The organism is Algoriphagus antarcticus, from assembly GCF_002150685.1.
In the GTDB taxonomy this organism is placed as follows: Bacteria; Bacteroidota; Bacteroidia; order Cytophagales; family Cyclobacteriaceae; genus Algoriphagus; species Algoriphagus antarcticus.
The window spans coordinates 1-47,363 of record NZ_MSSW01000033.1; the positions used below are offsets into that span (position 1 = coordinate 1).

Sequence of the window (47,363 nt, forward strand, 5' to 3'; positions counted from 1 at the left end):
AATTAACCAATAAATCAAACCACTAATATGCACCTCCTCACACCTCCACTTCAAAAAAACAGCCAGGGCAGTGAAGTTGAAAACTTGCACTACACCCTATTTTTCCTGACCCAACAACTCAATAACCCCGAGATCAATAACTTCTTTAACGATTCGGGTTTTCAGGATGCCTATAAAGCCGACGTGTTTAAGCAATTGTACGGAACTGCAACGCTTAAGCTTGTGAATTTTTTGCAGGAAATTTTTCAGATCCAAACCCCTGAGATGGGCACAGTGGATAATCTTACAGCGCAAAGATTAAATGAGCTCTTAGGCGAATTTAATGGGTTGGAGATAGATAGGCCGGAGGGATATCCTTTCGAATTTTCGCGGGGTGCTGAAGCGAAATTTAGTATCATCGGATTTGTTCACAACAAAAATAAAGAACGGGTTAAAGATCAGACTGTGATAGCATTCGATGTAGATCTTCGAGGCGCTGCCATTTATCGTACGGTTAACTTGATACAAGAAATTGAACAAAATGCCGGGTTTGAATATTTAAATGAAAGCCGTTCAGACATAAATGGAAATTACTATCTGGAATTTACCAGCCTCAAATTTCAGAAAGCAGAAAGGAAAAAAGCGGATGTAATAGTGTATGCGGTTAATAAAGAAGGGGAAATTACAGGAAGGTCGCGCTTAGTCAATTCCAGAGAATATTCAGATGCCGGTCAAGTAAGAAATTTGGAGATCTTAATTACCAGGGATGATCAAAGAACGGAATATGAAATCGTGATGAGCCGGCTCCTGCCTTTCTTAGAGGAAAGCCAGGTCACGTTGATTGAATTAGCAAAATCAAACGACCAGGTAAAATTTGCTTCCGATGAATTAGATGAAAGTGAGACGAAAATCCAAATTGCAGTTGATGCAGAAAAGTTAAGAACCGGTAAAAAAGAAAATGATAATCCAGATAAAAAAAAGAGGCAGCAAAATAAAAATGAAGAGAAACATAATTGTGAAAACCTTTCCCATGAATTATTGTACGGAACAGGCAGGCAAAGTATAGACCTTAATTGGTTAGTACTGTACAGAAAAACAGATAGTGAACTTAAATCCGCCATCGAAAAAGCAGTAGAAGGAAAAATTATAAAAAAATATAATGAAAAGGAAATTGCTGTATTTCTTCAAATCATACATGAATGCGCTGTTGCATATATCCTTCAATTCCAGGGAGAAGATCAAGCTCCCTCTTTAGAGAAAATGCTTTCAACAGCGCTTCCCGAAAAACAGCAGCAACACGCATTTGTTAACGCGTACCGCAAGTTTAAAAATCAAAGTGCGGTCAATGAAGAAATTGATTACAAAAAATTCTGGAGCAAATATTTACCTGGAATTAAAGAATTTAAAGAGAAGCCGGAGCTTATCTCCGGTCTTATACTTACGCAGCAATTATTCCTAATAGGTGGGAACCACCAGCCTTTAATGGAAGAACTGCAACTTAACCAACAAATTTCATCGGTTACAGAGTTAATCGAGCTAAAGGACAGTGATTGGAAAAAAATCCTAAAGAAAACAGGAGTTCCTGATTTTATTGAAGGTAAAAATAAAAGTGAAAAGATAAATGTTTATGCAGAACAAATTCAATCCCTATTAAATGCTGCGTATCCTACTCAAAAGATCGCAGTAATGATAAAGAATAGGGAATTGCCAATCAGAGATGCGAACGTTTCAGAAACAATCTTAGCTTTCGTAAATCAAAACCCAGACTTTGATATAAGTACTTCACCCGTTCATGAATATGCTGAAGAACTTAAATCTATAGCACAAGAACATTATAACGAAGTAAAAATCGAGCTAAACCGTATGCAACGGATATTCCAGGTTAGTCCAAAGCCTGAAGTAATGGGTATCCTGATGCGAAAAAATTTAAATTCTGCATACACCATTTCAAGTTTTCCCAGGAAAAGTTTTATTAAAATGCATAGTGAAGAATTGGGTGGCGATATGATGGCGGAGGTTGTATATCAACGCGCGGAACATTTAAGTACGCTTGCTGCGGAACGTGCTATAAAAATGTATGATCTCTCACATCTCGCTGCGCCTGGTTTTGCTTATTCGAAATCTGACCGCGAGGCAGCTGTGGCAATATTACAGAACCAGGTCTCCAAAAGACATAATCCAAATTATTCAGAGATCTTTGGGAGCCCCGATATATGTGAATGTGAACATTGCCGCAGCGTATATAGCGCAGCTGCTTATTTGGTTGACCTTTTGCGTTTTCTCTGGAGAGGAGTTCCAAATGCAGTTGGTAAGTCACCGCTTGACATGTTCAGTGCACGCAGACCTGATATTCTTCACCTTCCGCTAACGTGTGAAAATACAAACACCATCATTCCGTATATAGACCTGGTTAATGAAGTGATGGAGTACTATACCTATCATGGAATATTAAACAAGGATGCTGCTCATGATACCGGTGAAACATCTGCCGATGAATTGCGGGCTAATCCTCAGAACTTTGAGCCTGAAGCCTATCGGATTTTAAAAAATTCGGTCTACCCATTTTCACTTCCTTATCATCAGCCACTTGACGTCATACGAACTTATAGCGATCATCTTAAAACAGAGCGTTATGAAGTAATGAGAGGTTTGCAAAAAGATTTTTCTCCTGAGGCTGTTAAGGCGATTGAATCGGAAGCTCTGCGTATCTCAGAGGAAGAATACAGAGTTTTAACATTAAAAGATTTTAAAGGACAACCTGATCTTGATGAGCTGAGTACAACGTTGCCAAAACCTATAAGGGAATTACATCATTACTTTGGCTATGCAAATCCGGCAGACGTGGAAAAAATGGCCGGAACAGGAATCTCGGACGGCATACTGAGAAAGTCTGGGATGAAGTATGTCGATTTGCTTGAGCTGATTAAGACCAGGTTTATCAATCCCCATCAGGGCGTTCTTGAATTTCTTCAGGAACTGTTTGCCGCTAGCACGATGAGCGCGCAAACAATTTACACCAAGTTTCAACAAATCAATGCAGGTGCACTTGATCCCTCCACAGATGCCGATATTATGCTCGTGCTGGCCGGAAAAATGCAACCTGCTGATTTTAAAGCATGGGTGGTTGAGTTTTTTGATAATTTCGATGCTGTGATAACATTGTTCCAAACTAAATCATTATGCGATCTGGATTCAACAGTCTTAAAAACAGTTCAAAATGTTTATGCAGGGAGTGCTTCCTCTGGCATCACCGATGACACATGGTCAAAAATCCATCGCTTTGTTCGTCTGTGGAGAAAGCTTGGCTGGAAAATTCATGAGGTAGATCTCATGCTTGTTGCTTTGGGCGAAACTGCTATTACAGACAGTACCATGAGTAAATTATCAGAAACTGTTTTGCTCAATAAGAAATTGAAGCTTTCTGTAAATAGTTTGGCAACACTTTGGGGTAGTATTGATACTTATGGAGAAAAATCCCTCTATAAGAAATTGTTTTTGAACAAAGCTGTGCAGCGGATTGACAGCGCTTTTTTGTCAGATAAATTCGGGAATTATCTTACTGACACGACAGCGGTTTTAGAAGATCATATTCCTGCGATGCTGGCTGCATTCAGAATGTCGGAAGAAGATCTCAATGCAATTATTAAGGTAGCGCGCATTCAAGACAACGGGACTGAGCGAGCGATTGATCTGTCAATGGACTTATTAAATATTTATAACCTGAGTATCATCTACCGTTACACTGTATTAAGTAAGGCATTAAAATTCAAGGTTCCCGATTTCTGTTTGCTGACACAAATATTCAATGCAACTCCTTTTAGTATTTTATCGATTCCTGCTCCGGCAATTCCGCCAGCTGAGCCGGTTTTCATATCGATATCACCTGCGAATACAGATAGTTTTTATCAACTGGCGGAGTCAATCAAGAAAGCAGGATTCAAGGCTGTCTCGTTGCAATACATTTTTAACGGTATGTTGCCCGCTGAATCTACATTGGGCCTAAATGATGAGAAAGCAAAACAATCGATACGGGATATCCGCCAGGTATTCAATACAATAGAACAAAGTTACCCGGCAACACCATCAACGCCCCTGACATCCGATATTCTGCGAAGCAATCTCTCTCTCTCTTTTAAACCAGATATGGTAACTCACCTTATTGGAATCATTGAGTCACAGCAATCATTTCGTGTTCTTACCGATCCTGGCCTCCCTATCATAATACCATCTGCCCTTGCGTCTAAATACACTTACAATTCCGTTAGCGGAGACCTCGCCTCCAAGGGTATCATGAGTGAGGTGGAAAGAGTTACTTTGAAGGCACTGCCAGGAGCTAACGATAGTTTCGCAATGGCCGTTGTTTCTTTATACACGCTGTCTAAAACATTGCCATCTGTCAGTCCCTCCTATAGTTTGATCACAGATGCAAACCTGACCGTTGTGATACCCGATGAACTTTCTCCAAAGTTCACCTATACAAAAGCAAGCGGAAGGTTGTCATGCACGGGTGTCATGTTTGATGATGAGCGCAATAAGCTTCAGGGTCTGAGCGGAACAAACACGAACTTTAAAAATGCTGTAGCGCTTATTTACAAGATGCCTGAAGATTTTATTAAAGAAAACTTCAATGCAATTTTTGCTGCTGCGAATGCCGGGTTACTTAATGCAGATTTGATTACTTTATTGAATCATCCTAAACAGCCATCAGAGAAAACGCTGAAAGAAAAACTTCAATTCGTTTATTCAAATTATCTGCCATTACTCAAGCAGAAATTATATGAAGAAACCGTCATTCAATACATGGCTACTCTTGCAGCGCTAAGTGAAGAAACAACTGCAGTGCTCGTTAAAAATGATTTACCTCTTCTCATTAAGTCGATCGCCCTGGAAGGATTTACGGCTGAGTACTTTTCTAATGCTTTATTTACCCCTCCGTCTGTAGTTAAAAGAACCGACAAAGAGATTAATTTTAATTGGGCGGCAACTTCGCCTAGCCCTACTATCCCGGTGAACAACTTCGGTGTTCGTTGGGAGGGTTATATCGCTGCTCCTTCAAGCGGGGAATATACTTTGATCATTGCTGTAAAAGGAGTTGATGAAGCCTTTGACCTTTACCTCGATGATGCCTTGTTCCTGAAAAAAACTACTGCTGACGTGCGCACTTCCTGGGAAACAATAGCACTTCTGAATAGTTCAAAAATGTACAAAGTGGTACTAGAATATTCAGAGCTTACCGGAAACGCAGGGATTTCGTTTTCATGGAAAACGGCCACCACCGCTGTTGAAATAGTTTCTGCTGTTTCCGCTTTTCCTTCAGAAGTAGTTACATCCTTCTTAAATACCGCTCAAACATTTCATCGTGCTGCTAAATTCGTTTCTGGATTTACATTAACCAATAAGGAAGTAGATCATTTTGCCAGGCACAAAATCAATTTCGACAATCTCGATTTTAAAGCCCTCACTCCTATACATTGGCAACGGATCAATCATTATGTTGCATTACGAAATGCTATCCCGCAATCGCAGGCATCGTTAATTGATCTTTTTTCCAGGGCTAATAACACGAACCCAGTTCCGTCAATTGCTTCTCTTACAAATATCCTTTGGCTGGCTACTGGATGGGACTTCAATGCCATTATTTATCTGATTAATACGCATTTTGTTTTAATGCCTGCGGATCTCAGAAATGAAATTGAGCTTACAAAAATTTACAATGCTGTTTCCTTTGTAGTAAAAACGGGACTCTCTGCACAAACTTTGGCGCAATGGGCTACGCCTGAAACTGATTTTGATCAATTGATTGCTACTGCGGATTTGGTGAAAAGCACGGTAAAAGCAAAATACGAAGAGGAAGACTGGTTGAAACTGGCCGGAAGTTTAAGCGATAAGATCAGAGAGAATCAACAGCAAGCACTGATAAGTTACCTGCTTACTAAACAGGAATTGATAGATTGGGGTGTAACAGATGCTGACGGACTATTCGAATATTTCCTTATCGATGTGCAAATGGGTACCTGCATGGATTCCTCACGCATTGTGCAGGCAAACGCAGCAGTGCAGATGTATGTAAACCGTTGCCTTCTGAATTTAGAAAGCGATACGGGTTCTGGAGTGGAAATAGGTGTTTCACCGGAGGCTATCGACAAAGAGCGATGGGGATGGATGGAATACTATCGCGTGTGGGAAGTTAATAGAAAAATATTTTGCTATCCTGAAAACTGGTTGGAGCCCGAATGGCGTGACGACCGAAGTCCATTTTTCAAAGAACTTGAATCTGAGTTGACACAAAACGATATTACTGAGAGAAGTGTTGAGACAGCTTTTCGGAATTATCTAACCAAACTTAACGCGGTTGCAAACCCGGATGTATGCGGCATGTATCAGGAAAACTATCCCAACGGAATGATGAGATTCCTTCACGTGTTCGGACGAACGCATAATTCACCTTATCAATTCTTCTACCGTACCTGCAATGAATTCTATAAGTGGAGTGCATGGGAAAAAGTTCAGGTGGATATAAGAATGACGGAAGATGGTGATAATAGCGGTGTTCATCTGATGCCTATTGTATGGAAAAACCGCTTATTTGTTTTTTGGGCAGAGTTTATTAAAAAAGAAGAGGTGATCACACCGATGGCGCAAGAGACGTTATACTTTTTTAACGCTCCTTACACTAACATAAGAAAGGCCACCATCGAAGAGATTTCTAATTGGCCTCCAGATACCGTAAAATCATATGAGCATTATGAAATAAGACTTGCCTGGTCCGAATATGTTGATGGTAAGTGGAGTTCCAAACAACTTACCAAAGAGTATATTAATGGACAAAGTTCAATGTATGGACCAATAGGAAACATTTCGGATTACAAGCTTCAATTTAATATCCAATCCGATAACGTCTTAGTAATTTGGGTCCAGGATAAAGATAATATTGTTGGAAACTTCGGCATACACGATATTCAATCCAAAGTTTACGGTTACAGTTGGAATGGTAGCAGTGGGTTTAGACTTAAAAGTTATTCAGACTTTTTCACGACCCATAAAAAGAATGGCACTCTCGATTTTAAAGGCTCTACTTTTCTTCAAAATAATATTGATCATAAAATTTTATTCTCAACACAGGTTTTTGATTTTGACAAAACATTAAATTATCCATTTTTTTATCAGGCTGGCAAGCACACATATTTTGTTCGTCCGATTGATGTAAAAGTCTGGGATTATTTAAAAAGTCCTGAGAAGGGAAGTTCATACTTAATTGAAAACCATGTAGCATATGCCACATCCACTAATCTATCCACAATCCTGGGTACTGATCAACCGGGGAACGTTCATGATAAAATTGACATCGTAAAACAGATCCCACCTAAAATATTATCTATTGATCATGAGGTAAAAAATACTGCTGGATGGGGCCAGGCATTTTCAGGTATAATCGAAACCGATAAATTTTTCCAGACGCACATAGAAAGAGGGTTGGAATTCCATACTTTCTACCATCCGTTTTCTAGTGAATTTGTAAAAAACTTAAATGTATTTGGCATTAAAGGCTTAATGGGTAGTGATACCTTTCTTAACATAATTCAGCAACCCTTTTATAACGACTACGGCACAATTTTCACTTCCAATTACAACCCCAATTTTTATCAAGGTCTGGTTAAAAAAGCGCCCCCATTGAATGACTATAAACCAGGTCAACCGTACACATACTACAAAGAAAATATTTGCTTTGATCTTTATGGAGCAAACAGCATTTATAATTGGGAATTGTTCTTTCATGCTCCGCTTTACATTGCTACACGCCTGAGTAAAAACGGTAAATACGAAGAAGCGATGAAGTGGTTTCATTATATTTTTGATCCTACAACGGATGAGATGCCTGCTGCAGGGCAAACAGAAAATTCACGGTATTGGAAAGTGCTTCCTTTCAAAACAACTGCTGCCGAAAACCTTGAAGATTGGTTTCAGAGCTTGGGTGCGAGCACAGCGGTAGAAAATCCAACAATAAAGGAATGGCGGCAGAATCAGTTCAAACCATTTATTATAGCCCGCAATCGGCCACTTGCTTTCATGAAAAATGTGGTAATTAAATACGTTGAGAACTTCCGCATGTGGGGTGACACACTTTTCAGAACGTTTACCCGTGAATCTGTAAATGAAGCATTGCAACTTTATGTGATCGCCAACCATATATTGGGACCTCGACCTGAATCTGTTCCTAAACGCGGAAAGATAAAAGCCGAAACGTATGATTCACAAAAAAATAAATGGGATGATTTTTCAAATGCTGTAATTGAATTGGAAAATATTTTTCCTAATAGTGGTTCCATTCCTGCAAGTACAGGCAGCAGTGGCCCAGCGTTGTTGGGAATAGGTCATGCGCTTTATTTCTGTTTACCCAATAATGAGAAGTTGATGGAGCAATGGGACACCATTGCTGACCGGCTCTTCAAAATTCGTCATTGCATGGATATTGATGGCTCGGAACGGCAGCTCGCACTCTTCTCACCGCCAATAGACCCAGCTATGCTAATCAACGCTGCATCGCAAGGGCTCAGCCTTGGAAGCATTCTATCGGATTTGAGTAGTCCTCCACCCATGTACCGTTTCATCCATTTAATACAAAAGGCTAATGAATTCTGCGTGGAAGTGAAATCCCTTGGAAGCGCATTGCTTGCAGCTTTAGAAAAGAAAGACATTGAAGAACTTGGAAGAGTACGCGCCTCGCAGGAAACTGCCATGCTTGATTTGGTAACCGCCATCAAGGAACGCCAAGTACTCGACTCGAGAGTGGTAAAGCAAGGACTTTTAAAATCACGGGACACATCAGCTTATAGATTCAACCATTATAAGGCTTTGTTGTCCACGGGACAAGTTAAAATTCCTGCTCCACCAACAATCACTGAAGATGTTGATTCTCTAAGCCAATTACCGATTGATACCTTAATCAATAAAATTGATATCGATGTAGATGGATCGTTAGTTGACAGTGACGAAAGTGGTATAAAATTAATCAAAAGGGAGAAAGAAGATTTGGATTTAAGTGAAGCAGCAAAATGGGTCACAGGGGCTGCAGGACTAGCAGAGAGTATCGCTGCTGGGCTTCGCTTGATTCCTCAAGCTTCTGCAGACGTTAAGCCATTAGGTATTGGAGCTGGTTTTGGATTTGGCGGAGTACAGTTAGGCGGTATCGCTTCCAGCGTAGCAAGTGCAGCGCATGCGGTAGGTACATTTCTTTCCATGGAGGCTGCGGCATCCCAAAAATTGGCTGGCTATATCAGGAGAGAACAAGAATGGACATTACAGGCAAATCTTGCCGCTAAAGAGATGATTCAAATTGATAAGCAAATCACTTCCGCGGATATAAAACTTCAAATTGCACAAAAGGAATTATCTAACCACAAACTGCAAATTGTAAATACCAAACAGATCGAACAATATCTTAAAGACAAATTTACCAACCAGGAGCTATATCAATGGATGAAGGAGCAACTTTTTTCAGTGTACAAGCAAAGCTATAATTTGGCTTATGATATGGCCAAGAAAGTGGAAAAATGCTACCGGTATGAATTAGGCAATGAAATTACAAGCTTTATCCAATATGGTTACTGGGATAACGCGATGCAGGGACTATGTGCAGGTGAAAAACTGCAGCTCGCATTACGCCAGCTAGAAAAATCGTACCTCGAAGAAAATAAGCGGGAACTTGAATTAACAAAAAGCATATCAATGGCCATGCTTAATCCACTTGCTTTACAAGAATTAAAAACCACGGGCAAGTGCTTTCTAACTATCCCTGAAGAGTTATATGACCTGGATTACCCGGGACATTATTTCCGCAGAATTAAATCCGTGAGTTTATCGCTGCCGTGCATAGCAGGGCCGCATACATCGGTTAACTGCTCGCTTCGCTTATTGAGAAATATAGTTCGCACCAATACAGCCATGAATGATGCAGGAGCTTACGAACACAGCCATGACGAAGGTGTATGGATAGAGGATGATCGCTTTAAGGAAAGTAATGTTCCGGTAAAAGCAATTGCTACCAGCACAGGACAACGTGATTCCGGAATGTTTGAGCTTAATTTCCGCGATGAACGTTATCTTCCTTTTGAAGGTGCCGGTGCTATTAGCGAATGGAAAATCGAACTTACTAAAGATGTTGATCTAAGACAGTTCGATTACTCAACCATATCTGACATTATACTTCACATCAGCTACACAGCACGTGAAGACGCAGGTTTATTCAAAGAAAGTGCTGTTACTTATTTAAAAAACTTTCTCATGAATACTGCTGAATTAAGTACACAACCTTTAATGCGAATGTTTAGTCTCAAACATGAATTTTCCACCGAATGGAATAAATTCCTATATCCTGTTATTGCAGGGTCTGATCAATCGCTGGCGGTCACTTTAAAGAAAGAGCATTTCCCATTCTTTACGAAAAACAGGAGTATTGATGTAAGTAAAATTGAGGTCTTGATGAAATCAACTCGCACGGGAGAGTACAAACTGATTCTTAAAGCAACTGATTTAGATGATAACCCGATGACTTCATTAGAGATTTCAATGCCTGAGAATGCAACATTTGCAAATATGCAAAAAGCAACTGTTACAGGTTCCACGGATAGTTTTAATGCCGAAGAAATCAATATTATGTTGCCTCTCATAATAAAACTCAGACATAAAGAAGATGTTACCAATCCTCAAAAATATAATCAAATAGATACTAGCCCGGAAGAAATATCTGACTTGTTTGTAGTTATTCATTATAAATTAGGAGATATTCTTTAAGTTTAAAATTATTAAATCAAGCTTATCTTACATGGCCCAACCGTTTGACGCTGAAATTGAAAAGGTAACACATAATTAGGCTATATTTTATGGTCAATGTTGATGCGACACCTCCAACAAATATTGGAGAATAGATGATTTGAAATTATGTAGGGGAATTAATGTTGATGTTGAAATTTAAAGCAGATGCAGACAAAGTAAAATGGAGGAGTTGATGATGGTGGTGAAGTATAAGTTTTGACATAAACTGACTTGCCGGGCTGGAAAATCGGTGAAATACCTATTTGGATTGAGTCGGGATTTCAGGGGTCTTTCGAATGATTCAGCGTCAAGAAAGTGGTCTGAATATCCCTGAAGAGTTCAATAAAGACAGAAGTCAAATTTATTCTTTTCCCGTTCAGACTTATTCTGAAAGGATTTCTTTTTGGTTTGAAATAGCTATACAAGCCCAACCATTTTGGAATCTATAAAGTATAGGTTTTCGGTAGGTGGCTGCCTTTTGACGGCTCTGGTTTGGGAATTCTCTGGTCACTCACCATGGTTTCTTTGCCACAGCAGGGACAGTATCTGGGATTATAAAGTGTAAGAATTCGGGATTCTTTTTCAGTCAGCAGCAATATCAATGCCTAGGGATCAGCGGCATTATTAGTTTTTTTTACCAAACTTCCTATAATCCCGCAGTGCCTGATCACAACCAATTCATTGTGTATAATCCCGATCCTCGGGCTAGTTAATTAATGAAACTTGCTCTCAATCTCCAGATTGTCCAGTATCATTTCCAGCTTTTGGGTTTCCTATCGATTGTCATTTTAGATGAAGGTGATCGTCTGTGTGCCAAAACCCAGAATCCGGAAACACAATTGTGATAATCGAATACACACTCTGTGGAATAGTATCTTAAAAAATCGAAAAAGGCTACTCCAATTTGGGGTAGCCTTTTTTATTTTAAGGTTGGTAAAGACTCTTAATTGTATCCAGGGTTTTGATACATCCTTTCAGGATCCAGTTGATATTCATCAAAGGGGATAGGGTAGTAGCGATCCTTAGTACTGATGTTTTGCAGATTTGCCTGTCCATATTCTGATTGATTTTTACTTTGGAAGTAATCCACCAGTTCTTCTTTGGTAAAAGCTCTGAGCAGGTCATACCAACGTTTTTGCTCGAAGGCTAACTCAACTCTTCTTTCGTGCAAAATTGCCAATTTTAACGTTGGAAACTCGGACGAGTAGGCTGGATCCTGCATCGCTTTTTCGTAGAGTGGCAAGCCGGCTCTTTCGCGTACTTGATTTAGAAAACCAATAGCTTCTGCGTCATTGCCCAGTTGCATGTTTACTTCTGCGAGTAGAAGAATCACATCGGCAAAACGCATCATAATATGGTTATTTCCGCCCCAGCCATTCACTCCAGCTGCATCGCTTACATCTCTGTATTTGGTTATAAACCATTGCTGAACGGTCGGCGCTGGCGCAAATTTCACGGAAAATTCTTTTCGGGGATCGTTCTGTTCATACTCATTGACCAAATCCAAATTTACTCGGGTTCCTGCTCCAGTGGATGGGCGCTGCGAGTTGATGGTTTCTCCCAAAGCCTGATTGTTTCTTGCTATAGTTGAGCTCAAGTTCGGATCACTTTGTCTATAAACGATCTGAAAGATCAATTCAGGGTTCGTGGATTTCTGGTCTACATCAAACACTGACGCGTAACTGATGTCCTTAAGATCTCCAAAGCTTCTTAGGCTATAGGCTTCAGTTAGATTTTGTCTGGAGAGGTTGAAATATGCTGATGGGTCTTGTCCCGGGATGTTGTTACTTCCCATTGTCAAATAAACCTCGCCAAGTAGGGCGTAAGCAGCCACCTTCGATACTCGCCCTTTTCCTGATAAGGGTTGGATATTAGGAAGAGTACTCGCAATTGCTGCTTGAAGATCTGCTACGATAAGTGCATATACATTCTCTTCTGTCTCACGGTAAGTAAGCTCTGCCAATTGATCTGGTGTGTCAATTTGCTCAGTTATCACCGGTACCTGTCCCCATTTGCGCACCAAATGATAGTAAGTCAACGCACGGAGAAATTTAGCCTCAGCCATGTGTGAACTTTTCAGACTTTCATTGGTGTAGTTCACATCCTCCATGTTGTTGAGAACATAATTGGCTCTGGAGATACTAGTGTATAAGGCAGACCAATAGGATTTCAGGTAGGTATTACTCGGCAAAAGGGAGAAATCATTAAACTGGAAAGGTTCACCTGCATTGGACTGATTGTCATTTCGCCCCATGTCGTCACTTCTCTCATCACTGTATAAGGCACTACCTTCACCCAATGCACTATTGCTGCGTATTGCAGAATAGATGCCGTTTACCGCTAATTCTACATCCGTTTCTGTTTTGAGGAAAGTAACTGCAGATACTGCATTTGGATCTGAAAGATCCAGAAATTCTTCGCCACATCCCTGTAATCCTATCAAGGCTATGAGTACAATAACTAATTTGCTATAAAATTTCATGTCGTAATTCTCTTTTGGTGATTAAAAGGTTAGTTTCAGTCCTAGGTTAAAGGAACGCATCAATGGATACTTACCATAATCCACACCTGGGGTTAGGTTGGCTCCATCGTTATAATCAACCTCAGGATTGTAACCCAAATAATTGGTGAAGGTGAATACGTTATCTACACCTGCGTAGAGACGAAGTCCTGAAATGGATAAACGCTCTAGCGTAGCCATATTTCTCAAAGTATAACCCACCGTAATATTTGTGATTCTAAGGAATGATCCGTCTTGGATATAGAAAGTGGAAAGTCTGCTAGAATTACTTTGAGTTCCTCCTCGGGAAGCTTTATAAACCCAACCATTTCCTGGATTGTTGGCATCACGATAGCGATCATCTACGACTGCATATTGATTGCCCGAGGCTTCCATATTGAACAGGTAATAATCCTGACCGTCAAGTACTTCATTACCCTGAGAACCATTCATGGATACAGCAAAATCAAAGCTTTTATAATTACCGGTTACAGACATTCCATAAGTGAAGTCAGGGTAGGGAGAACCGACAACCGTCTTGTCTTCATCATTTACAATACCGTCTCCATTTACATCTTCAAAATAAAGATCACCTGCATGCAAAGGAGTACTGGAAGACAATGATCTTGGTGGACCCTTTATTTCATATCCTTCAGGGAAAGACTGAGTAGCTGGATCGTACACGGCATTATCAGCAGCAATATTGTCCAAGTCACTTTCCTGAACCATGCCATCTACCTTAAATCCGTAAAACATACCAATTGACTGCCCGGTGGTGGTAATATGAGTCAAATAGGAACGCTCGGCACCTCTCGAAAGAATCGTACTACCACCACCAAGATCCAATACTTTATTTCGGTTTAGCGAGAAATTTCCACTGATATTTAAGTCGAAATCCTGTTTGGAAATCACAACAGCGTCTACTTGCAGGTCAATTCCTTTGTTCTCAACTTTAGAGTCTTGCAGATTTGTCAAGATGGATGTTGTCCCTGAAATTGCTGAGATTGGTCGGTTAAACAGTAGGTTGAAGGAACGACTGCTGTAGGCATTAGCAATGATTGATAATCTTCCATCAAATAATTCAGTGTCAATACCTAAGTTGAATTGACTTGTAGATTCCCAGCCTAGTGCTTGATCACGCAATGACTGAGGGTAAACTGATGAAGCGATGTTTCCATTTCCGAACACTACACCTTGTGGGCTGGATACTACTTGCAAGTAGTTGTAGTTACCGATATTGTTGTTTCCACTAAGACCCCAGCTAGCGCGAAGTTTTAGAGAAGAGCCTTCTCCCAGCCAGTCATTGTAAAAGCCTTCGTTGGAAATATTCCATGCAGCAGAAACTGATGGGAAATTTCCATAACGATTGAGCGGGCCAAATCTTGATGAACCGTCTCTACGAAAAGAAGCTGTCAAATAATAGCGGCTATCATAGTTGTAACCAACTCTTGCTAGGTAGGAGAGCAAAGTGTTCCTAGATTTCCCTGTTCCTCCATTCATTTGAAAATTTGCGGGATCCGCACCCTTGCCTGTTATTTCTTTGATATTGTCATTTTCAAAGCCTTTGGAAGTAACGCTGATTACGTCAATATCGGTAGCTTGAATGGTGTATCCTGCAAGGGCATTCAGTGAGTGTTTGTTAAAGTCTTTCAGGTAGCTAAAGGTGAATTCTCCCAATTTATCACGCTGATTGAGTGTTTGAGAAATGGCATAAGCCGCAGCTTTTGCCTGATCTGAATTGGGAGGGTTTGCGCCGCTACTAAGACTGGTTGGCTTGTAGAACTCGTATTTTTCGTTGTAATTTTGCATTCCTAGGTTGGCTTTGAAAGTCAATCCCTCCAGCAGGTCGTAGCTCGCATTCACGTTGTAGGTGCTTCGCTGTCCCAATCGGTTGATTTTGGTCTCACTTGCCAGAGCCAACGGGTTTTCTATAGACTGAAAACCATAGGCTGAGGATAGAGATGCCGCTTCATTTTTGGACAATGTACCATCTTCATTGTATGCTTTGAATATTGGCATGTATATCAATGCTCCCAAGATTGGTCCTTGATTGAAGCGACCTTCTTGTACTTCTTGGTTGTCATTGGTGGTTAAGGAAACATTTGCACCAACTCTAAAACGCTCACTTACTTCTGAATCTATATTTACCCGAAGATTTAATCTTTCCTGTCCAGTAGTCTGAATAATACCAGGTTGATTTTGGTAACCGCCACTTACGAAATATCGTGCTTTCTTGTTTCCTCCACTGATTGCCAAATTGTAGCGTTGCGTATGGGCTGTCTGATAAAGTACATTCTGCCAGTCGGTATTGTATTGGGGCGCAATAGCCTGCTGGTTTGCAAAGTCATAGAATTCTGTTGGAATACTTACCCCTCCAGCATTTCCCACATTGGCTACCCTTACATTGTTCGGATCAGAATACATAGCCTCACTCCATGTTCTGCCTGCATTTTCGATTAGGTTACGGTAGTTATTATTTCTGGCATCTATCAATAAATCCACAAACTGGGTGGAATTTAGAAGCTTTATTTTCTTTTCCAGTTGTTGCGTTCCAGACATAAAATCAAACTCAACTTTGGCCTGTCCTTCTTTACCTCTTTTCGTAGTGATGAGAACAACGCCTCCTGAAGCTCTGGATCCATAGATGGCCGCGGAGGCTGCATCTTTCAAAATATCAATTGACTCAATGTCATTCGGATTGATGTACACATCATTACCAGCTGGATAGCCATCAATAACATAAAGCGGTGCTGAGCTTGCATTGATGGAACCGATGCCTCTCACACGCACTTTGGTAGTTTCATAAGGAGCACCGGAAACTTGCGATACCTGCACACCTGCGACTTTTCCCACAAGTGCTTGACCTACTGTCGGAGTAGTTAGGTTGAGATCCCTTGCTTTTACATTAGAGACGGCTCCTGTGAGGTCGGATTTTCTTAATGTTTGGTAACCGATCACGACTACTTCTTCCAGAGAAAGATCTTCTCCCACTAATCGGATATCAATTGATTGACGCCCACTGACTAATATTTCCTGGGCTGAATATCCCATCAGAGTAAAAACTAGCTCTGCGTCCTGACCGGTGGTGAGGCTGTATTTTCCCGTTGGATCTGAAATGTCATAATTGTTGGTGCCTTTTTCAAATACCGATACGCCCTCCAGGGTGGCACCATTGCTATCGGTAATGGTTCCTTCTACGCTTGTTTGGGCAAATATTTTGCCTACAAAGAATAGAAATAACAGTGAAAATGTCAATAAACTTTTCATCATTCAATTAGTAATTAGGTTGATTTATATGATTACCAGGTTATTTGGGTAATAGCTGCGTTGTTTTTGCGGGATGATGAGACTGCAAGACCTTGATTTTTGTCTCCGAAAAGAGTAAATCCTTCTAGTTCATCCGCAGGATCGAAGTCTATCTGCTTTAAAACCACTTCTTTGCCGGCTTTCATGGAGGCTTCAAGATCCAAATATGTTAGTCTCCATTTTCTGCCTTCGATTTGATTTTGGATGAGTACAAGAATTCCTTTTTCAGCAATCCAGTGCAGATTTTGCACCCAAGCTGAGCAGGTGAATTTGCCTACCAACACACCATCTTCACTTGTCTTTTTTGCCGTGATTAGAGCTTCTGGATCATACAGGCGAACTTCATTACCCTTAGGCCCATAGTCAGAGGTAGCGACCACAGATTTACCTTGATAGGTTACGTATTCTGGCCGAGTTCCTTGCACACATGCATCATCGTCAATCGTAGCAAGGAGATTTCCATCCAGGGTTTTGGTTTTCATCAAACCATCCCAGTCTATGGCATGAATCACAGCCTTCCATTTGGTCCCTTCTTTATTCAGTCTGATTGAATTGCCGATGAATGTGGTGTTTTTGCCATTCCAAGCTATTCCTGTCGGATGATTGATCAGGTCTTTTCCATCAATGGTGAATTGGTATTCCAGTCCAGCATAGCTCAGCGTATCATCAGTGCTGTATTTTCTCATCATTCCAATCTCTCGATCACCGTAGACATATAAATCATCTGCAATAGCTGAAACTCCCTGGGCCGCACCAAGACTGTCCAGCGTCAGGATTCGTATGATTGACATTTCCTGTGCGTATAAGCAAGCAAGCGGCACAATTGTAAGTACTGTAAAGGAAATCGCAACTTTTAATAATTGAGTTTTCATACTGTCTAAGGATCTAATGGTTCGTCGGCATCAATCTGAAGCGAGGAGCTCAGAGGGTAGAACTCCGCAATGGTAGCCGAAAGACGTTTTCCGTTTCGGTATGTAGAGTAGCCCAATTCTTTGATAGAGCGTGTTTGCAAGACTTCTGAATAGATATAATTGCTTTGTGCTGGAGTGGTGACAGTAATCGAGGGACGATCAATGGGAAAACCATAGCGGAACATGATTCTAGCCGTGTTTCGCATGTTTGTTGTTGTATGGCGCGCATGAGGATCTATCAAAATTGCTGATTCAGGAGCTCCTAGTTTTAGTAGGTACTTTTTCATCTCAATTGCCTCATTATGCTGGACCTTGTAAGGGTGAACATTGCCACCTGAAACAATAATAAAGGGAGCCATTCCATCTTGAAATGCTTGGAATGCGAGTTTACAGCGTAAAATTCCTCCGGCGCTGATACTATCTAAATAATTGTCGGTACCTGCCCCGGGAATTAAAATCAACGGATAGTCGAAATCATCCCAGTCAATGGATTTTGCACGGTTGTATGCCAATTGGTTTACTGTAAGATGCATGGGTTCAAAATCTCCCGCTCGATCCATTCCGGCCATTTCCAATGCATCCATCGCATAAGTGAGCGTAGTAGAGAAAAAAAGTTTTGAATGCTGGGTTTTCAAATACACCAATTCGTTGAGTGCCTGAATGTTTGCCGTATAATTCGAGGACGGCACATTCATACCTAGCGAATCAATTTTTGGATAGTTGGGCTTTTCCCCTTTCGCATACACAGTTATGATGTGATTGAGTGTATTTGCGTCCTGTCTCCATGCGTTTGCTATCCAAGCAGCTGGATCATTTTCTTCCTGGATCTGGTACATACCTGAAGGAGCAATGTGGTCCTTGATCAGCTTGGACAGGATGGGGTTTTGGGTTGTAAGATCGTGAAGACGCTTAGCTATTTTCTCTACTTCTTCTTTAGTAAATAAAAGTGTCAGAGGATAGCAGGTGCCGTCCTTTCCACAATTGACAAGAGATTCTGCCAACTCATTTTTTTTTATCTCAGCAATATCTTCCAGAACTTGATCTGACTTTAGCAATTCATTTACTGCTTGAGTTTCCTCCATCAAAGTAAGTAAGTAGACGTTTTTAGCTTGGGTGACAGGTATACCTTCTACCCAGCTATAAGATCTATCGGGTTGAGTTTGTGCATTGAGGCATGTATTCCCTAGCAGTAGGAGCACAAATGATATGAGGGTTTTCATTCTACAAAGGACTGAATTAAGCGCCCGACAACGGGCCGAAAAAGTGTTATAAGTTTATTAATTTACTGCCTTGAAAATTTGATTTCTAGTTAGTGGTTGAGCTGAAAATGAGTTCAGAACAGATAAAATATTTTTTAAGAATTTAGTTGTCGGATTGAATTATCGCCTTACATTGCTGTTAAAATCTAAGTTTATATTGTCCAGTTATTGGATTTGTATAATGATGATGTGGTTATTTGGCTATAAGATTTGAGTTAGAATTTTTCTAGATCCTAGATTAATACTCTGTTACCAGAAATCGATGTGTTCAGATTGTGAGCATTAAATGTTAACCCAAAATCAAGTTACACCAGTGGATCAAATGTGCTTTTCTGAACGAGTGGTTCCGAATGGAGAGATGAATGAGCTGTAATAGACATGATGCTGTCCTCATGTTTTACATAAATATATCCCAATCGAGGCCTTGGGCTCGATGCTGCAATGAGTTTCTTTTAAAGAATTCAAATTTTGGGCAGATCAACCTTATTATAATTCCTGAACACTTTTTTAATTAGTTCACAATCGCTCATTTTCGAAGCGGGCAGCACGCCTTTTATTTTTATTAACTTCTATGCATTTAAAGATAAAAAACTTAACCGCGCTTGTTTTCCTTTCCTACACAGGTGGGCCATTGGCAAGTACTTTGTAATTGATGAATTCAGCTATCAATTTATAAACTATACTTCATTAACATGAAAGCAGCAGTGTTTCACAAACCGGGAAATATCCAAGTAGATAATGTGGATGATCCCCGAATTGAGAATGATAGAGACGTGATTCTAAAAGTCACCTCCACCGCAATTTGCGGTTCCGATCTTCATATTCTCAGCGGTGCCGTGCCCCAAGCGAGCAATATGATCATGGGCCACGAATTTATGGGGATTGTGGAGGAGGTGGGATCAGCCATCACTAATCTGAAACGCGGAGATAGGGTCGTAGTACCTTTTCCCATTGCCTGCGGTCATTGTTTTTTCTGTAACCACGGAGCTTCGCCACATTGCGAGAATTCCAATTATGAGCATTACGGTCCTAATGGAGATTTAACTGATCAAAAAGGAGGAGCTCTTTTTGGATATACAGATCTGTATGGAGGCTATGCAGGTGGACAAGCTGAGTACGTTCGAGTTCCCTATGCGGACATAAGTCCCCGAATTGTCCCTGATGAAATGAGTGACGATCAGGCTCTGTTTTTAACAGATATTTTTCCGACAGGCTGGTCTGCCATCGACTGGGCTCAGCTCAGGGGTGGTGAGGTAGTTGCTATATTCGGTTCTGGTCCGGTTGGATTAATGGCTCAAAAAGCAGCTTGGATTAACGGCGCCAGCAGGGTAATTGCCATCGATCCTTTGGAATATCGATTAAAAAAGGCCCGTGAGGTAAATAAAGTGGACACACTTAATCCACACAAAGTGGATGTAGTGGAAGCTATTCGGGAAATGACGCAAGGTCGTGGTGCTGATGTGTGTGTGGATGCAGTAGGTTTTGAACCGGAAAGAACAATGGTGGACAAACTTAAAGCAACCGTGAATTTCGAAAAAGGCAGTATGAAGGTTTTGGATATGGCTTTTGAAGCTGTTAGAAGGAGTGGGACAGTTAGTATAATGGGAGTTTACGGATCCACCTATGATAATTTCCCGCTGCATCGGGTTTTTGACAAGGGGATCACCATCAAACAGGGTCAGGCGCCAGTTATTAATTACATTGATAAACTGCTTAATCTGGTCACTGAAGGAACGGTAATTTTAGATGACATAATTACGCATACTTTGCCGCTCAGCGAGGCCACCAAAGGATATGAGATTTTTGATAAAAAAGAAGATGATTGCGTGAAAGTCGTTCTCAAACCTTAAGTAGAAACTAATGTAGTTACTAGTTTCTCAAGTTTGATACTCACCAATTTTTCATAATATGAAAATAACTAGTAATTTAAAACTTAGTGAAAATTTTACCAACTATTAAATTATTGTTTTATGCCAGAAGAAAATAAGAAAAAGGGAGGTGCTCAGGCTGGCCAGCCTGGTAAGGAGTACAAAATGGATCCACCACCGGAATTCATCAAAAAAAATTATAAAGGCTCTAATCTTCTCCGAGATAAAGTTGCTGTCATCACAGGCGGGGATAGCGGGATAGGAAGAGCAGTTGCCATATTATTTGCAGAAGAAGGGGCAAACGTTGTAATCGCCTACCTTGGTGACGATATTGATGCAAAAGCTACATTGAAAGAAGTAGAGAAAAGAGGACTCCATTCATACCGGCAACATTCGGTAAGGATGATGTAGCAAGTTTTGGTGAAAATGTCCCTCTAAACCGACCTGGACAGCCTTCCGAAGTTGCACCTTGTTTCGTTTTTCTAGCATCGGACTTATCAAGCTATATGACAGGACAGTTTCTCCATCCAAACGGAGGAGATATTATAAATACTTAACTAATAGAAATTATGGGAAATGACAAAGAGAGTGATTTTGAAAAAAAGATAGACAAGGATAATATCCGTGTGACACCATTTGGAACAAACAAGAAGAAAAAGAACGTTCCAGACGAAAAACCTCAAGAAGAATTTATAGAACCAAAGCCTAACAGTTCTGAGAATGAAAAAGGTTAAAAGTTCTCTTTTCTTGAGTATTTGAAGTAATCATATTATGGAGATATTTGATTTTAAATCTTCTCGAAAATTTTAATTTCTTTACCGATATAAGGAAAATTATAATAAGGAGAATGCATTTTTTGGGTGCATTCTCCTATCTCTTTTATGAAGAGCTATAGCTCACAATTGAACTGACAGAAATTCAAATATGACCACATTCTTTTATAGTGTTGAACCTACTCGTAACCGTATAAAATAATCGGATAACGTAGTAAAGTGCGTTTACAAGAGGTATAAATGATTTAATTATTTCTATTCTTTTTTCAGCCAATTTAGCCTGATTCAGTCGCAAGAGGTAAAATAGGGCATAAAGCCCTTGCTCTAACCTGATTTTTATCTGGTCATTGAGAAACTGGAACATGGGATTATACTCTGTAAGTAACCATGGTGTGAAATGGGTCTACCTTCAAATTACCTGATCAAGAATGCCTTTATGGGAATTAACATCTCGTTGTTGCGATCCTGTGCACATGAGAGTCTTTATAGCTTGACATTAGTTATCGAAATAGTTTTTAAGCACCTCTGGATTAGGGGGGTGTCAAAAAATAAGGTGAATACTGTTCTTAGAAACAATTCGAAACTGTCCATTGACGCTTGTGTACATTAATTCCAATGAATAACTCAGTATAAAGTTGGCATTCTATCACAGCTTAATTTTTGATTCTCATTTAATATGAACCTGGATTATGTCAAGGGCACTGCAAAAAATAGCCCTCTTAGTGCAATAGAGAAAATCAAAACATAAAATAATAGTCATTTATAAAAAGGAAAAAAGAGGGTAAATATTTACTACTTTTCATGAACAAGACAATTATCGGTCAGCATTTTGCGAATTATCGTAGAGCAAGATTGTAATATCCCACAATCAGACACAATTACTATAGAATGGCAATAGAAAGCATAAATAGCTCTTATCCAATCGAATTTCCCCATGCAGAAGATGTGGAAAAAATTGCTCAACTGATTCATGCAAATCAAGAAAGTGGATTAACTGAACAAGAAGTACAGAAAAGAATTAAGGAGTATGGGTTGAATAGCTACAAAGCGCAAAAGCAAAAAAGTATCTTCCTAGTCCTTGTTGACCAATTCAAAAGCCCCATCGTTTTGTTGTTGGTAGTTGCCGCAACACTTTCATTTTTATTCGAGCATTGGCTTGAAGGTTTTTCAATTGTTGGGGTTTTATTCATTACAGCAGCACTTGGTTTTTTTATGGAATTACAGGCTCGCAGATCCATGAATGCTTTGAAAGAAATGGACGTAAGTGTTTCCAAAGTATTCAGAGATAATACAGTAATTGAAATCCCTTCCGAAAGGATCGTACCCGGAGATATTTTACTGGTAGAAGCCGGAGATATCGTGCCTGCTGATGGTCGCTTATTTGAGCTCAACCAGTTCGAAGCCGACGAGTCAGCGCTGACCGGCGAATCCTTGCCGGTTACCAAAAAGCTGGAAACACTTGAAAAAAATTCTGGTATAGCAGACCAGGTAAACATGATTTTTAAGGGAACTGCCATTGTAAAAGGCAATGCCAAGGCAATCATAACGGGGACAGGGCTTCACACTGAATTGGGAAAAATAACCTCGCTGGTAGAGACTGCGGAACAAACCAGTACACCACTCGAAAAAAAGCTACAAGGCCTTACAAAAAAGCTGATGTGGATTACGAGTGGGTTTGCCCTTATTTTTATTGTGACTGGAGCTATTCAAGGTAAAGATATCTACCTCATTGTTGAAACTGCATTGGCACTCGCTGTAGCAGCTATTCCCGAGGGCTTGCCCATTGTTGCTACTATCGCTTTAACCTATGGGATGCTGCGTATGGCCAAAAAAAATGTTTTGATAAAAAGACTGGCGGCGGTGGAAACACTCGGGGGCATCAACACGATTTTTACAGATAAAACCGGAACACTTACTGAAAATAAAATTGAGGTAAGTAATCTTACAATTTTCGATGAGACAATAAGTGTTGAGCAAAACAAAATAAGTACTGATGATAATAAAGCCATTATTGACAAACTGCTTTTGATCTCCACCCTTTGCAATAATGCGGTGGCGGATGATAGTGGAAATGATAAAAAACAGTTAGGCGACCCGATAGAAATTGCACTGTTACAATTTGTAGCTGCTAATAAAATTGATCTTGCCGAAATAAACGAACAATATCCCCGTGTAGCAGAGGAAGCCTTTAGCTCTGAAACCAAATTGATGGGGACTTTGCATAAAACCGACAATGGAAATTTCGTTGCAGCCAAGGGTGCAGTGGAAGTGCTGATAGAAAAGTGTACAGCTTTCTGTAAGGGGGATACCATTGAAAAACTAACAGAAAAGGAGAAGAATATATTTTTAGAGAAATCAGAAGAAATACAGGCACAAGGCACACGGGTACTTGCGTTTGCCTTCAAGGAAGACAATAGTATTCCAACTGATAATTTCTTGGAAGATTTAACCTTTGCCGGTTTTATTGGGTTTTTAGATCCTCCAAGAATGGAGGTAGTAGGTGCATTGCAATCTTGCCGGGACGCCGGCATAAAAGTGATTATGATTACAGGAGACCATCCTGCAACAGCTCTCAATATTGCTGAAAAAATAAAACTATCCGATAAAGAAAATATCGTTATCAACGGCAAGGAATTAGAAGATAATCCACCTGAAAACAACTTATTCGACGCCACAGTATTTGCAAGAGTGGATCCCAAACAGAAATTGGATATGGTTACACTTTATCAAAAAAGAGGGGATATTGTGGCCATGACGGGTGATGGCATAAACGATGCGCCGGCATTGAAAAAAGCTGATATCGGCATAGCCATGGGGTTGAGGGGTACACAGGTAGCCAAAGAAACTGCCGAGATCGTGCTGAAGGATGATTCTTTTATTTCTATTGTCTCAGCCATAGAACAAGGCAGGGCAATCTTTCAAAACATCAAACGATTTTTAGTGTATTTGCTTTCCTGCAATCTGAGTGAAATTTTCATCGTTTTTACATTAGGTCTATTAAACTTTTCATTCTCAATTCTTCCTTTGCAGATTCTGTTTCTCAATTTAGTTACTGATATTTTTCCGGCATTGGCATTGGGCCTAGGCAAAGGTAATGAACTGACTATGAAAAATCCTCCACGCAATCCAGCGGAAGCCATTGTGGTCAAAAAGGATTGGATTAATATCATCGTATATGCCTTCTTTATGGCATTGCCGATTATGTTGGTGAGCTGGTATTGTAGCTCTTACCTGAACTACGAGCCTGCTATCTGTAACAACATAACTTTCTTTAGTTTGGCATTGACTCAATTATGGCACGTATTGAATTTATCTTCACGTAAGGTATCTTTTATTAAAAATGAGGTTACCCGCAATGCATTCGTGTGGTACGCGCTGATACTGTGTATAATCATCATGGCAGTTTTTTACTTAGTGCCTTCGCTAAAGGCTATTATCGGACTTCAAACCCTTGATACAACTATGTGGTTGATCATAGTCGGGACAAGTTTTGCGCCTGTTGTATTAATACAATTATTTAAAAGAATGTTTAAAATTATTGATTGAACTAAAATAAACAGTTAGAAAGGAAACAGAGTTAGTGTAAACTTTAGTGGGTTTAGCTGAGTTTGCGTTCTTTTAGGAGTTGGGTATTCAGAACGGTATTTTTCAATGAGATTCAGGGTGACTTTTGCCGTTCCTATGGTTGCGCTTCTCAATTCAATCTCCTGTCGAGATCTAGTTTTCAATCCCAAACTTATGAGAGAGTTTGCTGAAATATTGACAACTGCTAAAATGAGTATCTGCAATCCTGCACCTCACTAAATTTAATACTGATTTGTATCCTAAAATCCCCCTTACCCCCTTTGAGAAAGGGGGAATTTGATCCTCTTTAGAATCAAGATTTAGCTTTTTTCCGGAACGTGCAACAAAGCGAATACTCATAACAGCTAATTCAGATTAATTGGTAAAGTATCTGCCTGAAAGTTTTTTTTGGAAAATAAATTTTTAAGACCTAATGATTTTTTTATCCCTGAATTTTTCCAAATGCAATCCCTGGCTCCGATGAGCCCAAGAGCTTTTAAGATAAAGCCATACTTCATCTTCCTTCATTGAGGGTAAAAAAAAATAGGTAAAAAATTTTTAAACCTTTTTTCTCTAAATCTATTATAAAATGACCAACAGTCATTATGAAGAGAAATAAGCATCATTCTCCTGAAATCAGAAAGCAGCAAATTTTACTTGCTTCTGAAATAGTTCTTTTGAAGGAAGGGATTGAAAGTTTCACCATTGATCAGGTGGTATTCCATGCTCAAATTGCTAAGGGAACGGTCTATAAATACTATAAAAACAAAGATCACCTATTTGCAGAATTGGCTGTAAAATCTGTAGAGATGCTCTATCAGTATTTTAGAACAGCTGTCGCTGACATCGAATCGCCTATCCAAAAGCTTCAATCAGTTATTAAATCGTGCTACCGATTTTATCATGACTATCCGCAGTATTACGGCCTTTTGAATTATTTCGAGAGAAAAGAGGTCGATGCTGTTCAGCGCGGGAGATATCAAAAAATCAGCTTTGAACTTCAATCTTTTATAGAAAAAATCATTGATGAAGGGAAAGCAATGGGAGAGATTTCCGGCAAGGTACCCACTCAGTCCATCGATTACATCATTTGGTCCGGTACTATAGGAATGATCCAATTTATCGAAAGTAAAAAAGAGCTAATTCCAGATTTGAAAGTAATTAACCAAGAAAAATTGATTCATGACTTTGCGCTCATTATTACCTCAGGGTTAAGAATTTGATTTTTTTAAACAAAAATGACTAATAGTCATTATATCAAAAGTGATTCAAAAAACCTCATCTTCTATTATTTATTAAATCCGACACTATGAAAAAAAGCATAACCTATTTGTACATCTTCATTGTCCCCTTTTTGCTTTTTGCATGTGGCAATGATGAATCAGGTGAACAAGCTTCAACTTCGAAGCAAAACATTGAAACCATTCCTGAAATCAATAAAAGCAAACTTCAGCTTTTCCAAGTCAACGCTCAAACCAAAGAAGTTAATGAACTGATCAGTGGGCGAGTGATTGCCAAAAATCAAACTCAGTTGGTTTCTGAAGTGCAAGGATTGATCCTGCCAACTTCCGTGATAATGAAAGCAGGAGTCAAATTTCGAAAAGGGGATCAACTGATTGCAATTGATTCCAGAGAATTCTCCCTGAATTTGAAATCACAAAAAAGTGCGTTTTTGAATGCATTGACAGGTATCATGCCGGACCTTAAGTCGGATTATTCTGCAAATTTCCAAATCTGGTTAGCCTATTTGGAAAAGATGGATTTGGACTCGCCACTTGCTGAATTGCCTGAAACGGAATCCAGCTCAGAGAAATTCTTTATTACTTCCAGAGATATCTACACCTCTTTCTATGGATTGAAAGCACAGGAAGAGCGACTGAATAAATATGTGATTTATGCTCCATATAGCGGAATTATCACTCAATCTATGGTAGATATAGGGGGGTTGGTTTCTCCTGGTATGCCACTTGGTACCATCATCAATACGGGTGAATTTGAGCTGGAAGCTGGTGCCTCTTTAAAAGTTGGTTCACAGCTGAAAGTAGGCGATAAGATCAACTTTTCCAGTAACGAAGTATCAGGAAACTGGACAGGTATAGTGTCCAGAATAGGAGGAGTGGTAGATATCCAAACTCAAAATGTCCCCATCTACTTCAGACTTACAGGAAATAACATTATTCCTGGCATGTATCTTCAAGGCCAATTCAGCTCTGATAATTTTTCAGATGTGTTTGTAATCCCAAATACTGCCTTGGGTAGGGATCAGGGAGTTTTGGTTTTGGAAAAAGACCTAATCGTAAGTAAATCAGTAGAGACTATAGAGATTCTTCAGGATTCTACACTTGTGCGCGGTCTTGCAGAAAATGACCAGGTGATCTTAACTGAATTTGCCATACCAATGGCCGGTAAAAAAGTAGTTCTATAGGATGAAGAAGGTAATTGAGTTTTTAGCACAGAAACCCAAAACAGTAAATATCCTGATTGGGATGATTCTGGTGGTGGGCCTTATCGCATTAGGAAATATGCGCTCTAATTTTCTGCCTCCTGAACCTGTCAATTTTATCAATGTCAGCGCAGTCTACCGGGGAGCATCTCCGCAGGAAGTGGAGGAGGATGTGGTCAATAAAATCGAAGACAAACTGGAAGGTTTGAAAGGGATCGACCGGGTGACTTCAACTTCTTCGGAGAGCTTTGCTAACGTCAGAATTGAGATATCCGAAGATGCTGATCGCAACGAAGTACTTCAGGATATAAACAATGCAGTGAACAGTATAACAACTTTCCCTATGGGATTGGATGTACCGGTGATTGCCAAAGAAGAAATCTTGAATTATACGATGACCCTTGCTGTGATTGGAGATGGAAGTGTACGCATCCTCAAGGATTATGCAAAAGAAATTAAAGATGAGCTTATCCTAAATCCCAGTCTATCGCAGATTTTCATCAGCGGATTTCCGGAAGAAGAGATCGAAGTACGGATCAGAGAAAATGACCTTCGTGCCTATAATCTTTCGTTTGACGAGGTGAGTGCCGCGATCAATAGAACCAACATCAAGGCCTCCGGAGGAGAATTAGAAACTGGGACGCAGCGAATTTTGATCAGATTGGATAGTCGAAATTACTATGCGAAGGACCTACTGAACACAATCGTAAAAGCTACTCCAGATGGCAAAGTAGTTTATCTAAAGGATATTGCGGAAGTTCAGGATCGCTTTGCAAGTAAGCCAGATCAGAGTTTTATAAATGGAAAGCCCGGTGTGATCCTTAAAGTTTTCAGTCGTGGAGAGGAAGATATTTTGGAAAATGCAGAAATCCTAAATGCTTATGTCACTGATTTCAATTCAAAGAATGCACTTTACCAGCTGATTATTGTAGAAGATAGAGGGATTCCACTAAGTGATTCCATCGCACGGCTTCAGAATAATGCTTGGCAGGGAATCCTTTTGGTACTTATTGTTTTGGGTTTGTTTCTGGATCCTCGTATTGCCTTTTGGGTGGCATTTAAGATCCCAGTCGCACTACTTGGGATGTTTACTTTAAGTTACTTCTATGATTTGACGATCAACCAGGTATCACTATTCGGTACCATCATCGTGCTTGGAGTCATCGTCGATGATGGGGTAGTGGTGGCTGAGAATATCTATGAGAAATTCATGAAAGGGTTGACTCCGCTTCAGGCTGCGATCGAAGGGACCATTGAGGTGATTCCGGCGATTGTTTCCTCCTTGATAACCACAGCCTGTGCCTTTAGTATATTCTTCTTTTTTGACGGTCAACTTGGAGATTATTTCTCAGATGTCGCTTTTGTGGTATGCGCCACCTTATTTATTGCCTTGCTGGAAAGCTTATTTTTCCTTCCAGTGCACATCGCCAGATCAAAAGCACTTCGCCGAGATGACAAACCCTGGAAACTCACCCAGATCACTAACAATTCCCTGCTTCGGTTCCGAGATTTCTTTTATGCAAAAGTGATTAAAGGAAGTATGAAAATGCCAATCGTCCCTGTGATCATAGTGATCGGGATCATGGTTTTGACCGTGGTGGCTCTAGGTTCGGGATTAATCAAAAGCACCTTTTTCCCGAATATTGATCAGGATATGGTGACCGCTCAGATTGAGCTTCCTCTGGGAACAGACGAGCGGATCGTTAGAGAAAAACTGGATATTATAGAAGCTGCTGTTTGGGAAGTGAATGAAGAATATTCTTCAGAAAGATCGGATAGTCTTCAAGTGGTCAGGTTTGTGGAAAAAGTCATCGGTCCAAAATCGAACGAAGGCTATTTGAATATCTATATGCTTGAGGGAGATACTCGAAATATCCTTTCCTATGTAGTAGCAGGGACAATTCGAGATAAAGTGGGTCCAATTCCAGAGGCGAAAAATTTAGCTTTTAAGAGCTTATCAGCCTTTGGTAAACCAGTTTCGATTGCCTTGATTGGAAGAAATACGGAGGATTTAAGAGCCGCGAAAACCATGCTTCGTGATTACCTCGAAACCAGAGATGATCTCAAGGATATCACTGACACAGACAAGCAAGGGATGCCGGAACTGGAAATGACCTTGAAAGAAAATGCCCGATTATTGGGTTTCTCGGAAGCTCAGGTTTTTGATCAGGTTAGGAAAGGGTTCTTTGGATTGGAAGCTCAAAGTTTGCAGCGAGCTGATGAGGAAGTGAAAATCTGGGTACGTTATGATGTGAAAGATCGAAGATCCATCCAAGATCTGGAGAACATGCGCCTTTCATTGCCTAATGGTTCTTCGTATCCCATGAGTGAATTGGCGGATTTCGAATACAAAACAAATGTGACGGAGATCAATCATCAATCGGGAGTTCGTGAACTTCGGGTGGAGGCAGATATTGCTAATTTGATGGTGTCGGTGCCTTCGATTCTCGCGGATACTGAGGCTGGAGTACTTGCTGATATTCAAAAAAAATTCCCCAATATCCGATATACCTTAGAAGGGGAAGCCCGTCTTTCAGGAAAAACCCAAGCTTCCAGCCAAGGACCTACCACGTTGGTTTTTATTCTGATTGTAGTGATTCTATTGTTGAACTACCGATCGATAGGAAAGACCTTAGCGATTCTGGCCATGCTTCCTTTTGCATTTATTGGGATAGCATGGGGTACTTTTATTCACGGGATTCCAGTGAGTATCTTCTCTTTCCTTGGCATGATCGCACTTTGGGGGATTTTGATCAATAATGGCCTGGTCCTGGTGTCTACCTATAATGACAACTTGCTCAAAGGAATGAAAATCAAGGATGCCTTGATTGATTCGGCTATTTCCAGATTCAGACCAATTGTTTTGACGACCATCACCACCGTCTTTGGCTTGGCACCATTGCTTTTGAGCAATTCTGTCAGTGCTCAGTTTATCAAACCTACCGCCATAGCCATTGCTTATGGGCTGATCTTCGGATTGGTACTTTCACTGACTTTTCTGCCTTCTATTTTGCTTTTGATCAACCAATTGAAAGTTAAAATCTACAAGATCAGCCATAGAAATTCTGAAAAGGAACCTGAAGAATTGGACGTAGTCTTAAAGGAAATTAAAAATGAACTAGTCTAATCAAATATGAAAAAGATAATAATACTCGGCATTCTGGTTCAAATTTTTGTGCTGGGAGCTCAGGGTCAGGAAACGACCTCGAATGAATTGCTAACATTGGATGAGGCGATTGATAAGACGATCGCAAATAACAAAGACCTGAAGATACAGCGAAATCTCGTCGAGATCTCGTACAATAATGTCTTCCGTGGAAATTCTGGTCAGGCACCTACGATTAGCTTTGCTGCTGATGGGAAGTTTAGTCAGAACCAAGCAAACATTGATATTCGAACCTTTCAGGAAAATCCTGCTTTGGTAACTATCGATGCTGAAGGTGTACAGTCGACCACTCTTGCAGCTGGAGTTCGTGCTGATTATTTATTGATTGGAGGATTTCGTGGTAAATACACCTACAAGCTTCTGGAAAATGAGCAAAGCATTTCTCGATATCAGCAGGAAGCAGTTTTGAATGGGTTGATTTTGGGAGTATCCGACTTGTATTATGATATCGCAAAGCTTCAAAGCCGGGAAGAACTCGTGATAGAAAATGTGGAGATCAGCAGAGATCAGTTGAGGCGCATTGAGAATCAGATAGAATTTGGACAAGCGACTGGTGGGTTAGCACTTTCTGCGCAAACTGATATTAATCAGGAATTGAACGCTTTGGATGATGTGCGCTTATTGAAAAACAATTTGGTCAAGGAACTGAATTTCCTGATGGGAATCGATCCAGAAACCGATTATCTAGTTTCGGTTAATTTTCAGGATCCTCCACTTTTGGAAACCAGTGAATTGAAAGCGATGGTGCTTGATGAAAATCCACAGCTAAAGATCAGTGATGCTTTGATTTCAGTATCAAATAATCAGTTGAAACTTTCCGAATCTGCAAAATACCCTCAATTGAATGCATTTGCGGATTATGGATACTACAGACAGCAGAACGATGCACAGCAGTTGGCGAAATTGGAGACCTTGGGTTATACGGCTGGATTGTCGCTTAATTTCCTGATTTTCGACGGCAGCCGGGTAAATAGAGGTATAAAAAATGCGAAAATCGCAATTGAAAACTCTGAGACTCAAGCTTCCCTAGTCGCTGATGAATTGGTCAAAGAAGCTGTAAAAGAGCAAAGCCAGCTTTTGATTTTGAAGTCAAAATTGGTTCGCCAGGAAAATGATTTGGCGACCTTTACAGACAATTTTACACGGACTCAAGATCGATTTGAACGTGGATTGGCAAGTTCGTTGGATCTTCGTGAAGCTCTGCGCTCTTTACTCAATGCCAAAATCGGGATTAACGATGCGAAGTTGGATATTTTAAAATCAGTAGCAAAAATCCGGAATCTGACCGGTGAAATTTTAAAGCAATTTTCAGAATAATTTGAAAATAGTAAAAGACCTAGGTCATCAGATTTAGGTCTTTTTTTCTATTTATCAGACAAAGTTGAATTTTTATTAAGTAGGTAAGTTGGATAAGGAACCATATTGGCAAGTGTACTATTAAGTCCTTGTCAACCTCGGGATATTAAAAGTGATTTATACTCAGAATATAGAATGATACAGGAAATATTCAGAGTTACCTAGGTGATTTTCTATCAGCGCCGCGTACATTTTCGATATGGGTAAGCCAAAATAAAATAGGTGAATGCGAAAGTATACGTAAAGAAGTAAAGTATATAGTGGAGGACTGTAGTCTTCGGGCTGAAATTCAGCTAACCATTACCGCAGATGCTGAGAGCTTTACTGAAGAGGGAGAACTTATCACGTTTACTTTTGTAGTTAAAAACTCTGGCGGGGTAAAACTGGAGGGTATATTGGTTTCTGAATACCTTAGCTATAACAATTGGAATATTCCAGCCTTGGAACCATCAGAGGAAAAGACCTTCACTATTTCTTACAGCGTTGGCTTTTCGGATGTTCAAAATGGGTATATCTCTTTTACTGCTGATGCCTCTGGCATAGACAGGAATGGGGTGTCTGTTTACTCTACTGATCAGAACGAAATTCTTGGCATCTTTTTTCCTCCGGGTTTTCTTGATTATGAAATCACTTCATCTCACACTATCTGCCAGCCTGAAGGCACTGCACTTGGGCTGATCAACATAGATTTTGGGAAGCAAAAGCAAAGTGGTATATACACCGCTCAAAGTGTGGAAGACGGCAAGAAACACGCTGGAGATTTTGATAATAAAAGTAACGTTCAGATCAAGCTGCCCGCAGGGGATTATACCTTGGAAATAGGGGACACTTTAGGACAGTTGCGCTCAGTTCCGGGAATATTTACGATCGTAAAGACAGCTGACATTATATTCGATATCCCTACGCAGGTAAAGGCATGTGGTGAATACTTGCTTGCATCAGTAAATGAACAGGATTTAGTATTCAAACTCATTGCTCCCGATTGGTCTGAGGTATACCCAAATCCTGATTTTCTCTATCCGGTAATCCAGTCAGGAACTTACCAAATCACAGGAATGGATCCGAATAAGGAGATGTGTGCCGTGCAGAAAACTTTTGAAGCTGAAATTACTCTGCCTGCAATCCTCGAATTGGAAGTCCTACCATATTGTAGTGAAGACACCTTCGCTACAATATCCTTGCTTTCTGACATTAAAGGCCAAAAGGTGAGCTGGTATAATGTCGGCTCAGATGAGGTCACGCAAATTGATGCGTTTGATAATAGCACCATGCTGATTGTGTAGGAAGATGGGACATATCGAGCTACCCTCACGGATGAAGAAGGATGTACTATAGGGGTGGGCCAAATCCAAGTGGTACAGTCATTTACAGCTCCACCTATATTAAGCAGCAAGTATACGATCTGCGATAAGAAAAATGTTCGGGTGGTGCTTGACCTTGGAATCCAGTTCAAAGACTTTAGTTGGATTCTAGCCGGAGTGGAACTGAGCAATGCACAGATTTTCACTCCAGACCAGGCCGGTAGATACAGTCTAATAGCAAAGGACTGGCAGGGATGCGCTTTTTTTGCAGATTTTGAAGTGGAAGAAAAATGTGAGCCTGAGTTACGATATCCCAATGCCATTCGAACGGGTGATCCTGAAAGGAGCTTTGAAATTTATCCTGATAATCTGGTAGATGAGCTCGAACTGTTTATTTATAACCGATGGGGGCAGCTTATATACCATTGCGAGGACAAAAAACTAGAAGATGGAGTTAAGTCATCCTGTGTATGGGACGGAACTTTCAACAGTACCGCTGTGCCAAATAGCTCATATTCAGTGCTTCTCCGTATTAGGGTAAAGGGGCAAAACCTGACAGTAGTACAAAAGACTTCTGTCACTGTATTTTGATAAACTATTCTCATCCATGGGAAGTCATAGTCGTCAGGAGACCCGATTGACTCGTACTGAAAAAAGTTTACAGATTAATGCTTAAATACAGCTAGGGGGTTATCAGCTTAGTCTTATAATGGGATTGCAAGAGAAGGTTTTAAGAGGGATAGGTCTTCCACGATCTTTCAGTTTTGAGATTAGTTTGATGCATTTATTCGGGAGTATGGTTCCCAATGCCCAAGTCAACTTGTCCAAGAAGAAAAGAAAAGCGTAAAGATTCCAACTTGGGTGCTTTATGGGTTTTTCACTCTTGTTAATCCCAACCTTAAAATTTCATTTTGAAAATGATTGTAGTAGCCCAAACTGATGATTAATATCATAGCATTGGACAGTAAAGATTCTTATTTTCATGTCTTGATTTCCTTGAGATTCGTACTCTAAATAATTTATGACATGAACATATTAGTTCCTTTGGACTTTGGTAAAGAGTCAGAAAATGCAAAAACATTTGCAGCTGCAGTTGCGAAATCTATTGGGGGAAAGGTAATTTTACTTCATGCAGCTCTTCAGACGTATAATTTTGCATCGTTAGCTGATGAGGAATATAGTTCTGAGATAAAACGGTCAAAAAATTTAATGAAGAAATACGTTGAGGAATTCAATAACCTTGGCATTACAGCAAGCTATCGGGTAATCGAAGATAATCTGGAGAGTTCTATCGAGAAAATCTTAAGTATGGATGAAATCGATTTTATCATCTTGGGTACAAAAGGTGCCAAGGGTGTAAAAAAATTCTTGCTGGGTTCCAATGCCAACGAAATTTTTAAGAATTTTGATGTGCCTATTCTCATAATCCCTATTACAGCTTTTTTTGATAAAGTGGAAAATATTGTACTGACATTGGAAAATCCTGAGGACGGTCCTGAATATGTCAGAAAAATACTCCACTTGACCAAAAATTGGGGCCTTCCCTATGAAATTTTGCATTTCAATTCCGGAACTTCTGACGATACAGATGATCTTGCAGTAAAGCATATTAAATTATTTGAGAAAATTTATCCCGATACATCTTTTGGGCTTACTAGTGTTTTTTCCACCAGCATACAGACAGGGTTGGAAATTTATCAGAAAGAGCATCCTGAGGCAATGCTTGTAATGCTATCGGGACACAAGAATTTTCTGGAAAAGCAATTTAATAAGAGCGAAACCGTGGAGATGGTTTACCATACTACTTTGCCACTACTAATAATTAAAGAGAATATAACCTAAAGACAGTACTCGCTTCGGCCTTCTCTTCCTAAGAGATTTTAGTGGAGTGATACAAGAACTGCCTAACAAAACCCCGGCATTACCATGAAAAAACTTTTACAGCCTGCCTTTCTAGTAGTTATAGGAGTGACTTTTAGTTTCGCTTCCTTAGTCCCTAAATCTACTAGCATTCTCAATCCCATTTATAAAGTAGACATGGCGGCTTCAGATTCTACAAAAAAGGACTCCATTGTTTCTCCCAAATTCAAAGATCTTCCTCTGAAGCCTGAGCGAGAAATTAAGTTCAATACGAATCAGGGCACTTGGATGAGTGTAGACGTCAGTCCAGATGGTCAATCAGTTGCTTTTGATCTTTTGGGAGACATTTATACAATCCCGATTTCCGGAGGAAAAGCGATCCCGATCACGTCTGGAATGGCTTATGAAACACATCCACGGTATTCTCCCGACGGTGAAAAGATTTTGTTCACCTCAGATCGAGCTGGAAATGATAACCTTTGGTACATCGATCTAGTGAAAAAGGACACAGTCCAGATCACCAAAGATAAAAATGGAGATGTACCGGGAGCTGCCTGGACTCCGGATGGAGATTACATCGTTGTGGCCAAAGGGAGAAGAATCAGCAAACTTTGGATGTACCACAAAGACGGGGGAGGAGGAATACAGCTCAACGAGGATCCTTCTAGCATGAAAACGATTGATCCGGTAGTTAGCCCTGACGGGAAAAAAGTCTATTTTTCCTATCGATCCGGCGCTTGGAATTACAATGCACTTTTGCCTCAATACCAAATCGGAACCTACGATTTTGATAAGGGAAAGATCAGCAGTGTCACTTCTAGATATGGCTCGGCTTTTACCCCCACACTCAGCAAAGACGGCCGATGGATGGTCTATGGGTCAAGATGGGAAGAAAAGACCGGGTTAGTCATCCGTGACATGAAATCCGGCGACGAAAGATGGCTGGCTTATCCAGTACAGCGGGACGAGCAAGAATCCATCGCTCCCCAGGGAGTACTTCCCGCAATGGCCTTCACCCCGGACAGCAAGTTCGTCGTCGCTTCCTACGGAGGTAAAATCTGGAAAATCCCGGCCGAATCAGGCGATCCAGAGGAAATACCTTTCGAAGTGGATGTAAACCTGGCGATGGGGCCACGTCTATATTTCAATTATGAAATTAAAGACACCACTGCTGCTTTGGTCACTCAGATCAGAGATGCAGCCCCTTCTCCTGATGGAAAAAAACTGGCTTTCACCGCACTTGATAGATTGTATGTAATGGATTATCCGGATGGAGAGCCACGCAGACTGACTTCCAACAACTTCACCGAAGCCATGCCGGCGTGGAGCCCCGACGGGACCCAATTGGTTTTTATCACATGGGAAGAAGAAAATGGAGGAAACCTATACAAAGCAGTACTGGCTGGTAAAGGATCCATTACCAAATTAAGTGGGGAAACAGCACTTTACTCCCAACCAGCCTGGAGCTTTGACAATAGAATAGCAGTATTCAAAGGAGCTAATCGCCTGCTGAAAGACAATGAAGGAGCCCGCCTCAATGGTACAGAGGCGGAGTTGGTGTGGATACCGGCGGGGGGCGGTGAGTTCCGAAAAATCATGGATGCTGGAAATCAAGGCAATGTACATTTCACCAAGGACACTTCGCGTGTATATCTAAATGGCTCGGGAGGCACTTTACTAAGTGTAAATTGGCAGGGAACCGATAAGAAGGAATATGCAAAAATTACGGGTATTACTGCCTTTGGATCGGTAGCAGAATCACATGAAAACCATGACCACTCGAACAATCCGACAGAGGCCACGGACGTTCGGTATGTAATGGGAATGCCGGTTTCAAACGCTGATGCAGTCAATTACTGCATGCTTCCGGAGGGAGCTACCGCACAGGAACCTCAGATGAAACCGAGTAGCGCCAGCACGATTCTGATGGCCCCAGAAGGAAATCTTGCTTTGGCACAAGTGAGTAACAATGTCTATGTGATCAAAATCCCGACTGTAGGAAAAACTCCTGATATCAATGTGGGAGATCCTAGTTCCAGTAATTTCCCTGCACGCCAGCTCACCGAAATAGGCGGAGAGTGGCCAGCTTGGGAATCAAGTGGCAAGAAGGTGCATTGATCGCTGGGAAATGGACACTGGGTTTATGATATAGACAGAGCCGAAGCAGTGGAAGATTCAGTAAAATCCGCAAAGAAATCCAAAATGATGGCGGACGCTGACAGCGTAGCTTCATTGAAAGCCCTAGGAACTGAGGCTGTAAAAGCTGCTGATTCTGTGGCAAAAGCAAAGAAAGATGCATTGGCGGAGCTTTTTAAAAATGATAAGGAAAAAGCAAAGTCTGACAGTCTTCATAAGGCTGAATTAAAAGAAGGAGAAACGTACAAGGCCGACGAAAAGCAGGTAAAGCTCTACTATGAGAAGGATATTCCTAAAGGAACTGTCTTGTTGACTAATGCAAGAATAGTCACGATGAAAGGCGATGAGGTGATAGAAAAAGGGGATATCCTGATCGAAAACAACCGCATAAAAGAAATCGGAATTTCGGGATCGCTTGATGCAGGAAAGGCAAAAGTCTTCGACATGTCCGGTAAAACGATCACGCCGGGATTCATTGATACTCATGCCCACATGTGGCCAACTTGGGGCTTGCACAAAAACAGTGTTTGGATGTATGCAGCAAATCTCGCTTATGGCGTCACTACCACCCGTGATCCACAGACAGCTACCACCGATGTACTGACCTATGGAAATATGGTGGATGCCGGGATGATTCCAGGTCCGAGAATATATTCCACTGGTCCCGGAGTAGGATACTGGATGTATAATTTAAAGTCTCTCGATCAGACCAAAAATATCCTGAAGCAGTACAGTAAATACTTCAATACACAATACATCAAAATGTATCGGGTGGGAAATCGCCAGCACAGACAGTGGGTGATCATGGCAGCAAAAGAGCAGAAATTAATGCCAACCACAGAAGGTGGATTGGACTTCAAGCTAAACATGACCCAGCTGATAGATGGCTATCCGGGACACGAGCACTCTATCCCAATTTATCCCTTATATCAGGATGTGACCAAAACAATCGCTGAAAGTAAAATGGCAGTGACACCGACGCTTTTAGTGGCTTATGGCGGTCCTTGGGCAGAAAACTACTATTACACTACCGAAAGTCCTCTACATGACCCGAAACTCAATCGATTCACACCTTATGAAGAACTCAATTCGAAAGCAAGAAGAAGAGCTGGTGGTCTAGGTGGTTGGTTTGCTCCGGAAGATCATGTGTTTACAAAGCATGCCGAAGGAATCAACGCGATCTTTGAGCAGGGAGGTCTTGCAGGAATAGGCTCCCATGGTCAGCTTCAGGGATTAGGTTATCACTGGGAACTTTGGTCTGTAGCCAGTGGAGGTATGAAAGCTCATGATGCACTAAAAGTAGCGACCATTTCCGGAGCTGAAGCGCTTGGCTTGGATAAGGAATTAGGAAGTATCGAAGTAGGTAAATTGGCTGATTTGGTAATTATGGAAAGTAATCCTTTGGAAAATATCCGCAATACCAACACGATCACACATGTAATGAAAAACGGAAGAATCTACGATGGAAACACCTTGGATGAAGTGTACCCTACATCTAGAAAAATGGATGCGACTCCCTGGACCAAAGTGGCACCGGTATCCAATACAACATTAAAATAAGAAATTAAACCTCAAAAGTCACTCATAAGGTGCTGAGAGACTTTGCTTTATGACTCGTCCTGAATAGACGTTACAGTCTTTAAGAATAAATTTGGATAGCATCGGGTACTGACTCGGTGCTATTTTTAGTTTTGTAGGTTATAATCTTAAAACTGCTTTGCTGGGGTTCCATTAAGAGCAGAATCCAACCATTTTTGAATTTCAAAATAATATTAAATTAAAGCCATTCTTTATCTCATTAAGTAGATGGTTTGACTGAGAAAGAGTACTCTAGGCCGGAAATAAGACTTGACTTAGACGTGCAAGGATGTTCGTTTCAACTGGCGCTGGCATGCTTGTTGGAATTTTTTTTGGGTATGAAAGACTTTCAACTCCTTCAGAATAAGGCAGAATTGCTACGCAAATGGAGTATGATCTCCACCTCAGAGGCAGGATCGGGCCACCCAACTTCCTGCCTTTCTGCTGCAGATTTGGTAGCAGTTTTGTTTGATAGCTATTTTCGATATGACCTGGCAGCTCCGCTAAATCTCTACAATGACAGATTTGTCTTATCTAAAGGACATGCTTCACCTTTATTATATGCGCTTTTTGGTCTCTCAGGAGCATTTCCTCTGGAAGAAATGAAAACACTGAGAAAATTTGGAAGTCGTTTCGAGGGACATCCCGTTCCAAAATTTGAACATGCGGAGGCAGCCACCGGATCTTTGGGTCAGGGTCTTTCGGTCGGTGCAGGATTAGCTTTGGTAGGCAAAAGAGAAAATTTAGGCAATAAAACTTATGTTTTATTGGGTGATGGTGAACTCGCAGAAGGGCAAGTTTGGGAGGCAGCTAATTTTGCCAGCTACCACAAATTGGGTAATCTAATTGCCATTTTGGACATCAACCGTCTGGCGCAGAGCGGCGAAACTATGTTTGGTCACGAGATGCTGGAGTATGAAAATAGATTTAAGGCCTTTGGGTTTGAAGTGATCAGCATAGACGGACATGATTTAAAAGCAATTGATGCTGCATTCAAAAAGGCGATTAAAAGCGAAGACAAACCCGTGGCAATTATAGCTAATACCCTAAAAGGTAAGGGAATTTCTTTTTTGGAGGATATGGCTGGATGGCATGGCAAAATACTAAATGCGGATCAGCTAAAAGAAGCGCTTGATGAATTGGGTGAGCTGGACGACAATTTAAGGTTTGAACTTATTTCTCCCGACAAAACAAGTACTGCTGATAATCCACAAGTCCTAACTCCTTCAAAACGCAGCTTTGATTCGAAGAAGAAATATGCGACTCGAGAGGTTTTTGGAGAAGTGTTCTCCGATCAGGGTAAGTCAAACAAAAAGATATACGGTCTTGATGCTGATGTTAAGAATTCAACTTTTACTACCGATTTCATGGATGCACATCCAGAGAGATTTGTCGAGTGTTTTATAGCGGAACAGAATATGGTCACGGTGGCAGTTGGTTTGGCCAGATTGGGAAAAATACCTGTGGTCGCAACTTTTGCAGCTTTCTTATCCAGAACTGCAGATCAAATCCGGATGGCGCGGGTTTCAGAGGCCAACATAAAATTTGTCGGATCACATGTAGGAGTTTCGATAGGTGAGGATGGACCTTCACAGATGGGGTTGGAAGATATAGCATTATTTGGCTCCGAACCCGATGTGGTGATCTTGCAGCCGTGTGATGCGGTGTCAACTGCCAGATTAATTCCAATTATGTTGGCTCATATAGGAATGACCTACCTAAGGACACTCAGGCCTAAAACACCTGTTCTTTACGCTGAGGAAGATAAGTTTGAGATAGGCGGATCGAAGGTTCTTAAAAAGTCCTCAAAAGATAAGCTTACCGTGGCAGCCACAGGTATCACCGTGTTTGAGGCACTAAAAGCCTGGGAAATCCTACATGAAATGGGGATTCCAATCCGGATAGTTGATTGCTACTCGATCAATCCCATAGATGCTGAAACGCTTAAAACCAGCCTTAAAGAAACAGAACTGCCAATTTTGATCACAGTGGAAGACCATTATTCCCACGGAGGAATGGGGGACTTTGCCCATGCAGCGTTGGGTAAAGTGGATCACACGTTCATCAAGATGGCAGTAAATAAAATCTCCAGATCTGGTGAAATGGATCAACTGCTAGATGATGCCGGTATAAGTGCTGGAAACATTGTTCAAAAGGTGAAGCAATGCCTTGCTTAGATATATAGTTAAATATGGTTATCAGCAAGGTGGCCAGTAACCCTGTATTTCTTTGCTTTTCTGGACATAAGGCCCCTGCCCGAAAGACAGGCGGGGATGACGATTGGCCGATGTGGCTTCGATGTGTAGGGGAATTTAATTTGATTACTGGTGCAAATGCGGTCATACTAATAATTTAATATGTTGTACGGAATCTTGAAAGTAGAAAATTTATAGGATCGAAAATCCAAAGACACATTGAATCCTGGTTTACTCCGGTCTTCGGTCATCGGTCTCCCAACCCATTAACTAAAGAGAATTCGCTTGTTGGTAGAAAAGCGTAGATACAGATAATTTAAAGTAGGATAATATAAAAAACAGAGCGTATGACCGAAATGGAAGTTTGGAATAACAAAAGAGAATTGGGTAACCTGAGCGAAGATGAAAGGAAAATTTTTGACCAGCTTGGCTTAAACGAGTCATCCCGAAGGAAATTCTTAAAAGGGATTTCTGCTACCAGTTTGAGCGTCTGGGCTGCTACTTATTTTCCTCCAGAAGTTTTTGCCAGCGCTGCAGCAGCCTTACCGGATAACCCAATCAAGTTGGTTAATGAAGTAAAAGTGAATCTTCGGATAAATGAGTCTGTAAAGTCTCTGAATTTGGATTCACGAACAACTTTATTGGATGCTTTACGAGAAAGACTGGCACTTACAGGTACCAAAAAGGGATGTGATCACGGGCAATGCGGTGCCTGTACAGTCCTCGTGGATGGCAAGCGTAAACTTTCCTGCCTGACACTGGCGGCCAGTTGTGAGGGCAAAGAAATTACTACCATAGAGGGGTTGGCAGAAAACGGGGAGCTTCACGCGATTCAAAAGGCATTTTTAGAACATGATGGTTTTCAATGTGGCTATTGTACTCCAGGACAAATTTGTTCTTCGGTGGCGCTTCTGGAGGAAGCAAAGCGTGGAGAAGCAAGTTATGTGACAGATGATTTGCGAGAGATTACCAAAGATTTAACCCTTTCAGAGGAAGAAATCAGAGAACGTATGTCCGGTAATATCTGCCGGTGTGGAGCGTACAATAACATCGTACAGGCTTTTAAGGAAGTTCATTCCAGTGACGATGAAATGCCGACCTGGGAATTTGCTACACCGGAACAGATGGAAAATGCAAAGAGCTCTTAGGGCAACAAATCAATCACAATTTTTAAGACGATAACACAAACCTACCATGAGACCATTTACTTACACCGGTGCAAAAAATAAAGAACAAGCGCTTCAGAGTTACAGCCCCACTTCTCACTATCTGGGAGGAGGAACAAATCTGCTGGATTTGATGAAAGAAGATGTAGAGCGTCCTGATCAGCTGATCGAAGTGGCAAGTCTGGATTACAAGAAAATATTCCAAAACGACAAAGGTGGCTTAACCATCGGCGGAATGCTCAGTAATTCTGAGACAGCCAATCATCCTGAAGTACGTAAGAATTATCCCTTGCTCTCCATGTCAATGCTTTCCGCAGCCACCGCACAGATCAGGAATATGGCAACCAACGGCGGGAATCTATTGCAGCGAACTCGTTGTCCTTATTTTTTCGAAGCATCAATGCCTTGCAATAAACGCGAACCGGGTTCAGGGTGTGGTGCCATAAAAGGGATGAATTCCCTCCATGCTATTTTTGGATATAGTGACAGTTGTATTGCAGTTCATCCTTCCGACATGTGTGTAGGCTTAGCAGCTTTGGGAGCTACGGTTGAAGTTCAAAAACCAGATGGATCAACGAGAATTATAGCTTTTGACGATTTTCACCGATTACCGGGAAGTCAGCCGGAAAAAGACACTAACCTGATGCCTGGAGAACTGATCACTGCGATCCATCTCGAAAGGCCGGAATTTTCAGAGCACTATTACTACCTGAAGATCCGTGAACGTTCCAGTTATGCCTTTGCATTGATTTCGGTAGCAGCAGGTTTGCAACTAAAGGGCGGAGAGATTACTAAGGCCGGATTGGCTATGGGTGGAGTTGCCCACAAGCCTTGGAAATTTAAAGAAGTTGAAAAATTTCTTGTTGGGAAAAAGCCAGATGAATCAATTTTTGAGGCGGCAGCTGAACTGGCCATGAAGGATGCGAAACCATTCGAGGGGAATACCTATAAAGTTGAAATGGGTAAAAAAGCTATAGTTAGAGCGCTTTCCCAGGCTTACGCGAGAAAATCTTAATCAATCTCAATACAACCACTATGAAAACTATAAAAGCATCAGGAATAGGCAAACCTATTGACAGAATTGAAGGGAGATTGAAGGTTACGGGAATGGCAAAATATGCTACAGAATTCCCGGTGGAAAATAAAGTTTATGCACAAGCTGTAAATAGTACCATTGCAAAAGGTGAGATTGTTTCAATAGATACCTCTGAAGCAGAGAAAGCAGCTGGAGTCCTCGCCGTACTGACCCACAAGAATGCTGAAAAGCTTAAGGCTTTCGAAGAAGAGATGCCTGAATTGGGCACCACGACCATTGCACCGGTTTTACAAAGTAACAAAGTCCATTATTACGGAGAATATGTAGGTCTTGTAGTAGCAGAAACTTTTGAGCAGGCAACCTATGCAGCTAAATTGGTAAAAGTTAAATACAAGGAAGAAACCCCGGATATTCACCTTGATAAATCTAGAGCTAAAGCCTATAAACCTACCGAAAGTTCTGATTTCTCACGGGGAGACATGGATGCCGGGATGGCTGCTGCCGATCAAACGTTGGAGGCGACTTACAATACACCCATTGAGCATCATCATCCTATGGAGTTGCACGCCGTGATCGCTTCCTGGAATAACGGTAAAGTATTAGCTTATACCAGTCAGCAAATGGTGGATAATTCTACCATTGTGATTTCAGACACTTTTCAGATTCCGAAAAAAGATGTGAGAGTAGTAGCTGCCTTTGTAGGTGGAGGATTTGGCTCTAAGCTAAATACTGATCGCCACGTAATTCTCGCACTGATGGCTTCCAAAAAGTTAGGCAAACCAGTTCAACTGACGGTGACACGAAATCAAATGTTTACCAATACTGGTATGCGACAGCATAATGAGCAAAATATGCGAATAGGAGCAAAGAAAGATGGCACACTCACCGCACTTTCTCACGAAACGCTTTCCCATACTTCAACTTTTCAGGAATATCAGGAACCCTGTGGAAATGTGTCAAAGATGCTGTACAAAGTCCCGAATAACTTAATCAAGCATAGGCTGATTCCATTGAATTTTCAGACTCCATGTTCTATGCGTGCACCTGGAGAAGCTACGGGAAGTTTTGCTTTGGAATCAGCGATGGACGAAATGGCTTGGAAGCTTAAAATGGACCCGATAGATTTCAGAATAAAGAATGATACACAGATAGATTTGAGCGAGGAAAGACCTTTTTCCTCCCGACTCCTAATAGAATGCCTCCGCATAGGTGCAGAGAAATTTGGCTGGAAGGAGCGGAAGATGGAACCCCGAACCAATACCAACGGAAACTGGCTTATCGGTTATGGAGTAAGTGCTGCATCCAGAGAAGCTCCCTACAAGAAAACATCGTCAAAGGTCATAATCTCCCTTGAAGAAGGGAAAGCTATCGCAACAATCCAGATGGATGCTACAGATATTGGCACCGGAAGTTATACTATTATCGCCCAAACTGCCTCTGAATACTTGGGCATTCCCACAGAAGATGTGACGGTAGAATTGGGAGACTCTAATTATCCTGTGACGCCAGGGTCAGGTGGCTCATGGGGCGCGGCATCCTATTGCAACGGAGCCAGGGCAGCCTGCGAAAATGCAATTGCTGAATTGAAACGAAAGAAAAATATCCCTGAAGGGGAAGAAATTGCTTTGGCGGACCTTTTAAAGCAAAATGATCTTACAAAATTTGAGGCTGAAGGAACCGCAGAGCCATCGGAAGAATTTGAAAAGTATTCAGTATTCTCTTTCGGAGCCAACTTTTCGGAAGTTTGGGTGGATAAGGATACGGGGATGAGTCGCATCAAGCGTATGGTGAATGTAGGTTCAGCCGGTAAAATCCTGAATCCCAAAACAGCCTATGGACAGATTATAGGTGGTTTGACAATGGGAGTGGGGATGGCTTTGACCGAGCAGACCAAAATAGAGCCAAACTTCGGGAATTTTATAACGCGTTCATTTGCAGACTACCACGCTCCGGTCAATCTGGACATGGCTAATGTAGAGGTGATTTTCCTGCCTGAGGAAGATAAAATCGCCAATAAAATGGGAGTGAAAGGAATCGGTGAACTAGGAATCACCAGTGTGGCCGCATCAATTGCAAATGCTATTTTTAATGCAACAGGCAAGAGAATGCGTGATTTGCCCATTACCCCGGAAAAACTTATCATGGCCAAGTTGGAACCCGGAGTGGAGTCTTAGTATAGAAATCTTTGCGTAAAAATATTCTTGCGCTTAGAGACATTATCTTAGAATCCGTAATACATGAGAGTTAGGTTCTATTCGAATGAGAACTAAAGCATTGACTTATAAAAGTTTTTTCAGGGCGATGACTTGCTAAGAAGTACTTTTGCTTTTTGTCCCAGAATTCTTCCAAAGCTAGTCCTTGGGTGTAATGTGTCCATGAGCTTCCGGCATACAGCCATTCACTTGCGGTTCATTATTTATTTGGTTGACTCCTAGCCTTATCTCTCCCAGGACTTGTGTGCCTGTCCTATTTCATTGTTCACTAAAACGAAATAAATTAGGAATACGGAGGACAAGAAAATTAATTTCTAAGAAGTTGCAGAAATAAAGTTGAGCTACAGTGCCAAAATATAAACTAGTCATAGGCCAAAGGTTGATAGTTCAAGACAAGTATATGATGTCTTTGCGCAAGCATGGGATAAAAACAGCATTGAGTTTACAGAGGACTTCAAAGTGAGGACTCTATCAAGAACAAACAGAGTCCTGGGAATAATTACTATCAGTTCTGGAGGTAAAGCGGAAGTGTAGTAGATGTCAAACCGGTCTATGCAGCTGCAATTAAGGCGAATGTCAGTTCTATCATTTTGGCATAATCATCCCTCAGGAAATCTAATGCCTTCAGAGCAAGATAAATGATTGACCCAACCCATCAAGAAAGCTGGAAATATTCTGGATATTCCAGTGGTTGATCATGTGGTTATGACCGTGGATGGGTACCTACTCTAGAAAGAATTATTTATTTCCAATGTTAAGTTTTTAGCCAAGGTAAAAACTTAATATTAACATTTGAACTCAATGGTTTACATTTGCTTAACATTATATTAATAGTAGAATAAGGATAAATCAAGCTTTTGAAATGGGAGAAAACAAACAATCCAACAAGATTAATCAGGAAAAAGCAGAAACTGAAATTAAAGCTGTTACTGCTCCTGCTGAAGTTAATACGGCGGGCACAACTGATATAGAATTGAAAAGTGATATTTTAGGTGTTAAAGATAAAGTCGGGAATATATCTGATAAGGACACTGAAAAATTCACCAAGAAGAATCTTAAAGAATTAAAGAAAATGAGTGGCATAATAAAAGAAAAAGAGAAAAAGGATAAGGAGAAAAGAAAGGAAAAAGAGAAGAAAGCTAAGAAAAAAGCTCAAAAAAAGAAGAAAGAGAAAGCTAAAAAAGAAAAAGCCCAAAAGAAGTTGAAGGAAAAAAAGGCTAAGAAAAAAGCAGCTCAAAAAAGGAATAAATCAAAGAAAAAATAATTTTAAAAAAATCGAGACTTGCAATCTCGATTTTTTTTTCTTCTCAAAAAAGACCTGAATATCTTTCAAGTATTCTCATAAATTTTTGAAATCCGGGCAAAAGAATCATTTTAGCCTAATTTACTCCCTTTAATAGGAAAAACTAGTACAGAATTAAATTGAAATAGATGGGCAAATCCTGTCCTGATATATAGTTACAAAAAGCACAGACTTTTGGTATGGAAAAATATAATTAGACTATTTTTTGATTTTAGATTCCTTCTTAGAGTTGCATGAAAGATCTGTAAAAGTGCACCTATTTTCCTTTTCCTCTTTGGTCTAATTAGCTTGATTCTATAACAAAAGGCAATGGTTGAAAGCAAAGAGTCCACACTCTTGTCTTGGCATATTTATTCCGATTCTTATAGAATTCAGTGCTGTTTTAAGCCCAGATTGCAGCTATTAGATCATAAGTACCTGTTTTTTAGCAGTTTCTATTTTTTTGGTTTCCAATTTGTGTACTACGGATTTTCGTTTGGTGAATGGTTGATATTTAGCTTGAAGGTTCGTGTAAATCTGCTTTAACTTGTCGTTGGGCAGCGTGCATTTTCGGGTGGTGATGATTTTGTCGTACGTGTTGGTCCCCGATGTGGTGATCACTTTTTGGGTGTTCCCGATCCGTACAATTTCGCTCCAGT

General features: G+C 40.7%; 25 protein-coding genes and 1 pseudogene. 21 read left to right on the plus strand and 5 right to left on the minus strand.

Translation table 11 applies throughout. The features are described 5' to 3' along the window. Positions 1-27 precede the first annotated feature (27 nt). Positions 28-10,770, plus strand: coding sequence for a Tc toxin subunit A-related protein (locus tag BVH04_RS12895; RefSeq protein WP_086541891.1), 10,743 nt, complete (start codon positions 28-30; stop codon positions 10,768-10,770). Between the two features lie 964 nt (positions 10,771-11,734). Here the strand turns inward: BVH04_RS12895 and BVH04_RS12900 are convergent. Genes BVH04_RS12900 through BVH04_RS12915 form a run of 4 tightly spaced genes read right to left on the minus strand, consistent with a single transcriptional unit; the run spans position 11,735 to position 18,728 of the window. Further along, positions 11,735-13,273: a RagB/SusD family nutrient uptake outer membrane protein gene (locus BVH04_RS12900; protein ID WP_086541892.1), complete on the minus strand. Its 1,539-nt coding sequence runs from the start codon at positions 13,271-13,273 to the stop codon at positions 11,735-11,737. A gap of 21 nt (positions 13,274-13,294) precedes the next feature. Beyond that, complete coding sequence (locus tag BVH04_RS12905; protein WP_086541893.1) at positions 13,295-16,561, minus strand: SusC/RagA family TonB-linked outer membrane protein; 3,267 nt, start codon at positions 16,559-16,561, stop codon at positions 13,295-13,297. 29 nt (positions 16,562-16,590) lie between these two features. Further along, a complete protein-coding gene (locus tag BVH04_RS12910) occupies positions 16,591-17,469 on the minus strand; it encodes a hypothetical protein (RefSeq protein ID WP_086541894.1) in 879 nt (292 codons plus the stop codon). A gap of 5 nt (positions 17,470-17,474) precedes the next feature. Next, positions 17,475-18,728 (minus strand): YdcF family protein, encoded by a 1,254-nt coding sequence (locus BVH04_RS12915; protein WP_086541895.1) that lies wholly within the window; start codon positions 18,726-18,728, stop codon positions 17,475-17,477. A gap of 731 nt (positions 18,729-19,459) precedes the next feature. Between BVH04_RS12915 and BVH04_RS12920 the strand changes: the two genes are divergently transcribed. From BVH04_RS12920 to BVH04_RS25155, 20 genes are all read left to right on the plus strand, one after another. Next, positions 19,460-20,617, plus strand: a complete 1,158-nt coding sequence (locus BVH04_RS12920; RefSeq protein ID WP_086541896.1) for a zinc-dependent alcohol dehydrogenase — start codon at positions 19,460-19,462, stop codon at positions 20,615-20,617. 120 nt (positions 20,618-20,737) lie between these two features. Further along, the gene (locus tag BVH04_RS12925; RefSeq protein WP_317045500.1) at positions 20,738-21,046 is read left to right on the plus strand and encodes an SDR family NAD(P)-dependent oxidoreductase; all 309 of its coding nucleotides are present in this window, start codon (positions 20,738-20,740) and stop codon (positions 21,044-21,046) included. Next, positions 21,016-21,192, plus strand: coding sequence for an SDR family oxidoreductase (locus BVH04_RS26490; protein WP_317045501.1), 177 nt, complete (start codon positions 21,016-21,018; stop codon positions 21,190-21,192). The genes BVH04_RS12925 and BVH04_RS26490 overlap by 31 nt, the downstream gene beginning before the upstream one ends. Before the next feature lie 12 nt (positions 21,193-21,204). After that, positions 21,205-21,369 (plus strand): hypothetical protein, encoded by a 165-nt coding sequence (locus BVH04_RS25480; RefSeq protein ID WP_169714431.1) that lies wholly within the window; start codon positions 21,205-21,207, stop codon positions 21,367-21,369. Positions 21,370-22,296: 927 nt separating this feature from the next. Then, complete coding sequence (locus BVH04_RS12935; RefSeq protein WP_086541898.1) at positions 22,297-24,954, plus strand: cation-translocating P-type ATPase; 2,658 nt, start codon at positions 22,297-22,299, stop codon at positions 24,952-24,954. 623 nt (positions 24,955-25,577) lie between these two features. Beyond that, positions 25,578-26,195: a TetR/AcrR family transcriptional regulator gene (locus tag BVH04_RS12940; protein ID WP_086541899.1), complete on the plus strand. Its 618-nt coding sequence runs from the start codon at positions 25,578-25,580 to the stop codon at positions 26,193-26,195. 86 nt (positions 26,196-26,281) lie between these two features. After that, entirely contained in the window at positions 26,282-27,397 is a 1,116-nt protein-coding gene (locus BVH04_RS12945; RefSeq protein ID WP_086541900.1) for an efflux RND transporter periplasmic adaptor subunit, read from the plus strand. A gap of 1 nt (position 27,398) precedes the next feature. Continuing rightward, the gene (locus BVH04_RS12950; RefSeq protein WP_086541901.1) at positions 27,399-30,542 is read left to right on the plus strand and encodes an efflux RND transporter permease subunit; all 3,144 of its coding nucleotides are present in this window, start codon (positions 27,399-27,401) and stop codon (positions 30,540-30,542) included. A 6-nt stretch (positions 30,543-30,548) separates the two neighbouring features. Beyond that, a complete protein-coding gene (locus BVH04_RS12955) occupies positions 30,549-31,898 on the plus strand; it encodes a TolC family protein (RefSeq protein WP_086541902.1) in 1,350 nt (449 codons plus the stop codon). A 299-nt stretch (positions 31,899-32,197) separates the two neighbouring features. Then, positions 32,198-33,220 (plus strand): DUF7507 domain-containing protein, encoded by a 1,023-nt coding sequence (locus BVH04_RS12960; RefSeq protein WP_169714432.1) that lies wholly within the window; start codon positions 32,198-32,200, stop codon positions 33,218-33,220. Positions 33,221-33,289: 69 nt separating this feature from the next. After that, positions 33,290-33,829, plus strand: a complete 540-nt coding sequence (locus BVH04_RS12965; RefSeq protein WP_205635847.1) for a T9SS type B sorting domain-containing protein — start codon at positions 33,290-33,292, stop codon at positions 33,827-33,829. Between the two features lie 435 nt (positions 33,830-34,264). Then, a complete protein-coding gene (locus BVH04_RS12970) occupies positions 34,265-35,080 on the plus strand; it encodes a universal stress protein (RefSeq protein ID WP_086541905.1) in 816 nt (271 codons plus the stop codon). 84 nt (positions 35,081-35,164) lie between these two features. Then, positions 35,165-37,216: a hypothetical protein gene (locus BVH04_RS26120; protein ID WP_240510917.1), complete on the plus strand. Its 2,052-nt coding sequence runs from the start codon at positions 35,165-35,167 to the stop codon at positions 37,214-37,216. A 48-nt stretch (positions 37,217-37,264) separates the two neighbouring features. Continuing rightward, positions 37,265-38,794, plus strand: a complete 1,530-nt coding sequence (locus BVH04_RS26125; protein ID WP_240510918.1) for an amidohydrolase family protein — start codon at positions 37,265-37,267, stop codon at positions 38,792-38,794. A gap of 356 nt (positions 38,795-39,150) precedes the next feature. Then, positions 39,151-40,989 (plus strand): transketolase, encoded by a 1,839-nt coding sequence (locus tag BVH04_RS12980; protein WP_086541906.1) that lies wholly within the window; start codon positions 39,151-39,153, stop codon positions 40,987-40,989. A gap of 365 nt (positions 40,990-41,354) precedes the next feature. Then, on the plus strand, positions 41,355-42,155 hold the full coding sequence (locus BVH04_RS12985) for a 2Fe-2S iron-sulfur cluster-binding protein (RefSeq protein WP_086541907.1): 801 nt from the start codon (positions 41,355-41,357) through the stop codon (positions 42,153-42,155). A gap of 46 nt (positions 42,156-42,201) precedes the next feature. Continuing rightward, positions 42,202-43,188 carry an FAD binding domain-containing protein gene (locus BVH04_RS12990; RefSeq protein ID WP_086541908.1) on the plus strand — a complete coding sequence of 329 codons (987 nt, stop codon included), beginning with the start codon at positions 42,202-42,204 and terminating at the stop codon, positions 43,186-43,188. A 20-nt stretch (positions 43,189-43,208) separates the two neighbouring features. Beyond that, on the plus strand, positions 43,209-45,383 hold the full coding sequence (locus BVH04_RS12995) for a xanthine dehydrogenase family protein molybdopterin-binding subunit (protein ID WP_086541909.1): 2,175 nt from the start codon (positions 43,209-43,211) through the stop codon (positions 45,381-45,383). A gap of 681 nt (positions 45,384-46,064) precedes the next feature. Continuing rightward, positions 46,065-46,154, plus strand: a complete 90-nt coding sequence (locus BVH04_RS26650) for a JAB domain-containing protein (RefSeq protein ID WP_394335232.1) — start codon at positions 46,065-46,067, stop codon at positions 46,152-46,154. A 130-nt stretch (positions 46,155-46,284) separates the two neighbouring features. Beyond that, entirely contained in the window at positions 46,285-46,686 is a 402-nt protein-coding gene (locus BVH04_RS25155) for a hypothetical protein (protein ID WP_140160584.1), read from the plus strand. Between the two features lie 441 nt (positions 46,687-47,127). Here BVH04_RS25155 and BVH04_RS25810 read toward each other — a convergent pair. Continuing rightward, positions 47,128-47,363: pseudogene (locus BVH04_RS25810) on the minus strand (IS1634 family transposase); the annotation flags it as partial.

Bases quoted from the DNA above. Each gene is read 5' to 3' on its own strand.
- BVH04_RS12895 (WP_086541891.1), top strand. From the start codon at position 28: ATGCACCTCCTCACACCTCCACTTCAAAAAAACAGCCAGGGCAGTGAA.
- BVH04_RS12900 (WP_086541892.1), bottom strand. From the start codon at position 13,273: ATGAAATTTTATAGCAAATTAGTTATTGTACTCATAGCCTTGATAGGA.
- BVH04_RS12905 (WP_086541893.1), bottom strand. From the start codon at position 16,561: ATGATGAAAAGTTTATTGACATTTTCACTGTTATTTCTATTCTTTGTA.
- BVH04_RS12910 (WP_086541894.1), bottom strand. From the start codon at position 17,469: ATGAAAACTCAATTATTAAAAGTTGCGATTTCCTTTACAGTACTTACA.
- BVH04_RS12915 (WP_086541895.1), bottom strand. From the start codon at position 18,728: ATGAAAACCCTCATATCATTTGTGCTCCTACTGCTAGGGAATACATGC.
- BVH04_RS12920 (WP_086541896.1), top strand. From the start codon at position 19,460: ATGAAAGCAGCAGTGTTTCACAAACCGGGAAATATCCAAGTAGATAAT.
- BVH04_RS12925 (WP_317045500.1), top strand. From the start codon at position 20,738: ATGCCAGAAGAAAATAAGAAAAAGGGAGGTGCTCAGGCTGGCCAGCCT.
- BVH04_RS25480 (WP_169714431.1), top strand. From the start codon at position 21,205: ATGGGAAATGACAAAGAGAGTGATTTTGAAAAAAAGATAGACAAGGAT.
- BVH04_RS12935 (WP_086541898.1), top strand. From the start codon at position 22,297: ATGGCAATAGAAAGCATAAATAGCTCTTATCCAATCGAATTTCCCCAT.
- BVH04_RS12940 (WP_086541899.1), top strand. From the start codon at position 25,578: ATGAAGAGAAATAAGCATCATTCTCCTGAAATCAGAAAGCAGCAAATT.
- BVH04_RS12945 (WP_086541900.1), top strand. From the start codon at position 26,282: ATGAAAAAAAGCATAACCTATTTGTACATCTTCATTGTCCCCTTTTTG.
- BVH04_RS12950 (WP_086541901.1), top strand. From the start codon at position 27,399: ATGAAGAAGGTAATTGAGTTTTTAGCACAGAAACCCAAAACAGTAAAT.
- BVH04_RS12955 (WP_086541902.1), top strand. From the start codon at position 30,549: ATGAAAAAGATAATAATACTCGGCATTCTGGTTCAAATTTTTGTGCTG.
- BVH04_RS12970 (WP_086541905.1), top strand. From the start codon at position 34,265: ATGAACATATTAGTTCCTTTGGACTTTGGTAAAGAGTCAGAAAATGCA.
- BVH04_RS26120 (WP_240510917.1), top strand. From the start codon at position 35,165: ATGAAAAAACTTTTACAGCCTGCCTTTCTAGTAGTTATAGGAGTGACT.
- BVH04_RS12980 (WP_086541906.1), top strand. From the start codon at position 39,151: ATGAAAGACTTTCAACTCCTTCAGAATAAGGCAGAATTGCTACGCAAA.
- BVH04_RS12985 (WP_086541907.1), top strand. From the start codon at position 41,355: ATGACCGAAATGGAAGTTTGGAATAACAAAAGAGAATTGGGTAACCTG.
- BVH04_RS12990 (WP_086541908.1), top strand. From the start codon at position 42,202: ATGAGACCATTTACTTACACCGGTGCAAAAAATAAAGAACAAGCGCTT.
- BVH04_RS12995 (WP_086541909.1), top strand. From the start codon at position 43,209: ATGAAAACTATAAAAGCATCAGGAATAGGCAAACCTATTGACAGAATT.
- BVH04_RS25155 (WP_140160584.1), top strand. From the start codon at position 46,285: ATGGGAGAAAACAAACAATCCAACAAGATTAATCAGGAAAAAGCAGAA.